The organism is Sphingomonas sp. Leaf33 (genome assembly GCF_001421785.1).
In the GTDB taxonomy this organism is placed as follows: domain Bacteria; phylum Pseudomonadota; class Alphaproteobacteria; order Sphingomonadales; family Sphingomonadaceae; genus Sphingomonas.
The window spans coordinates 1-40,399 of sequence record NZ_LMLB01000009.1; the positions used below are offsets into that span (position 1 = coordinate 1).

Annotated in this window: 40 protein-coding genes; 12 read left to right on the top strand and 28 right to left on the bottom strand. The window is 66.8% G+C overall.

Annotated features, from left to right (window positions below):
- Window positions 1-7,430: RHS repeat domain-containing protein (locus ASE86_RS12025; RefSeq protein ID WP_156347148.1), on the bottom strand; the 7,430-nt coding region annotated here is incomplete at its 3' end.
- Between the two features lie 207 nt (window positions 7,431-7,637).
- On the opposite strand from ASE86_RS12025, the gene fliQ reads away from it, so the two are divergent.
- Genes fliQ through ASE86_RS12050 form a run of 5 tightly spaced genes read left to right on the top strand, consistent with a single transcriptional unit; the run spans window position 7,638 to window position 12,924 of the window.
- Window positions 7,638-7,907: a flagellar biosynthesis protein FliQ gene (fliQ, locus tag ASE86_RS12030; protein ID WP_056427194.1), complete on the top strand. Its 270-nt coding sequence runs from the start codon at window positions 7,638-7,640 to the stop codon at window positions 7,905-7,907.
- 15 nt (window positions 7,908-7,922) lie between these two features.
- The gene (locus tag ASE86_RS12035; protein WP_056427196.1) at window positions 7,923-8,690 is read left to right on the top strand and encodes a flagellar biosynthetic protein FliR; all 768 of its coding nucleotides are present in this window, start codon (window positions 7,923-7,925) and stop codon (window positions 8,688-8,690) included.
- A complete protein-coding gene (locus tag ASE86_RS12040; RefSeq protein ID WP_056427201.1) occupies window positions 8,690-9,760 on the top strand; it encodes a flagellar biosynthesis protein FlhB in 1,071 nt (356 codons plus the stop codon). The genes ASE86_RS12035 and ASE86_RS12040 overlap by 1 nt, the downstream gene beginning before the upstream one ends.
- 6 nt (window positions 9,761-9,766) lie before the next feature.
- Window positions 9,767-11,812: a flagellar biosynthesis protein FlhA gene (locus tag ASE86_RS12045; RefSeq protein WP_056427205.1), complete on the top strand. Its 2,046-nt coding sequence runs from the start codon at window positions 9,767-9,769 to the stop codon at window positions 11,810-11,812.
- Window positions 11,813-11,817: 5 nt separating this feature from the next.
- Window positions 11,818-12,924: a tetratricopeptide repeat protein gene (locus ASE86_RS12050; RefSeq protein ID WP_162233335.1), complete on the top strand. Its 1,107-nt coding sequence runs from the start codon at window positions 11,818-11,820 to the stop codon at window positions 12,922-12,924.
- Here the strand turns inward: ASE86_RS12050 and ASE86_RS16225 are convergent.
- The 23 genes from ASE86_RS16225 to ASE86_RS12165 all read right to left on the bottom strand — a co-directional run bounded on the left by ASE86_RS16225 (window position 12,921) and on the right by ASE86_RS12165 (window position 28,505).
- Window positions 12,921-13,121 (bottom strand): hypothetical protein, encoded by a 201-nt coding sequence (locus tag ASE86_RS16225; protein WP_056427211.1) that lies wholly within the window; start codon window positions 13,119-13,121, stop codon window positions 12,921-12,923. The two genes, ASE86_RS12050 and ASE86_RS16225, sit on opposite strands and share 4 nt — an antisense overlap.
- Before the next feature lie 143 nt (window positions 13,122-13,264).
- Entirely contained in the window at window positions 13,265-13,801 is a 537-nt protein-coding gene (locus ASE86_RS12060; RefSeq protein ID WP_235524094.1) for a tetratricopeptide repeat protein, read from the bottom strand.
- A gap of 25 nt (window positions 13,802-13,826) precedes the next feature.
- Complete coding sequence (locus ASE86_RS12065) at window positions 13,827-14,564, bottom strand: sigma-70 family RNA polymerase sigma factor (protein WP_056427216.1); 738 nt, start codon at window positions 14,562-14,564, stop codon at window positions 13,827-13,829.
- Window positions 14,561-15,244, bottom strand: coding sequence for a flagellar type III secretion system pore protein FliP (fliP, locus tag ASE86_RS12070; protein ID WP_056427219.1), 684 nt, complete (start codon window positions 15,242-15,244; stop codon window positions 14,561-14,563). The genes ASE86_RS12065 and fliP overlap by 4 nt, the downstream gene beginning before the upstream one ends.
- Complete coding sequence (locus tag ASE86_RS12075) at window positions 15,241-15,606, bottom strand: hypothetical protein (RefSeq protein ID WP_056427222.1); 366 nt, start codon at window positions 15,604-15,606, stop codon at window positions 15,241-15,243. The genes fliP and ASE86_RS12075 overlap by 4 nt, the downstream gene beginning before the upstream one ends.
- Window positions 15,594-15,866: a FliM/FliN family flagellar motor switch protein gene (locus tag ASE86_RS12080; protein WP_056427225.1), complete on the bottom strand. Its 273-nt coding sequence runs from the start codon at window positions 15,864-15,866 to the stop codon at window positions 15,594-15,596. Before ASE86_RS12080 ends, ASE86_RS12075 begins: the two co-directional genes overlap by 13 nt.
- 7 nt (window positions 15,867-15,873) lie before the next feature.
- Entirely contained in the window at window positions 15,874-16,590 is a 717-nt protein-coding gene (locus ASE86_RS12085; protein WP_162233336.1) for a FliM/FliN family flagellar motor C-terminal domain-containing protein, read from the bottom strand.
- 20 nt (window positions 16,591-16,610) lie between these two features.
- On the bottom strand, window positions 16,611-17,792 hold the full coding sequence (locus ASE86_RS12090) for a flagellar hook-basal body complex protein (RefSeq protein WP_056427232.1): 1,182 nt from the start codon (window positions 17,790-17,792) through the stop codon (window positions 16,611-16,613).
- Complete coding sequence (locus ASE86_RS12095; RefSeq protein ID WP_056427235.1) at window positions 17,789-18,241, bottom strand: flagellar hook assembly protein FlgD; 453 nt, start codon at window positions 18,239-18,241, stop codon at window positions 17,789-17,791. The genes ASE86_RS12090 and ASE86_RS12095 overlap by 4 nt, the downstream gene beginning before the upstream one ends.
- Window positions 18,241-19,542 (bottom strand): hypothetical protein, encoded by a 1,302-nt coding sequence (locus ASE86_RS16045; protein ID WP_156347150.1) that lies wholly within the window; start codon window positions 19,540-19,542, stop codon window positions 18,241-18,243. Before ASE86_RS16045 ends, ASE86_RS12095 begins: the two co-directional genes overlap by 1 nt.
- On the bottom strand, window positions 19,539-19,982 hold the full coding sequence (locus ASE86_RS16050; RefSeq protein ID WP_156347151.1) for a hypothetical protein: 444 nt from the start codon (window positions 19,980-19,982) through the stop codon (window positions 19,539-19,541). The genes ASE86_RS16045 and ASE86_RS16050 overlap by 4 nt, the downstream gene beginning before the upstream one ends.
- The gene (locus ASE86_RS12110; RefSeq protein WP_056427244.1) at window positions 19,975-21,285 is read right to left on the bottom strand and encodes a FliI/YscN family ATPase; all 1,311 of its coding nucleotides are present in this window, start codon (window positions 21,283-21,285) and stop codon (window positions 19,975-19,977) included. Before ASE86_RS12110 ends, ASE86_RS16050 begins: the two co-directional genes overlap by 8 nt.
- Complete coding sequence (locus ASE86_RS12115) at window positions 21,282-21,974, bottom strand: hypothetical protein (RefSeq protein WP_056427245.1); 693 nt, start codon at window positions 21,972-21,974, stop codon at window positions 21,282-21,284. Before ASE86_RS12115 ends, ASE86_RS12110 begins: the two co-directional genes overlap by 4 nt.
- Window positions 21,975-21,977: 3 nt before the next feature.
- On the bottom strand, window positions 21,978-22,310 hold the full coding sequence (locus ASE86_RS12120) for a hypothetical protein (protein WP_156347152.1): 333 nt from the start codon (window positions 22,308-22,310) through the stop codon (window positions 21,978-21,980).
- A complete protein-coding gene (gene fliF, locus ASE86_RS12125; protein ID WP_056427251.1) occupies window positions 22,297-23,550 on the bottom strand; it encodes a flagellar basal-body MS-ring/collar protein FliF in 1,254 nt (417 codons plus the stop codon). The genes ASE86_RS12120 and fliF overlap by 14 nt, the downstream gene beginning before the upstream one ends.
- A gap of 10 nt (window positions 23,551-23,560) precedes the next feature.
- Window positions 23,561-23,881, bottom strand: a complete 321-nt coding sequence (locus ASE86_RS12130; RefSeq protein ID WP_056427255.1) for a flagellar hook-basal body complex protein FliE — start codon at window positions 23,879-23,881, stop codon at window positions 23,561-23,563.
- Window positions 23,878-24,315 carry a flagellar basal body rod protein FlgC gene (gene flgC / locus ASE86_RS12135; RefSeq protein WP_056427258.1) on the bottom strand — a complete coding sequence of 146 codons (438 nt, stop codon included), beginning with the start codon at window positions 24,313-24,315 and terminating at the stop codon, window positions 23,878-23,880. Before flgC ends, ASE86_RS12130 begins: the two co-directional genes overlap by 4 nt.
- A gap of 1 nt (window position 24,316) precedes the next feature.
- Window positions 24,317-24,661: a hypothetical protein gene (locus ASE86_RS12140; protein WP_056427261.1), complete on the bottom strand. Its 345-nt coding sequence runs from the start codon at window positions 24,659-24,661 to the stop codon at window positions 24,317-24,319.
- Between the two features lie 10 nt (window positions 24,662-24,671).
- Complete coding sequence (flgI, locus tag ASE86_RS12145) at window positions 24,672-25,796, bottom strand: flagellar basal body P-ring protein FlgI (RefSeq protein ID WP_082441891.1); 1,125 nt, start codon at window positions 25,794-25,796, stop codon at window positions 24,672-24,674.
- Window positions 25,796-26,350, bottom strand: coding sequence for a flagellar basal body L-ring protein FlgH (locus ASE86_RS12150; RefSeq protein ID WP_056427263.1), 555 nt, complete (start codon window positions 26,348-26,350; stop codon window positions 25,796-25,798). Before ASE86_RS12150 ends, flgI begins: the two co-directional genes overlap by 1 nt.
- Window positions 26,347-26,970, bottom strand: coding sequence for a hypothetical protein (locus ASE86_RS12155; protein WP_156347154.1), 624 nt, complete (start codon window positions 26,968-26,970; stop codon window positions 26,347-26,349). The genes ASE86_RS12150 and ASE86_RS12155 overlap by 4 nt, the downstream gene beginning before the upstream one ends.
- 45 nt (window positions 26,971-27,015) lie before the next feature.
- Entirely contained in the window at window positions 27,016-27,789 is a 774-nt protein-coding gene (locus ASE86_RS12160; protein ID WP_056427270.1) for a flagellar hook-basal body protein, read from the bottom strand.
- Window positions 27,786-28,505: a flagellar hook-basal body protein gene (locus ASE86_RS12165; RefSeq protein WP_082441892.1), complete on the bottom strand. Its 720-nt coding sequence runs from the start codon at window positions 28,503-28,505 to the stop codon at window positions 27,786-27,788. Before ASE86_RS12165 ends, ASE86_RS12160 begins: the two co-directional genes overlap by 4 nt.
- A 546-nt stretch (window positions 28,506-29,051) precedes the next feature.
- Here ASE86_RS12165 and ASE86_RS12170 point away from each other — a divergent pair.
- Window positions 29,052-30,263, top strand: a complete 1,212-nt coding sequence (locus tag ASE86_RS12170; RefSeq protein WP_056427274.1) for an IS256 family transposase — start codon at window positions 29,052-29,054, stop codon at window positions 30,261-30,263.
- Between the two features lie 393 nt (window positions 30,264-30,656).
- Here the strand turns inward: ASE86_RS12170 and ASE86_RS12180 are convergent, their stop codons facing one another.
- From ASE86_RS12180 to ASE86_RS12185, 3 genes are all read right to left on the bottom strand, one after another.
- The gene (locus ASE86_RS12180) at window positions 30,657-31,016 is read right to left on the bottom strand and encodes a hypothetical protein (RefSeq protein WP_056427280.1); all 360 of its coding nucleotides are present in this window, start codon (window positions 31,014-31,016) and stop codon (window positions 30,657-30,659) included.
- Between the two features lie 127 nt (window positions 31,017-31,143).
- Window positions 31,144-31,392, bottom strand: a complete 249-nt coding sequence (locus tag ASE86_RS16055; protein WP_156347155.1) for a hypothetical protein — start codon at window positions 31,390-31,392, stop codon at window positions 31,144-31,146.
- Window positions 31,393-31,496: 104 nt separating this feature from the next.
- Window positions 31,497-32,621, bottom strand: coding sequence for a hypothetical protein (locus ASE86_RS12185; RefSeq protein WP_056427281.1), 1,125 nt, complete (start codon window positions 32,619-32,621; stop codon window positions 31,497-31,499).
- Window positions 32,622-32,835: 214 nt separating this feature from the next.
- On the opposite strand from ASE86_RS12185, the gene ASE86_RS12190 reads away from it, so the two are divergent.
- Entirely contained in the window at window positions 32,836-33,801 is a 966-nt protein-coding gene (locus ASE86_RS12190) for a heme-binding protein (RefSeq protein ID WP_056427285.1), read from the top strand.
- 78 nt (window positions 33,802-33,879) lie between these two features.
- Here ASE86_RS12190 and ASE86_RS12195 read toward each other — a convergent pair whose 3' ends face one another.
- Complete coding sequence (locus ASE86_RS12195) at window positions 33,880-35,598, bottom strand: hypothetical protein (RefSeq protein ID WP_056427287.1); 1,719 nt, start codon at window positions 35,596-35,598, stop codon at window positions 33,880-33,882.
- A 252-nt stretch (window positions 35,599-35,850) separates the two neighbouring features.
- Here ASE86_RS12195 and ASE86_RS12200 point away from each other — a divergent pair, with 252 nt between their 5' ends.
- The 5 genes from ASE86_RS12200 to ASE86_RS16060 all read left to right on the top strand — a co-directional run bounded on the left by ASE86_RS12200 (window position 35,851) and on the right by ASE86_RS16060 (window position 40,381).
- Window positions 35,851-36,273 (top strand): hypothetical protein, encoded by a 423-nt coding sequence (locus ASE86_RS12200; protein ID WP_056427289.1) that lies wholly within the window; start codon window positions 35,851-35,853, stop codon window positions 36,271-36,273.
- Entirely contained in the window at window positions 36,270-38,114 is a 1,845-nt protein-coding gene (locus ASE86_RS12205) for an FAD-dependent oxidoreductase (protein ID WP_200911541.1), read from the top strand. Before ASE86_RS12200 ends, ASE86_RS12205 begins: the two co-directional genes overlap by 4 nt.
- A 10-nt stretch (window positions 38,115-38,124) precedes the next feature.
- Window positions 38,125-39,279 carry a ferritin-like domain-containing protein gene (locus ASE86_RS12210; protein ID WP_056427290.1) on the top strand — a complete coding sequence of 385 codons (1,155 nt, stop codon included), beginning with the start codon at window positions 38,125-38,127 and terminating at the stop codon, window positions 39,277-39,279.
- Between the two features lie 248 nt (window positions 39,280-39,527).
- Window positions 39,528-39,881 (top strand): zinc ribbon domain-containing protein, encoded by a 354-nt coding sequence (locus tag ASE86_RS12215; RefSeq protein WP_156347156.1) that lies wholly within the window; start codon window positions 39,528-39,530, stop codon window positions 39,879-39,881.
- The gene (locus ASE86_RS16060; protein ID WP_156347157.1) at window positions 39,878-40,381 is read left to right on the top strand and encodes a hypothetical protein; all 504 of its coding nucleotides are present in this window, start codon (window positions 39,878-39,880) and stop codon (window positions 40,379-40,381) included. Before ASE86_RS12215 ends, ASE86_RS16060 begins: the two co-directional genes overlap by 4 nt.
- Window positions 40,382-40,399: the final 18 nt, after the last annotated feature.

Below are 40,399 nucleotides of genomic sequence, written 5' to 3' on the forward strand. Positions count from 1 at the left end.
ACGTCCGATTGCTCGACCCGCTCGAACCCGTTGGCGTAGTGCGTGCTCTGGTGCCAGCCGCCGAATGTGCCCATGCCGCCGGTATGGAGATAGCCGAGCCATTCGTAGCTGGTGGTGGTGACCTCGCCCCCGAACGCGCGCGTCGAGGTGACGCGGCCCTGATGGTCGTAGTCGCTCGTCTCGCGCTCGTCCCAGCCGAGATGCGAGTTGGCGTGCCACAGCCGCTGGCCGAGCACGTCGTAGCCGTAGGAGTCCGACTGCTGGCTCGGACGGATCTGCAGGACCAGCCGGCCCGCCGCGTCATACTGCATCACCGTCTTGCGGTCGTTCTCGTCGATCGCGTGGCGCTGGTCGCCGAACCGGTCGTAGCCGAAGCGCCTGACCCCGGTGTCGGGGTGGAACTCCGCGGTGACCAGCGCCTCCGCGCCACCGTAGCCGGTGCCCGCCAGCAGCTGGCGCGTCGTGCGGCGGCCGTTGGCGTCGTCCTGCCCGACCAGCCGCCCGCCCGCGTCATAGTAGAAGCGCTCGATCGGGGTGTCGGTGTAGGTGCGCCCCGTCTCGTCGGTGATGGCGACCGCGGCGCGCTGCACCATCGTGCGGCGGCCCATCGTGTTGTAGCCATAGTGCGTCGTCGCGCCCGTCGCGTCACGCTCCCACGCCAGCTCGCCGAACGGCGTGTAGCCCGCAGCGAGCTCCAGCGTCTGCACCTGGCCCGCAGCCAGCTCCCGGGTCGGCAGCTTCGTCGCGACCTGCTGTCCCCGCCGGTCGTAGATCGCCATCGTCGCCGCGACTCCGTCGACATAGGCCTGATCGATCGACGTCTGTCCCCAGTTCGACGCGATGTGCAGCGCTTGGTCGATGCCGGTGCCCGCGAGATCGTCGCGTTTCTGGTTCTCGAGCGTAAGCGTCCGTCGTCCGTTCGCATCGCTTACGAAATAGCGCCACACGCCATCGCCCGAGTTGGTGCGCGCGAGATTGCCGAGCTTGTCGTAGGTGAAATCCTCCTGCAGTCCGTTGATGCCGCGCTGCGCCACCTCGCCGAAGACGGTGTATCGGGTTTCCTGGACGTCGCCCTTGTTCCATCCGCCGTTGTGCCAGCCGGTCGCCTGGCTCTGGACGCGGCCGAGCGCGTCGCGGGTGTACATCACGCCTTCATGACTGATCGACCCGTCCGATCGATTGCGGTTCCAGGTCTGGAGCACCTCGGCCCCGGCGATGTCCTGCCAATAGGTGAACACCGCGCCGGTCGTATCGGTCATGGTGTGGAGGCGCCCGCCCGCGCCATACCCGTAGCGGACGATCCGCACGTCGCCGCCGCCTTGGCGGGTCTGCTCGGTACGGGTGAGGTCGCCCAACCCATTGTAGCGGTAGCCGAGCAGCGGTTGAGTCCAGACGCCGTCCTGGTCGTGATAGCCCGCGCGGGTCTCGTGCGCGAGGCGCCCTGCGGCGTCATACTCGTAGATCGTCGCCTCGCCGGTAGCCTCGGTGCGGCGAGTGACCTGGCCGAGACCGTTGTATTGGTAGCTGACGGTGGCGTCGCTCGACACGCCGTACAGATTGCCGTTGCCGTCCGTCGCATATGCGGCGACCCCGCGCCGAATCTCCGACGTGCGGCGGCCCATCTTGTCGTGAGTGAAGTCGGTGACGCGGTCCTCCCCCGACAGGCTCGGATCGGTGATCCAGCCGACCCCGTAGCCAAGTGACCGGGCCGCCCAGCGCCGCTCGTGCCGAACATTGCCTTCCGCGTCGTAGAGCCAAGCGGTGATGAACCCCTCGGCATCGACCTGCCGGCTCCGGCGGCCGATCCGGTCATAGGTGGTGTAGACCGCATTGCCCATGCCATCGACGACGCGCAGCACGTTGCCCGCAGCGTCATAGTCATAGCTGGTCACGACGTCGTTGACGCCGGTCTGATACGTACTTCCATTCCAGAAGCCGGTGCGTACGCCGCGCACGATGCTCGACGTCATCCGGTTGAGACGGTCGTATGTGTAGTCGGTGACCCGATCCTCGGCGGTAGTGCCGGGATGGAGCGGGATGCCATCCGGGTTCGGGCTCTTCAGCGCCCAGCGGCGCTCATGCGTGAGGTTGCCGACCACGTCGTAGCGCCATGACACGAGGCCGCCGAGCGCATCGGCCTGCTCGGTCTTGCGGCCAAGCCTGTCGTAGAAGAACAGGGTCCGCGCGCCGCGCGCATCGGTGATCTCGACGAGGTTGCCGCGCCCGTCGTACCGCCGCCGCTCGATCGGCTGGGTCGGACCCTGGACGTTGTAACCGCCCTGATCGACCCAGCGCACCGCGTCACCACGCGTCTCCACCAACCGGTTCGCCTTGTCATAGGCGTAGCTCGTGATGCGCTGCTCCGGCAGCCCCGACGCCTCGACCCGCCGGATCATGTTGCCGCGCGCATCATATTCGAAGCGGGCGACGGTGCCGCCGGTCAGCGTCGGCTCGGCCACGGTTGGTGCAGGACGGCGCCCCTCGGCGATACCCGAGTCACGATAATGATCGAGCGGGTTGATCCCCGCTGCTGCTATGTCGCCATTGGTGTCGAGGTAATAGCGGGTGTTGAAGGAGGCGTTGGGATTGCGCCGCTCGCGCCAGCCATGATTTTGCCAGTGATTGAGCAGTCCGTTGTCGTCGAGGCCTGCCAAGTCGGTGTTGGCCGCACGGTAATAGGCGGCATCGAACCTGCCCGCCGGGCTGCCGACCAGGACCATGGTCGTGCTCGCCGCCTCGCCTGCCGGGCGACGCCCCTCGCGGATGCCGTCGTTACGATAATGGTCGAGCGGGTTGATCCCCGCCGCTGCAATGTCGCCATTGGCGTCGAGATAATAGGCCGTGTTGAAAAAAGCGTTGGGATTGCGCCGCTCACGCCAGCCCGATTGCTGCCAGTGCGACAGCGCCTCTGCATCGCTCATCCCGGCGAGGTCGCTATATGCCGCACGATAATAGGCCGGATCCAAGCGAGTGATCGATGCCTCGCGCGCGACGGTGCCGCCCGACGCATCGATGCTGCTTGCAGGGGTGATCTCCGCGATCATCATGCCGCGTCGATCGAAGACGCGGCGGGTAATGCCACCGGCCTTGTTCTGGTCCTGCACGGCGCTGCCGAACGCGTCATACCAGCGCTGCTCGGCATAGCCCTCGGCGTCCCAGCTGATCGTCGCGCGGCCGAGCTTGTCGTACTGGAAGCGGGTGATGGCGTCGGCGTCGTGGCCCTGGACGTTGGGGAAATCACTACCCACCGTGTAGCTCTGGTTCACGCGCCGGGTTACGCTGGCGACCTCGCCGAACACGGTATAGCTTGTCTCTGTGACGTAGTTCTCGGCATCTCGTACCGCGACGACTCGGCCGCCCTTGTCATAATAGCTCCACGTCACCGACCCGCGCGCGTCGGTTTCGCGCACCCGATTGCCGAGCGCGTCGTAGCCGTAGCTCGTCACCCCGCCATTGGCATCGGTGACGGTGACGAGCTGACCGGCGCGATCATAGCCGTTGGTCGTCGTGCGGCCACCCGCATCGGTGGTCGTGACGAGGTTGCCGCGCCCGTCATAAGCGTAATGGGTCGCCATCTGGTCACCCGACCACATCGCGTCGTAGCGGGTGACCTCGCGCCCCGCCGCGTCGTAGAGGTGGTGGACCCGCGACTCCTCGGCCAAGCCCGCGGCTGTGATCTCCCAGGCGAGCGTGCCGTTCGCCCAGTGCACAAATTCCTTGGTAACGCCGTTGCTGTCGGTCACCCGATACAGCCCCCCGTCGGCGTTGTAGCCATAGGTGGTCCCCGCCCAGTCGCCACGGACATTGCCGGCGACGGTGTCGATGGTCCACGCGTCGGTCGCGCCGACTGGTTCGTTCCAACGGACGGCGAAGATCAGCCGCCCTTCGGCATCGTAGTCGTTGCGGGTGACGAACCCCTCGCCATCGACGACGAAGCGCAACTGACCCGAGGCGCTGTAATAATTGCGGGTGATGCGGTTGGTCGGGTCGCCGATGGCCGCGCTCTGCCATGCGTGCATCCCGCCCTCGTCAGGCAGCGCACCAACCGCGCGGCGCTGGACATAGTCGACCTTGCGGACGACGTTGCCCATGACGTCGTAACGATAACCGGTGACCGCGCCCTCCGCGTCGATCGCGTAGATCAGCCGGTCGGCGCCATCGTAAACGCCTTGACTGGTGCGGTTGCCGCCATGCCCCGACAACCCGGCGTTGGCGATCGCTTGGCGCATGCTGTCGACCGTGTAGCTGCCCAGCGTCGCGATGCTGCCGGCGTATCGGATGGTCTGGCGGACCGGCCCGAACGCGCTCCACTTCCAGCCTTCATATTCGTAGCCGTACTCGATAACGCGACCCGACGCGTCGATCTCGTAGCGCAGGTGCCCCTGATTGTCGTAGACCCAGCGCGTCACCGCGTCGGCGGGATTGCTGCCGACACTGCCGACGAGTTGTGCGAAGCTGCCCGCGCTGCGCAGATGCTCGGGGACGAGATTGCCGTAGTGCACCGCCTCGACCTTCTCGCCGATCGCGTCCCAGCCGGTCCGCGACAGCCGCCCCTCGCCGTCGAGCGTGCCGACCAGCCGCCCGGCCCGGTCGTAGAAGCGGCGCTCGACGCTGTCCGCACCGCTCGGCGGCGGGCCCTGGACCGTCGATGGTGCGGTCGCCTTGAATGCGTCGATCCGCCAGCCTTCGAGCTTGTTGGCATAGGCGGTGGTGCGTACCAGCCAGTCGGACGCATCATATTCGAAGATCGTCGCCGACCCGTCGCCACCGATGGTCTCGACGAGCCGCCCGCCCGCGTCGTAGACGTTCCACAGCCAGATGTCCTGGCTGTGCGCGGGCGGGCGCAGATTTGCGACCTCCGGGCTTTGGCTGGCGTCGAACGCAGCGTCACTCTGCCAACCCCCCACGAGGTGGGTGTAGCGGACCGTTCCCACCAGCCGGTCGGCGGCGTCGTAACGATACTCGGTCATCCAGCCGTTACGGTTAAGCTCGGCGACCTTGCGGTTCAGCCGATCGTAGACATGAGCCGTCGACAGCCCGGTCGCGTCCGTTTTCACGCGCAGCCGGCCGAGGCTGTCATAGGCATACGAGGCGGTGCCGCCGGCATGATAATGACCGCCGGTCGCCTCGGCGACCAGCTCGCCCGCGCGGTTGTAGGTCGAGGTCGTGACTATCCCGCTCGCCAGCGTCACCACCGTGCGCTGCGCGGCGTCCTGAAAGGCGATCCGCGTGGTCGCACCCGCTGCGTCGGTCGACGCGACGACGCGACCGAGCCCATCATAGACAAAGGTCTCCGTGTTCTTGCCCGCATCGACCCGGCTGAGTATCTGCCCCGACTGGTCGCGTGTGAAGTAACGGTGCGTGTAGCCGTTGTGGGTGTGCCACGATCCGTCCGCGCCCGTCGCGCCGTAAACGACCTCCTGGATCACGTTGCCGCGACCGTCGAGCGAAGTGGAGGTGACGTGTACCGAACTCTTGTCGACCTGCGCCTTCCATTGGTCAATGCTGCCAAGATCGAGCGCCTGAGTGGCAGGCCAGCCGGTCTTGTCGTAGCGGACGCTCGCGAAACGGCCGGTCGCATAGTGCTGGCCGGCCCCGTCGTTGACAAACTCCGTCACCCCGCCCTCGGCGTCGACGACGTAGCGGAGGTTGCCGTTGCCGTCGTAGGCGAAACGCGTCGTGGCGGGCCGCGTACCTTCACGCACGCTGCCGAAGCTTGGGAAGGTCGTCTGCCCCGGCGCGGCGGTGGTCACACTCGGCTGCACCATCAGGAAATTGCCGCTGCCCGCCTCCGAGCTGTAGCAATAGACTTCAAGTCGCGCCCGCACCGCGCTAGCGGGCACTCCCACGAAATTGCCGACCTTAGTGTTATAGCTCTGCGGGCCGTATACGGTGCCGATGTGTGCCCCGCCGACATAGTTGCCGGCGGCGTCGAGGAAATGGACCGATACGTCCATGTGCTCGATTGAGCCGTTCGCCTCGACGCCGGTCTGTACCGCCAGGCGCTCGCCGCCGGCGACATCGAACCAGTCTGCCCCACCGGTCGATATCGAGATGACCTGACCCGGCGCAGTCGCATTGAAATAGCCTTTGACAAAGGCACCGCCTGCCCGATATCCCGCATCAGGCACGCCGGTCGCGCGAATATTGTTCGGGTCGTAGCCATAGTTCCAGCCCGTCGATCCGGCCTGCATCGCCGCGAAGTGGACCCGGTTGGCGTCGATCGTTTCGGTGAGCACGCGATTTCCCGCGTCGTAGGTCCGGACCGTCACCGTGCCGTCCGGGTCGGACTTCGCGATCAGGTTACCGCGCTCGTCATAGGCAAAGTGGGTGATCGCGCCGGCACCATCGCGCGTCTCGACCACATCCCCGCGACCGTTGTAGCTGAACGCCAGCGTCTGCGCGGGCTCGCCGTTGGCCGGCGGCGGCGTGGTGATCTGGACCAGTTGCCCGGCGCCATCGAACGATAGCGCGGTCGTCTGCCCTTGCGGATCGGTGACGTTGGTGTAGCCGGCGCCGTAGCCGATCGATGTAGTGCGCACGACGCCGTCGACGGCGGTCTGGGACAGGCCGGTAACGCGGTTGTTTGCGTCGTAGCCGATGTCGAGCCGGCTGCCGTCGGTCTGGGTAATCGACGCCACCAGCTTCGAGGCGCCGTGGTAGGTATAGCTGGTGAGGTAGCGGTTCCCGTCCCAGGTGCCGTTGTCCTCCGGGGTAAGATCGACCGCGACATTGGCGAGGCGATTATAGCCGTCATATTCGTAGCGGACGCGGGTCAGTTGCCGCCAGGTACCGCCGTCGTTGTAGATCGTAGTGATCTCGGCGAGGTTGTTGCCCGACCAGGTGTAATGGATTCGCTCCCCGTTCGCAGTGGTGACATCGATCAGCTTGTCGCCGGCATAGGCGTACATCAGCGTATTGCCGTTCGTGTCGGTCAACTGGCTGATATGGTTATTGGGCCCGTTATAGATTTCGACGACCCGAGAATCGCCGTCGGTCCAGCGCCAGCTGCCGTCGTAGGTGATCCGATCATAGCTGCCCGCACCGTCGGTGCCGACGTAGCTCACCCCGTCGAAGGTGTAGGTGGAGCGCGAGCCGTCGCCCGCGATGCGCTTGACCGAACTACCCCAAGTGTTGGCCTGACCGATCAGATCGAAGATCCGACGCTGCGTGCTTTGACGCCAATTGTCGCCATTGTCGTCGCAGAGATCGCCGAGGCTGTTATAGGTGCGCGATACAGCAGCGTCGGGGCCACGACCGACCAGATACTCGTCTTGGCGGCTGATCACCAGATTACCGTTGGCGGCATTGAGCGTCACCTGCTCGCCCGTCTGCCCCATAACGCCCGAACCCAGCAGCCCCGCCCCGCCCAGGACGTTGCCTGAGCCGCGTTCGAAGCCCGTGCCCGCACCGGTAAATATCGATACCATATAACGCGTCCCCACATCCCAGCGGGGGCGGCGTTCCGCCACTACCCGCAAAAACTAGTCGGGGCGAAAACGCATCTATTTAGATGATTATTTTGCGCGTGCTGGAACCGTCCGCCGCAAAGTCGATTGCGCCGCGTCGGCGTCAGGCTATGGTTAATGCTGGCGGCGATCCGGGGGGCTCGAATCCAATCGCGAAGTGGGGGATCAATGGAAGCCGATAGGGCGCTGAACCTGCTCGACGACATGCTGTGGCAGTCGTTGATGGTCGCCGGGCCGATCCTGATCGCGACGCTGGTCATCGGCGTCGTCATCAGCGTCTTCCAGGTCGCGACGCAGATCCAGGAGGCGACACTCAGCTACGTGCCCAAGATCCTGGTCGCGGCGGGCCTGTTGATCGTGCTCGGGCCATGGATGATGACCCGGCTCACCGACTTCGCGCGAGGGCTCTACCTTGCGATCCCGACCCTTGTGAACTGACGACAGGACGGGGGAATGGACGCGCTGGTGGCCCAGGCGGTGGCGACGCTCCTGCTGACGCTTCGCATCGCGCCGACGCTCGCCTTCGCCCAGCCTTTCACCCTGATCCGTATTCCCGTCCTGATCAGGATCGCGCTGGCGATCGCGCTTGCCGGCTGGCTGGTCGCGGCAAACGCCGCATCGACCTGGCGCGCGCCGCTGCCCGCTGGCGGCATCTTGGCGATCGCCGGTGGCGAGCTGCTTCTCGGCATCGCGCTTGCCCTCGCCCTCCAACTCGCCTTTGCCGCCCTCCTCGTCGCCGGGCGGACGATCGACATCCAGGCGGGATACGGCCTGGCCGTGCTCGTCGATCCCTCGACCAGGGCGCAATTGCCGCTGGTCGGCACCGTCCTCGCGTATGCCGCGGGTGCGATCTTCTTTGCGACCCAAGGCCCTGCGCGACTGCTCGCCATCTGGTCCGCTTCGGTCCGCCGGACGCCGATGGGCAGCGCGCTGGGAACCGCGGACCCGCAGGTCCTGATCGGCTACGTCTCGGGCGTCTTCCTGCTCGCCATCGGACTTGCCGGGCTGGTGCTGGTCGTGCTGCTCATCCTCGACCTCGCGATCGCATTCATGTCGCGCACCCTACCCCAGATGAATGTGCTGCTCCTGGGATTCCAGGTGAAGACGCTGGCGACGATGATCATGCTGCCGATCGCGCTCGCGCTGTCGGGATCGCTGTTTGCGACCATCCTCGAATATGCGTTCGACACCATGGGTGCGCTGAGCGGCGGGGGCAGCTGATGGCCGATCAGACCGAACAGAATCGCAGCGAGGCACCGACCGAGTTCAAGCTGAAGAAGGCGCGCGAGAAGGGCACCGTAGCGCGCAGCATCGAGCTCGGCTTCCTGGCCGGCCTCCTCGCGCTCGCCGCCTTCGTACTGATGGCGGGCGAAGCGCTGATGGCGACACTCGCGCAGGCGATGCGCGCCTCGCTGTCGGGCGGGTTCGCACGCGCGGCCGAACCGGCGGGTGCCGGGGCGATGCTCGGCGAACTGGGCTGGCAGGTCATCGCTCCCGTCGCGCTTCTGGGGGGAACGATGGCGGCGATCGTCATCACGCTGGAACTGATCCAGCTGCGCGGCTTCCTCCTCACCTTCCATCCGCTCAAGCCCGACTGGAGCCGGCTCAACCCCGCCAAGGGACTGAAGCGGCTTTTCTCGATGCGGATGCTCAAGGAAACGCTGAAGAGTATCGTCAAATTCGCGCTCTATGCCGCCGCCACCTGGCTGGTCGTCCGCTGGGCGGTGGCGCAGTTCTCGGAAACGGCAGGCTATGGCGAGCGGTTGCCGCAGACGCTGGAGGCGGCGGGAATGCGGCTCGTGCTCGCCTTCCTCATGATCGCGATCGCCGTTGGGATCCTCGACCAGGTTCTGGTCCGCGGCGAATTCACCAAACAGATGCGGATGAGCCGGCGCGAGGTGACGCGCGAGAGCCGTGAGCGCGAGGGCGAGCCACGGATGAAACAGCGCAGGAAGCAGCTGCACCGCGAGATGATCCAGCAGGGTCAGGGAAGCCTGGCAGGTGCCGACATGCTCATCGTCAACCCGGAGCATTTCGCGGTCGCGCTCCGCTACGACGAGGCGGCGATGCTCGCACCCGAAGTCGCTGCCAAAGGCCGCAACGCGCACGCCCTTGCACTCAAGGAAGACGCCGTCCGCCGTGGCCTGCCGGTGATCGCGAACCCGCCGCTCGCGCGGGCGCTGTTCCGGGCGTGCCAGATCGGCAGCACCGTACCGCCCGACCGCTATGAGGCGGTCGCCACTCTCTACATCGACCTTCGCCGCGCGAGCGCGGCAAGCGCACAGGGCTGAACCCGCATGTCGACCACCACGCTCCCCCGCCTCCCCTCGACGCCCGGCGGCAACCGCGACCTCGCGCTGGTGATCGCGACGATCGGTATCCTCGTCATCCTGTTCGCGCCGATCCCGCCCGCCTTCCTCGACCTGGCGATCATCGCCAACTTCGGGCTAGGCCTGACGATCATGCTGCTGACCTTCTATGTCGGCAAGCCGGTCGAGTTCTCGACCTTCCCCTCGCTCCTCCTCGTCGCGACATTGTATCGCCTGTCGCTGAACGTCGCCGCCACGCGGCTGATCCTGACCGGTGGCGACGCCGGGGCCGTGATCGGGTCGATCGGCGCGTTTGCGGTACGCGGCAATTTCGTCGTCGGGCTGGTCGTCTTCGCGATCCTCGTGGTGGTCCAATATGTCGTCGTCACCGCGGGCGCGCAGCGCGTATCGGAGGTCGCAGCACGCTTCACGCTCGATTCGATGCCCGGCCAGCAGATGAGCATCGACGCCGACCTCAACATGGGCCTGATCGATCGCGACGAGGCGGTGGCGCGGCGCAAGGCGCTGGAGAAGGAAGCCAGCTTCTATGGCGCGATGGACGGCGCGTCGAAGTTCGTGAAGGGCGATGCGATCGCCGGGATCATCATCCTCCTCATCAACATCATCGCCGGCTGGATCGTTGGCGTCAGCCAGATGGGGATGGAATGGAGCCAGGCGCTCAGCCACTTCACCCTGCTGACCATCGGCGACGGCATCGCCACCCAGCTCCCCGCGCTGATCATCTCGATCGCGACGGGCATCATCGTCACCCGCTCCGCGTCCGATCGCGAGTTGTCGACCGAAGTATTCCGCCAGCTTGGTTCCGTGCCGCGGATTCCGCTGATTGTCGCGGCGGTGCTGGGTGCGCTGCTGCTTCTACCCGGAATGCCGAAATGGCCGATCGCGGTGATCGGCGCGCTGGCGTTCGTCGCCTGGTGGCGCATCCGCAAACGCGCGGCGGCCGATGCCGCTCAGCCCGTCGATGAGGACATCGCCGCGGAATCGACCGCTTCACCCGGACTCGAGGTCCGCCTGGGCGTCCAACTCGCCGCTGCGTGGGCGGGCGAAGGGGCGTTGGTGATGGAACGGATCGCTGGGCTGCGTCGCGCCCATGAGGAGCAGTTCGGCCTGCCCTTCCCTGCTGTTCGCCTGGAGGACGGTGCCGGCCTTGGCAGTCACGAGTATGAAATCCGGCTGTTCGGCGCGCGGTACGGCGCGGGGACGATCCACGCCGACCGCGTCCTCGCGGTGGCGGGCCAGGGGCAGAAGCCTGGCTTGAAGGGGATCGAGACGGTCGACCCTGCCTTCGGCCTGCCCGCCTGGTGGATCGACCCCGGCCAGGCGGATACGGCCAAGGCGGCCGGATGCACGATCATCGATCCGCTGACCGTTCTGGCGACCCATTTCGGTGAGATCGTCCGCGGCGAGGTGGGCACGCTGCTGACCCGCGCGACCGTCGTCGGTCTTCTCGATGGCGTCCGCCGCCGGCAACCGGGCCTCGTCGAGGAGCTGGTGCCGCAGACTCTGTCGGTGTCCGACGTCCAGCGCGTTCTCCAGACGCTGCTCGCGGAAGGCGTTTCGATCGCCAATCTTGACCTCATCGTCGAGCATCTCGTCGATCTGGCTCGCGCGCAGAAGGATCCGGCGGAGCTGACCGAGCTGATCCGTCAGCGCATGAGCTACGCGATCTGTCATCAATTGCGCGGCCGCCACCCCGACCTCGCGGTGCTCAGCCTCGATCCGCGGGTCGAGAACCAGCTCACCGCGAGCCTCGGCGCGGCGGCAGGTGGCGCATCGATGGCGGTCGAGCCGCGCCTTGCCGAACAGCTCATCCGCCGTCTTGCCCCCTTGACCGAGGCGATGTTCCGCGAGGGGCGGGCGCCGGTGCTGCTCTGCGGTGCGGAACTCCGCCGTCACCTCAAGGCGCTGACCCGTCGTAGCCTCCCGACGCTCTCGATCCTGTCGGTCGCCGAGATTCCGATGCGGATCACGCTGAAGTCCTTCGACATCGTCCGTCTCGAACAACAGGGTTGATGCCCATGCCCGATTACGATCAGGTCGCAGCCTATCTCGAACTGGACCCGGACAACGAGGCGCTCATCGCCGATGCCGCCCACGCCGCGCTCGATGCCGGCCGCAGCGACGATGCCGCCGCCCTCGCCGCGCGCCACCGCGCGATCGCCGGCCCTACGCCGGCGATGGATCATGTCCTGGGCCTTGCGGCGATGGCGGCGCAGGACTGGACCGCCGCCGCAGCCGCATTCCGCAGGATGCTGGATACGGGCGTCGACGAACCCGCGGTGCGCTACAACCTCGCCTGGTCCTTGGCGATGACCGGCGACAAGAACGGTGCACTGTCAGTCCTCGACGATGCCACCGCCGCCGCGGTTCCGCAGGCGGCCGAGCTCTTGGTCGGGCTGCTGCACGAGTGCGGCGAGATGGATCGCGCGGAGGCGGTCGCGCGCGAGGCGGTCGCGCGTTTCCCCGATCATCGCGGTCTCAACGCGGCGGTTTCGACGCTGGCGATCGACCTCGAGGATCTGGAGCTGGCCCGGGCGACCGCCGCGCGGGCGGGCGACCATCCCGAGGCGCTCGTGACGCAGGCGACCCTTGCGCTCGACGAAGAGGATATGGCGGCGGCTGGCGCGCTGTTCGATGCGGCCCTCGTCCGGCATCCGGACAATCCCCGTGCGCTGGTCGGGCGCGGACTCGTCGCGCTGGCCCACGACGATCGCACAGCCGCGACCGCTGACCTCGACCGCGGTGCCGGGCTGTTCGGCACGCATCTCGGTTCCTGGATCGCCGCCGGATGGGCTCATGTGCTCGCGGGCGACGTTGCCGCAGCACGTGCGCGGTTCGAGCGCGCGCTCTCGGTCGACGACATCTTTGCCGAAGCTCACGGCTCGCTCGCGGTGCTCGACATCCTCGCCGGCAACGTCGAGGACGGCCGCCGCCGCACCGAGGTGGCTCAGCGGCTCGACCGCGACTCCTTCTCCGCCGCGCTCGCCGCGGCGATGCTCGCGGCGGGTGGCGGCGATCGGGCGCGGGCGGAGAAGATCGTCGCGCTGGCGCTCTCGACCACGGTCGACGAGAAAGGACGGACGATCGGACAGGCGCTCGCGCGGATCGGCGCGCGGGGCAGCTAGTCGGCGCGAAGGGCCGCGGCGGCGCGATCGATCATCGCCGCCCCGCCCGGCATCGCGACGATCACGCGCATGACGTCGTCGAGGACGGCTGCGAACGCGGCATCGTTGGCGACGGCGTCACCCAGCTCTTCGGCGAGCAAGCCGTGGACCACCGCGCGACGACGGTCTTCCTCACCAAGGGCATCGAAGCCAGCCATCGCTCGCAACCGCTCGACCGGGCGTGCTGCGTCGGCGCGCGCCGAACCTGCGCGGTCGGACCGTCCCCTTCCGCCGCTCCTGCCCGCCTTGGCGAGCTTCTCGCGTAGTAGCATCAGGACGTGGTCAGTGCCGGCGATCCTAGTCAATGAGTTGTACCCCGCCCCCCGAGCTGACCAAGAAGGAAGGACGTCGCCGACGCTTCCTCGACCGGCTCCGCGGCTGCGGGGGGCGGCGCAAGACCGCCGCATTGCTCGATGATGAGCGCCATGTCGCGGTTGAGCGGCGGGTTCTCGCCATTGGCCGAAATCCCGACCTCGAGCTCTCGGATCGTCTCGGGGAAGCGGTCATGGATAAGGTGGGTCAAACCGGCGACGAAGTGCGAGAGATAGTGATCCTCCGGAAGCGCGCCGAGCGGTTCCCAGGTCGCGAGCGCGCGCGCGGGCTCCGCCGAGGTCAGTTCGAAGAAGCCGAGCTGGAACCGCGCGAGATGGAAGTCCGGGGCGAGCTGGACGGCGAGCGACAGCGACGCATGCGCCTCGATCGGCCGTCCGCTGCCTGCCAGGAACGAGCCGCGCAGAAAATGGAGGCGGGCGTCATCGGGATAGGCAGCGATCAGCCGCTCGGCGAACGCGAGCTCGTCACCCGTCCCCGCCTCAGCCGTCGCGATCAGCTGCCCCATCTCTTCATCGCCGCATATCATGCCGTCATCTCCTGTAACCATTGAGCCGCTGGCGCAACCGACCGATCGCCGCGGCGTGTATCTGCGATACGCGACCCTTGGAAAGACCGAGCAGGTCCGCGATCTGGGTGAAGCTGACCCCCGCCTCGTAATGCTGCCGGACGACCCACCTTTCCCGCTCGGGAAGCTCGTCGATACCGCGCGCGACGAGTGCCTGAAGCTCGCGCCAGGCGAGGCTCTGGTAGGCGTCCGGGCGGGGATCGGGAGCGTCCTCGCCGATCCGCATCGTGCCGCCCTCGATCATGAGGCCGATCGCCAGCCCCGCGGCGAGCGCGGCGAGCGCGGCCACCGGATCCGCGGCGTTCGCGTCCGTTTCGACCAGCGACCGGGCTCGATCGACCTCCTGTCGGCGGCGCTGAGACCAGGCATCGTCGACCTCGCTCATTCGCGCGACGCCATCAGCGACGCTGCCGACGATCCGCCGCCGGGCGAACGCACCGAACGGGATTCCGCGCAACGGGTCGAAACGGTCGATCGCCTGGAGCAGCCCTTCATAGGCGAAATGCTCCATGTCGCCGAGATCGGCACCGTGCCGCGGCCGCCGACCGTGCTGGCGCCGTGCGATGATGAGAGCGAGCGCGCGATAGCGGCCGAAGATAAGTTGTCGGCATCCGATCTCGTTCTCGAACCGCAGCCGACGCCAAAGCGATGCCTCAACGCGCGGCGGCACCACCACGATGTCGAGGCCCGCTTTTGTCGTCATCGGAAGCTGCCGAGCACTCCCTGCAGGACGAGACCCCATCCGTCGATCAGGATGAACATCAGGATCTTGATTGGCAGCGATATCGTCGCGGGCGGCACCATCATCATCCCGAGTGCGAGCAAGATCGACGCGACGACCAGGTCGATGAGCAGGAAGGGCAAGAGGATCACGAAGCCGATCGTGAACGACACCCTGAGTTCGTTTAGGATGAAGGCGGGTGCGAGCTTCAGCGTCTCGACATCCTCGACGCGGCGCGGCAACGGCGTCTTGGCGATCGCATAGATCGATTCGAGATCGGCGTCGCGGGTCTGTGCGAGCATGAAGCGCCTCAGCGGCGCCGCGCCCGCCTCCATCGCCCGCTCGACCCCGATCCGGCCCGACACAAGCGGCTGCAGCGCGTCGGCGTTGATCCGGGTCAGCGTCGGCGACATGGTGAACGCCGTCAGGAACAGCGCCAGCGCGATAAGCACTGGGTTCGGGGGCGTTTCCGGCATCCCGAACGCGTGGCGGACCATCGACAGCACGATCACCGTGCGCACGAAACTGGTCATGCTGATAACGACGGCAGGCACGACGGCCAGCAGGGTCAGGATCAGCGCAGTCCGAACAACGTCATTGCCGATCCCGTCCCCCGCGAGCGTGGCGCTCGCCAAGGAAACTGCCGTAACAAGCGCGTTCATGCCGCCGGCTCCGCTGGTGGGTCGCGCAACACCTGCTGCTGGCTGGCGGAGCAAAGGACGAGATAGTCGCGATCGTCACAGCGGAACAGGCAGATATCGGCATGGGCGCTGATGCGGCGAGTTTCGATCACTACGATCCGCCGGGCCGGGGCCGCCTTTTTCCAGTCGGCAAGCGCGCGCCAGTCGATCCGGCCGCCGCCCCGGCGCAACAGCAGCGCCGCCGCCCCCGCGAGAAGCAGGCAGACGAGCAGGGCCGACACGATCCGGCCGAGCGAGACGTCGATCGCACCGCCACCGCCCAGCCGCGCCGGTGCGGCCGCGAGCATCGCAACGATCGACGTCGCCGCGGTCACTGCGGCCATTCGACGATCTCCGCGAGCCGCACGCCGAAGCTCTCGCCGACCGCGACGAGTTCTCCGCGCGCGACCGCGACGCCGTTCAATCGCAGTTCGACCTCGCGGTTGAGCGCCGCATCGAGCGCGATCACCGCACCCGGCTCGAGCGCGGTGAGGGCTCCGACGCTCATGCGGGTACCCCCGAGATAGGCCTCGAGCGAGACTTCGACGGTATCAATCAGCTTGGCGCTGACCCGTGGAACGATGGTGGAGGTTGCGTCTGTCACAGGATGCTCATGCTCGGGTTGCGGCTTCTACGATTTCGAGGAAGGGAGGCTCGGCCGCGATGATTCGCGCCGTTCCGCGGACAAGCGGATGACCGTCGACCGCGATCGGGACCGGCTCCGCCAGCGGACGGCCGAGAACGACGACGTCGCCGATCTCCAGCCCGCGCAGTTCAGCGACGCTGATATCCGCGTGCCCGACCGCCGCGCTGACCTCGACCTCCACGGCGGCAAGTGCGGCACCGCCCAATCCGAGCGGAATCGCTGGAGTCGAGGGAAGCACGCGGGCGACGAGCGTCGCGAAAAACGCGTCGGTCAGCGCGATCGCGATCTGCGCCGCCGGCCCACCGATGGCCGCACACCAGCCGGGCGCACGCACGACCGGTCGCCACTCGGCATCGGGGCTGACACCGGCAAGGCGGGCGAGCCGTGCGCGCAGGTCGACGAGGCAGTTTTCCGCTACCTCCTCGAGCAGCGCACGGTCGACGGTCGCCCGATCCTCGGCGGCGACGCCGAGCATTCGCGCACCGGTCTTGAGCGCCGTGTCGCCCGTCGTGCCGAGCATCAGCCCGACATCCAGCGCGCGCCAGGCGAGATTCGTGCGCGCCTCGCGGCAGAGCGGCGCGAATCGCACCGCCTCGCCTACGAACCAGCGCGCCGACCAGTCCGCGACCGTCTCGGCGACCAGCGCGTCGAGCGCGGCCGGCGGGACGGTGTCGGCAGGCAACCAGGAACGGCTGTCGACGGTCACCCCTGGCCCCGGATGCCGAACAGCTGCTGGATCATGTCGTTGGACACGCTGACGATCTGCGACGAGGCCTGGAAGCCGCGTTGGATCAGGATCAGGTCGCCGAACTGCTGCGACAAGTCGACGTTGGACGCCTCGAGCCGCTTCGAGCGGACCTGCCCGACGCGCGAATCCGCGCTCGCCAGCAGCAGATGCTGACCGGGCCGGACCTCGGCGAACACCCCGTCGCGCTGCTCGAGCGCGGTGGGATCGCGAAAGTCGGCGAGCGCAATCGCGCCCATGTCCACCTTTTCACCGTTCGAATAGGATAACTGCAGCCGCCCGGCCGCATCGGCCGCGATCCCGGTCGCGGTACCTGCGGCGTATCCATCGACCTTGGCCGCGCGTAGCGTCGACACCTCACCGCCTGAAAAGGAGGTGACACCCGCCGAGAAATCTAACGCCACCGTCAGGCCCGTCGCCGTGTCCGTGAAGTCGAGTTTGGCGGTTGCAGGATCGACCGTGCCACCGATGAACTTCAGCGTCTGCGTGCCAATCGCCACCCCCTTGGCGTCGGTGACTGCGATCGACCACGCGTTTGTGCCGGCCGCAGTGTCCTTGGTGAACTTGGCGGTCCAGGTCTGCCCGGCTCCGCTCGCATCGAAGACCCTGATGTCGCCGACCGTAAACGCGGTCGCACTCGACGAAAGGTTGTCGGTGAAGGTGACCGCGGTCGTTGCCTTTGGGGCGCTGGTCCGGCGCGTATCGATCGACAGACTGACCGCGCGGCCGTCGGCGTCGAGCGTCGCGAGGCGGTAATTCGTTCCCGACATGACGATGAAGCCGGCCTGATCGACCTCGAAGCTGCCGGTGCGCGCGTAGAACGTCCGATCGCCGTCGAGGAGGACGAGAAAGCCGTTGCCGTCGACCGACAGGTCGAGGTCGCGGTCGGTCGTCCGCAGCTCGCCCTGCCTGAGGTTGAGCTTGCCGTCGGAAACCTCGACGCCATGGCCACCGCTTCCCCCCTGGCCCGTCATCGCGAGCCCGCCGCGATTGGACGCTCCATAAAGGTTCTGGAAGGTAACGTTGGAGCCCTTGAACCCGGTGGTATTGAGGTTGGAGACGTTGTTGCTGACTTGCTGGAGCCCCTTGGAGTAGGCGTTGAGGCCCGACAGGCCGATATAGATCGCACCGAACATCATTTCTTCTCCCTGACCTGCGCGATGCTGCCGATCGCAATACCGCTTACCGTTCGCTTGTAGTCCGTCTCGATCGTCAGCGTCGGCGTGCCGTTCGACAACGCGATCGCCGTGACCGTGCCCGAAAGTGTCGCCGCCCCTGCGGGGATGTCGACGCGTTTGCCGAGCAGCCCCGTCGCCTGATTTGTCGCCTGCACACTGACCAGCGCCTGAAGGCGGTCGTTGCTGGCCTGCCCTTGCTGGACCTGACTGAACTGGGCGAGCTGCGAGACGAACTCGAAATTGTCCATCGGCTTCAGCGGATCCTGATAGGTCAGCTGGGTCAAGATGATCTTGAGCAGCGCATCGAAACCAAGACCGAAGGCACTCGCCGCCGCCTGGCCCGTAGAGGCATCGGCGGCAGGCGGTTGCACCTGCGTCGACGTGATCGGCGAAGCGGGGGTGGCCTGCATCAGCGATGCTCCTGGCGAGCGGCGCGGGCGGCCGCGATGACTGAAATATGCGCGGGCGGATAGCCGTGCGCGGAGAGAAGGGCGGCGATCTCGTCGGCGAGCGTGGCGCGCTCACGCTCGTCGAGACCGGCAACCTGAGCCACGACTTCCATGCTCCGCGCGGCGGCATGGACCGCGACGGTGACCGATGCCGCCGGCGGCGTTGGCCGATGCAGTAAAAGCCGCTCAACAGATGATTTCCCGTATGGCTCGCCGGTCGTCGTCCGAATGGAAATGGGCCGCACCTCGCCAGGCGGCGCAGCACCACGGGGGTTTGGAACAGTCGCCATCGCTTCGCTGCTCTTCGGCGCGCTCGCAATGACTACCGATGCAGCAGAAAACGATTGGCCTGTGGCAGCGGGTGGAAACACTCCCCCTACCGGACCGGCTCCGATCGAGATCGGGATCGGGATCGTGGCGGCGCCCGTGTTTATCATCGCCGCTTCCGAAACCGCGGGCGAAGAGGGGCGCAGTGACGGAGCGTCGGCCTCCGGTCGACCGAAAAAGCCATCCTGATTAAAGATCCGCGCCTGCGTGGTGGGCACGCCCGCTACACCATCCCGCTTGCTAACGTCCATCGACGGAGCGGTCGGCCCGCGCTGCGCCACGACCTCAATGCCCCGTGCGGAGGCATGGACCTCCACAACGACTGCAGCCGCCGGCGGCGGCGTCGTTGACCGATGCAGTAGCCGCTGCGCCGCGGATGATTCCCCGTCAGGCTCGCTGGTTGTCGTTTGGACGGAAATGGGCCGCACCTCATCAAGTGAAGCAGCACCGCGAGGGTCAGGAATGGCCGCCGTCGCTTCGTCGCTCTTCGGTTCGCTAGCGATGACAACCGACGTGGTTGAAAGCGATTGGCCGGCGGGCGCGGATGGAAACATCCGTGCCACCGGCCCGGGTGCGAGCGGGATCGTGTCGGTGTCAGAAAGGATGATCGCGACTTCCGAAATCCAAGGCCAGTCGGAGTCCGTTGGCGGAACGTCGGCCGCCGGTCGATCGAACACGCTGACCTGATCGAGCACTCGAACCGGCGTAGTGGGCACGCCCATCACGCGATCCCGCTTGCTCACGTCCGTCAACGTAACGGTCAGTACGCGAGAAGGCACCTCCAAACGGGCGGATGCCGCCCTATCCGACGTCGTATCCTTGCTCACCATAACGTCGGCAAAGCGGATCGGCACATCAACCCCGACGTCACGCGCGCCGAGCGAACGCGCGGGGTCGTCGCGGGCGACGCCCTGATCGATCAGTGGCGGCGTCATCGAACGGCCCGCCGGAACGTCTCGCGATCAGCGAAGCTTGCAAGCAGCCGCTCGTCGGCATGCCGCCGCATCCGCCGCAGCGCGATCGCCGCTTCGGCCTCCAGCGCAGCGTTGCGCGCATCCTCCCGTCGCCAGCCATCGGCGGATCGATCGCGCCCCGCCTCGGCGGTCGTCTGCCCCGCAATCGCATGCTCTACCGCCGCCGCACACCCAAGCACGTCCTGAGCGAGCAGATTGCTGAGCACCGGGTCGAAGCTCTCCGCCATCTGACGATGCCACTCGGCTTCCGCTGCCAACAGTGCATCGGTCGCGGCACGGGTCGCCTCGGTTGCCGTTGCGGCCGCTCGTAGTGCGGCGGCGTGAAGCGCCTCCGCCCGCCTGACCCTCGCGGCTTGTGCCGCGCGGCAATCCGCCAGCATCTGTTGCGTGACGTCAGCCATGCCGCGTGCTCCGCCCCAGGGCCCCGAGCCGCCGGACCGTCTCGGCGAGCGGCGTGCGCTCGTCCTGACCCTGGCGCAGGAACGCGATCAGCGCTTCACGCCCCGCCACGGCCGCGTCGATCTCCACGCTGGTCCCTGCCTGATAGATGCCGCTCTGGATCATCACCCGCGCCTCGTCATAGGTCGCGAGCTGCGCCGCCGCGGCACGCGCAGCGTCGGCATGGTCGCGCGCGATCAGGCGCGACGCCTGGCGACTGATGCTGCGGGTCGCATCGATCGCCGGAAAATGGCCACGGTCGGCGAGGCTACGCGACAGGACGATGTGACCGTCCAGCAGCGACTTCATCGTCTCGACGATCGGATCGTCGACCTCGTCGGTCTCGCTCAGCACCGTCATCACCGCGGTGATCGCGCCGCCGGATCGCACGGCGCCGCAGCGTTCGACGATTCTAGGCAGTGCGGCGAAGACGTTCGGGGTGTAGGCGCGCACCGTCGGCGGTTCGCCCGCGGCCAGCCCGATCTCGCGTAGCGCCATCGCCAGGCGCGTTACCGAATCGATGATGAGCAGCACATGCTCGCCGCGATCCCGCCAATATTCGGCAAGGCACAATGCGGTCGAAACGCAGCGGGCGCGCATCGCTGCACTCTCGTCGGACGTGGCGGCCACCAGCGTGCAGCGATCGGCATCGGCGCGCTGCGACAGCGCGCGCCAGAACCCCTCGACCTCGCGTCCGCGCTCGCCGACGAGGCACAGAACGCGGCGGGTGGCGCCGACCTGTGCCACGAGCTGTTCGACCAAGCTCGTCTTGCCGACCCCGCTCGCCGCGAACACGCCAATCCGCTGCCCCTTGCCGAGTGTCATCAGCGCATCGATCGCGCGCACCCCCGTCTCCAGGATCGTGTCGGGCGCGACCCTGTCGAGCATTCCCGGCGTGATCCCGCGCGACGGCACGTGCGCATCGGCCCGGATCGAGGGCCCGCCGTCGAGCGGCCGGCCAAGCGCGTCAATCGCACGACCGCCGAAACCGTCTCCGACACCGACGGCGCCGCCGCCCGGGGCCGGCTCGACCCGCGCACCGATCGCCACCGGCGCACCATCCTCGACCGGCACCAGCACCAGACCCTGTTCATCGACCGCCGCCACTTCCGCCAGCCGTCCGGCGGCACCGATGCGGCAGAGGTCGCCGACCGTGGCAGCGGGACCGCTCGCCTCAAGCCGCCCGGGCATCACTCGACGCACCTCGCCATACGGGATCGCGAGATCGACCTCGGCGACCATCGTCAGGAACGAGTGCGCGGTCATGCGGTGGCCATGTCGTCAAGCAGACGGGCGAGAACATCCCATTGCGCCGGCACATCGAGGTCCACCTGCCCCAGCCGGGCAGCGACGCGGCAGGCCCCGGCAGGCAGGTCGCGGTCAATCGCCACGGTCGCACGTGCGCCTGCGGTACGCACCGCTTCGTCGAGCGCGACCGTGTCCGCGAAATCGGTACCACTGACCCGGACCGACAGTACCGTATCGTCCCTGAGCGTCGCGACGTGCCTGGCGAGCGCGTCGGTGACCATCGCCGCCATCGCGTCGGGGCGGGCGAAGATACGGTCGAGACAGGCGCGGGCGAGAGCTGCGGCCAAGCTGTCGATCAAGGCGAAGCGCTCTTCAAATCGCGCGGCTTCCTCAGCGACCCCACGGGCGATCGCCGCGACGCGGTCGGCTTCCCGCGTCTTCACCACCGCCAGCCCCTCGCGCCGCCCCTCGGCATAAGCCGCATCCCGCGCGGCGACCACGGCAGCCGCCAGAGCTTCGCCCGTCTGCGTCTCGGCGAGCGCAAGCGCGGCGCGAGCTGCGTTGAGATCGGCGGCAAGCGTGTCACGTTCCGCCACGAGCGCCGCGATCGCCTCGTCGCGCGGATCGATGCGCACCGCCATCAAGGGCGGCGGACACGCGAGGCTGCGCACCGGGCCGGTTTCCCCTGCCTGCTTGATCACAGCCATGGCTCAGCGCCGCCGCAACAGGTCGCCGAGGCGACCGAACAATGACGGGCCCGTACCGGCGACGGGCGTGGCCACCATCGCCTCGTTCCCGACTAGACGCGACAGAACCTCCCGCGTCGCGGCGGTCATGCCCGGATGGGTCGCGGCGGCACCGATGCGTTCGGCGATGTCGGCCGCGAAGCTGGGTTGCACCACCAACGGCGGACGCAGCAACGCCGCCTCGACCCGCCGCCGCTCGGTCGACGACAGCCGCGCGAGCACGCCACGGCGATCACCGGGCGGCAGCTCACGCAGCCGCTCGATGAGGAGGTCGAATGGATCCTCAGCGAGCAGCATGACCGGTTCCATCGGTCACCGCGAGCTGTCGACGCAGCGTCTGCGCGAACGCCTCGCGCTCGTCATGCGAAAGACGGTCGGCAGCCCGCGGGCGAAACCGCGCGATCAGCACCAGCGCGACGATCGTCGCGGCGACGCCCCAAAGCCACCACGGCCCCCAGGCATCGCTCTCGACCGCGATCGGAGCCTCGGGCGCGACAAAACGGCGCGCGGGAGCCGTCACTGCTACGGTCGACGGCGATGTCCTGGCAACGAGAGGACCGGCTTCGAAAAGGAGCAGATCGCCCGCGGCGTCATCAAGACCCACCGCCGGGCGGATCACGGCGGCGAGCGCGTCCTGCGTCGACGCGTCGAGTGGGCTCGGCGTCACCAATATCATCCGCAGGCGGAAATTGCGGGCGTCCCCCGTCTCGCCGGGTGTCCAGCGCGCGGGGTCGACCACGCCATCGGCCTGCGGCAAGGCCAGGACGCGGAGCTGGTGACGCAAGCCCGGCCGGGCCGTCTCCACCGCAGCACGCGCACGGGCCCGGTAATATTGCTCGACCGCCGCGCGGGCCTCGTCCTCCACCGATCGGTCAGCAGCGGCGGTCGACGACGGATCGGGCACGCCGGCCTGGCTTACCACCCGGCCCTCTGCGTCGAGGACGACCACCCGCTCCGCGGGCAAATCGGGTACCGCCGCGGCGACGAGGCGGTGGATTCCAGCCACCATCGCGCCATCTGGCACAGTCGCGCCCCGCATCTGTACGGTGACAGCCGCGCTCGGCTCGGTACGGTCGTCGCGGAACAGCGTGCGCTCGGGCAACGCTAGGTGGACGCGGGCGGTCTCGACCCCGTCCATGAGCGTGATCGTCCGGACCAGTTCACCCTGAAGCGCACGCTGGTAGTTGATCTTCTGCGCGAAGTTGGTGAGCCCCATGTCCGATTTGTTGAACAGCTCAAACCCGATCTGCCCGGCGGTCGCCGCGTCCGAGCGGACCAGCGCCAGCCGCGTTGCGTCGGCCTCCGCGGAGGGGACGAGCACTGTCGTGCCGCCGTCCTTGAGCTCATACGCGGTGCCACGCTTGTCGAGCTCGGCAACGATCGCCGCTGCCTCGCCCGGGCGGACATGGTCGGCGAGCACGGTGAAGCCGCCTGAGAGGAACAGGTAATAGGCACCCGCGAGGAGAGCGACGACGGCAGCAAACACGCCGCCGATGAGCAGCCACTGACGACGGCGTGAGGAATCGAGTGCGATCACCGACGTAGCCTCAGAGCTGCATATTCATGAGTTCGCGATACCCCTCGACCAGACGGCCGCGGACCTGCATCGCCAGCTCGAGCGACAGCCGTGCCTCCTCCAGCGCCATGGTCACATGGTGGACGGGGACATTCTCATCGACCGCGAAACGGCGGACGAGTGCATCGGCATTTTCGAGCTTCGCGTTCACCGCGCCGAGTCCGTTCATCAGCATCGCACCGAAGCCGCCTGCGGCCTGCTCGACGGCTGGCGGCGAGGTGACCGGGCCGATCTGCATCGCAAGCGGCGCGGCGCCGACATTCGCCAGGGGCGGGATGGCTTCGATCGTCACTGCTGCTTCCCCAGGTCGAGCGCGCGGGCATACATCTGCTGGGCGATGCCCATCGCGGTCAGGTTGGCCTCGTAGGCGCGGGCGGTGCGGATCATCAGCGCCATCTCGCCGGCTTGATCGATGTCGGGATAGGTCACGAACCCCTGCGCGTCGGCATGCGGATGACCGGGTTCGTGCACGCGGCGTACCCCGTTCGCGACCGGCTCCAGCCCGAGTACCGACACCCCCGCGGCCGCCTGCGCGCGCGCGTCGCTGCGAACCATGGTGCGGAAATCGCGCGAAGGCCCGGCCGGGCCGGACAAGAGCCGCATCGCGCGGTACGGTTCCCCGTTCGGCGCGCGGCTGGTGTTCATGTTGGCGATGTTCTGGGCGATGACCTGAAGCCGCTGCCACTCGACATCCAGGCCGGTGCGACTGATCTGTGCAGCCTGCATCTCAACGCCCCCCAGCGAGTGCGGCGCGCATCAGCCCCATCTCGCGTCCCAACACGTCGACCAGCGCCGCATAGCGCATCGATGTCGCCGACGCGGTCGCGAGTTCGAGGTCGACGCGCGTCTCGGTCCCATAGGCGGGGATCGCCGCTGCCGTCGTGTCGTGTCGCACGGCCGTAACCGCCGTAGCCCCCTGTTCCGCCGCAGCGCGCAGCTTTGCTTCGAAGTCGACACGGATGGGGCGATAATTCCGGGAGCTGGCGTTGGCGATGTTGGCGGCACTCGCCTCGGCCCGGGCGGTCAGCCCGTCGAGCGCCTTGGCGATGATGAGCGGGGTCAGCGCGTTCATGGGATCATCCTCACTTTACGACCAGATCGGCGTGGAGCGCGCCAGCGGTCTTGATGGCTTGCAGGATGCCGATCATCCGCTGGGTATCGACGCGCGCACGCGACAGACCCTGGACGAGATCGGCGATGGTGGTGCTCGGAAAGCGGAAGGCGCGGTCGCCGACACCTTGCGCGACGTCGAGCCGGGTGTTGGTCACGACCAGGCTGCGGACGCCGCCGCCCGACTGAACGACGTCACTTGCGAACCCCGAATAGAAATCCGGCTGCGAAGCGGCGACGTCCTGTACCACCGACACCTTGATGTCGCCCTGCGCTATGACCACGGGCGATATCGTCACGTCGCCGCCCGCGACGACCGTGCCGGTCCGCTCGTTGATGACTACCCGGCGTTGCGACGCCGGCTCGACCGTCACGCCTTCCAGCGCATCGAGGAACCCGGTCAGGCCGGTGGGCGGGCCCACATAGCGGACGCGTACCTCGTCGGCGTTACGGGCCCAGGCGATGCCCGGGCCGAAACGGCGCGTGATCCCCGCCGCAATCCGCTCGGCCGTGGCGAAACTGGGATCGGAGAGAAGGAACGACAGCTCGCCGTTCGCCTTCAGGATCGCGCTGTCGACCGCCGCCTCGATCGTCGCCCCGCCTTCGAGGATCGCCGAGGTCGGATAATTGCGCTGCTCGCGATTCAGCTGGCTGTCGAACCGGTGGCCGCCGACCAGCAGCGGTCCTTGCGCCAGCGCATACGGTTTGCCGTCCGGGCCCAACAGCGGAGTCATCACCAGCGTTCCGCCGGCGAGGCTGCGGGCATCGCCGATCGACGCGATCGTCGCATCAATCTTGTCGCCGACGTTGGCGGAGGCGGGCAGCGTGCCGGTCACCATCACCACCGCCACGTTGCGGCTGCTGATCTCCGCCTCGGCGACGCTGGTGCCGAGCCGGTTGAGGACGTTGCGCAGCGCCTGCCGCGTTACGACGCTACGCCGCGTATCACCCGACCCGGACAGACCGACGACGAGGCCGTATCCGACCAGCGCGTTCTCGCGCCAGCCGTCGAACCGGCCGAGCGCCTTTATCGGTACGTCCTGCGCGGCGGCCGGGACCGCCGCTATCAGCGCTGCGAGGACCAGGAGCACGCGCATCAACCGAGCCCCAGAAAGCTAAAGACACGGTTGATCAGCCCGGGCTTCGATCCGCGCGTCACGAACCCCCGGCCGCCATAATCGATTTCGGCATCGGCGATGCGCGACGACAGGATGCTGTTGTCGGGTCCGATATCCGCGACTCGCACGCGTCCGCGCACCCCGACCTCGGTGCGCTCGCCATTGATCGCCATCCGCTGGCGTCCGGAGATGACAAGGTCGCCATTTGGCAGCACCTGCGTGACCACCGCGCTCAGCCGCGTCACCAGCCGCTCGCTGCGCCGCGCCTCTCCCCGCCCTGCAAACCCCCCGCCGATCGTCGCGCGACCGCCCTCGTCGAACCCACCCGCATCGACCGAGGCGGCGACATCGGTTGCCTTGCGGGTGCTGTTCTGAGCGGAGTTGCTCGCATCGGTCGACTGGAACACGACGATGGTGATCGCATCCCCCAGCGCCTGCGCGCGCTGGTCGGTCACGAGCGCGCCCCAGCCGCCGCGGCGGAACAGATCGTCGGGGGCGACAGGCGTCAGAAGCGCCAGAGCGAGCGCGATCATCGTGCGTCCTCCACCAAAGCCAGCGGTGCGGCGACGACCTGCCCTTCTCCGTCGCGGACGAAAACGCGACGGCCCGAGCGGCCCGCCTGCATCGTCGTCACACTACGCTCGATCGTGACCGGCCCCGCGATTGAACGCAGGGTCAGCGCGGTCCCTGGCGCCACCCGCCCCGCAGTTGCCGGTACGAGCCGCCCTAACGCCGCACCCGCCACCACGGTGTCGCGCACGGTCGGCACGCCCCCGACGAATCCGATCGCCACGGATTCACCATTGCAGGCGGCGGGCGCGACGTCATCGATAGTGATCGTCTCGCCCACGGCCAGCGAGCGCGTGCTCGTCCAGCAATTCGCGGCCCCGCGGACGACCGCGCGGATCGTGATCCTTACCGGGGCGGTGCCTGTGGCGACGACACCGGCGCGGCGGATCAGTGCCGCCGCCACCGGCCCCGGCAACGTCACCTGTCGCTGCCCCGCCGGTAGCCGCAATACGACGCGTGCTGCGGTCGCAGCGTCCAGCCGTTCGCGATCGGCGTCGCGCACCAGGTCGGCTACCCGCACGTCGCGAGTGTCGACCGTCACCATCGGCACGAGCGTCAGCCCGGCCGCCAAAACCACTAGCATTTTCCCGATCCCCCCACGCCTCTCGGCGCGCTCCCGTCTTCGCGGCTAACGCCGCAGCGTGTTCGCAATCCCCATCATCTGGTCTGCGGCCTGGACGACCTGCGCATTGGCCGCATAGGCGCGCTGGACCAGCATCATCTTGACCATCTCGTCGGTCAGCTGGACGTTCGACCGCTCGACGGAACCCTGCACCAGCTGCCCGGCCCCATCCTCGCCCGGCTGCGCCTCATCGAGCCGCGCATCCTCGGCGAGACGATAGAGTCCGCCATCGAGCCGCTCGACGCCGGTGAGGTCAGCCACCCGCACCAGCCGGATCTGACCGATCTCGACCGGATCGGTGCCGTCCGCCCCCTGGACCCGAACGGTGCCATCGCCCGCGATCGTCAGCGTGGTCGCATCGTCGGGAACCGTGATCCCCGCCTTCAGCGCGAAGCCGCCCGCTCCCGCGAGCTGCCCGTCCTCGCCGACCTTCAACCGCCCGCCGCGCCACAGCAGCGTGCGCCCGTCCGCGCCCATCAGCTCGATGAAGCCGGTGCCCTCGATCGCGATGTCCATCGACGCCCCGGTCTTCTGGAGGTCGCCCTGATCGTTGAGCATGAACTGGACGTCGAGCGCGACTCCCGCGAGGGTCGGTGCAGCCGATTGCAGGTCGGCGGGAAGCAGCGTCACATCGGGACCGCTGGCGACGACATCGGCGAACCGTACCTCGGACCGCTTGAAGCCCGAAGTGTTGATGTTGGCAATGTTGTTCGCGATCGCATCCAGCGCGCGCTGCTGGGTGTTGAGGCCGACCGCCCCGACATAATAGGCACCGCTCATCGACCATTCCCCCCGAACGCGCTGACCGCCCGGCCCATCAATTCGTCGTAAAGCTGGATCAGTCGCGCACCGCTTTCGGCTTGACGGACAGCAATCATGCTCTGCGTCATCTCGTCGCCAAGGGTCACGTTAGAACCCTCGAGCATACCCTGCCGCACCAGCGCGCCTTCGGCCTCTCCCATCGCGCCCTCGGGCACCGAATAAAAGCTCTCACCGACCGCGGTCATCGCCGCCGGATCCGCGCCGGCCTCGATCGCAAGCCGCGCGACCGGTCTCCCGCCCTCCAACACCATACCGTCTTGACGCACCGTCATCGTCGCACCGTCGATCACGAGATCGCCGCCACCTGCCTGCTGGAGTACATAGCCCTGCGGGGTCACCAGCAGGCCATCGGCGTCGCGACGGAACTGCCCCTGACGCGTGTAGAGGACAGCATCACCCGAGCGGACGCGGAAATAGCCATCGCCACTGATCGCCAGGTCGAATGGGTTTCCGGTTTCCGCCAGCCGTGCCTGGGCGCGATCGTGGCGCACCGAAAGTGCGACGTCGCCGGCACCTGCGAACCGCCCTGACGAACCCGCCGCCACGGCTTCGGCAAAGCCGATCCTGCGCTTATAACCAGGCGTCGATATATTCGCGACGTTGTGCGCACTGACGTCCAGTCGCCGTTCCGCCATGCGCATGATCGCCGTCGCCGATTCCACAAGTCCAGTCATGATCCCCCCGAATCTGTCCCGATATGAGACTATCGTTAGGGGTCGGGTCAAGCCTCGGACAATCAAAGAATCAAATATTTTCTACTACGTCCACTAATAGGTAACGCCCATATTTGGATTATTCAGGCAAGGCATCAGGCGATGGGTTCGACAAGAACCATTCTGGCTCTTATATTCGATTTTTGCCTTGCATTCGTAGGATTTATGCCAGGTTAGCGTCTTGGTCCCAATGAAAAGCTAGAGTCAGCCGTGAAGCCGGCGAGACACGTGTGGACCTGCTTGAAGCTCTTGTCGTGAAAGCACTTTGGCCGTCGCCCGAATCGCGTCGTGATCGAAGCTCGTGATTGCTGTATTGCCGCACGAAAGGCATTCGTGACCTTGGCGCAGGTAGCGTCCGCGCTCGTGGTGTAATTTCTTGGTGTAGATGACGGTGTATGCCGGGGTGGGGCCGAGGCCCCACCCCGGCTTCGGCGTCTCGGTGGCCACCGGGCTCATCGGTTAAGGTGGAAGTGTCGAGCTTCACCAACATCCGAGGAGTTTTTCCCGATGACCGACGACAGACTACCGCTTGCCGAGTTGATGGCGAAGACCGGAGACGGCGATTTCCTGCGCAGCGTTGCCGAGAGCGTGCTGCAGATCATCATGGAGGCCGACGTCGACGGCCTCATCGGCGCCGGCCGCCACGAGCGGTCCGGCGAGCGTAGCACGTGGCGCAACGGCTACCGTGACCGCAGCCTGGATACCCGGCTGGGCACGCTCAACCTGAAGATCCCCAAGCTGCGCACCGGCGCCTACTTTCCCGGCTTCCTGGAGCCGAGGAAGACGGTCGAGAAGGTGCTGGTCAGCGTCATCCAGGAGGCCTGGATCGCCGGCGTCAGTACGCGGCGCGTCGACGATCTGGTCCAGGCGATGGGGATGAGCGGCATCTCGAAGTCGAGCGTGTCGAAACTGTGCAAGGACATCGACGAACGGGTGAACGCCTTCCTGAAGCGCCCGCTCGCCGGCGAGTGGCCGTACCTCTGGCTCGACGCCACCTACCTCAAGGTCCGCGAGGGCGGCCGCATCGTCAGCGTCGCCGCCATAATCGCTGTCGCCGTCACCACTGAGGGCAAGCGCAAGATCGTCGGCCTGCACATCGGCCCGAGCGAGGCCGAGCCGTTCTGGTCGACCTTCCTGCGCGATCTCGTCCGGCGCGGGCTCAAGGGCTTGAAGCTGGTCATTTCCGACGCGCACGAGGGGCTGAAGGCCGCCGTCACCCGCGTCGTCGTCGCCACTTGGCAGCGCTGCCGCGTCCACTTCATGCGCAACGCGCTGGCGCACGTCCCCAAGGGCCACAACACCATGGTCGCCGCCGCGATCCGGCAGGTCTTCCTCCAGCCGGACCATGCCGCCGCCACCCGAACCTGGCGCCATGTCGCCGACCAGCTCCGCGCCAGATGGCCGAAACTCGGCGCCTGCATGGACAACGCCGAGCACGACGTGCTCGCCTACATGACCTTTCCCGAGCAGCACCGGGTGAAGCTGCACAGCACCAACCCGCTCGAACGGCTCAACAAGGAGGTGAAGCGCCGGGCTGACGTGATGGGCATCTTCCCCAACGAGGACACCATCACCCGGCTCATTGGCGCCGTGCTCCTCGAGCAGAACGACGAGTACCAGCTCCAGAACCGCTACATGCAGATCGAGGGCATGGTCGCTCTCGCCACACCACAGATCGAGGAGGTGACGCCGCTACAGATTACACCCAAGGCCGCCTGAACGATGCAGCCCGGGGCCACACCCCAAATTACACCACGTTGACGGACACGACCTTGGCGCACCCATGGCGAATTTGTCCCATGCGGCTCGCTTCCATTCGAACGAAACGACCGCACGATCAAACCGTGAGATCAAACACCTAATCAGGAGGCCGGCTCGGCAACGTTGCCGGCGCAGTCCGTACCCGTCGCCAGTCCGCTGCGAAGGCAAGGTGCCTATCTGCCGGCGCATCATTGAACACCGGGTGCACGGCGGCGTAGCCGCAGATGTGGTGGGTCAGAATGGGCGTTATGACGTGCACGTGCGGTCCACGGTTCGATCGAATGTCCGATGGCATGTGCTGCACGATCAAGCTGCTGAGCACCTTGGGCTGCAAGCATAGCGCGACGTACATTAGGCGGCGTCCATCATCGCATGACGGGGCAGCGATGGCGGGAAGCGCAGCGTCTGCACCACAGCGAGCAGATCTTGCCTTGGCAGGATCGCAGCATCATGGCTCTCGAAGAACGCCCTGGCGCCGCTGACATCCGCAACCCCATCGGCCAGAAGCACTCGATGATAGGCCGCGGTGACCGCCCACTCCGATCCCACAGCTTTGATCTCTGCTGCCGAGGGCTTCCGCGGCTGCAGCTTCGCGCAAGCAAGGTCGACGGCTCGGTGAGTGCCGCCCTTGCCGTAGCCCGACCAAAGCAGCGCGAAGCCGCAGTCAGCATCTGGCCCGATCCGCGCCGGATCGTCGAACACCATGTCCATCGCCTGCGGTGGTCGGGCACGAGCCACATGCCGCCGTCAGGACCGCGCCAAGGGCAGATGCGGTCCGTACCTGCGGGCGCCGAGCATCGACCATTGACAGAGCAGCACGGATACGTGCCGCACACCGTCAGCGGCGTGCGTCGCAGCAGCATATCGTTTCAACATCTGCGGTGATGTAGCAGCCGCCCGGCAGGCTCCAACCCAACGGCGATGCCCTGATGCGATTGATCTCGCCAGATGCGCACGCCGCGCGCTGCTGCGATCGCCGCCTTTCCCGCCGCATCGTGCTCCTCCAGCCGCGAGAGCATTCGCCGATACGGCCGCCCGACCCATTCTGGCGCGACGAGCTCGTCTCGCAGGCGAACAGCAGGATCATTGGCAGGCCGATCGACGAAGCAGCAGGGGGCCTCCCGCCGGCCAGACGATAGCGGTCGTCTTGGCGAAACCTCGCGGGTCGTCACAGTCTTTGCCCACCGTCGGTCATTTAAGCGGAGGCGAACCGCTGCGGTCGATCCGCCCGACCTTGTCGAGCCCCAGCTCGCTGAACCAGACACTGCCGGCCGGCCCCATCGTGATCCGGTGCATCACCGTACGTTGGGATGGCGCCTTGAACCAGGTAATGCCGACACCGGTCAGGTCGCCGGCAGGCGCTTCGAGGATCGCCTTGTCGAACCGCACGACATAGTCGTCGACGGTCGGGCCGGCAGCAGGTGGGCTGACATATTGCTGTACCCACAGATTGCCGTCGGCATCGAAGGTGTGTCCGGCCAGGATGGCGTCGCGGTGGGGCAGCGGCACCGGATATTCGGTCAGCTGCGTCGGATCGGCCAAGTCGATACGACCAAGCCGGCCGCCGGCTTCCTGGGTGAACCACATCGCCCGGCCGAGCGGGTCGGGCTTGATAGTGATCGGGCGGCTGTTGGCGGTGGGGATCTCGATTTCGGTTACGGTCCCATCTGACGCGACCCGGGCGATGCGCGACGCGCCGAGTTCGGTGCACCAGATCGCGCCATCCGGGCCGGGTGCGACATAGATCGGCACCGCCCCGATCGACGGCAGCACGAAATGTTCGACCCGCCCTCCCCGATCGACCCGTCCGATGGTGTTGCTCAGCTTGCCGGTAAACCACAGCGCCCCGTCCGCGCCGAGCGTCAGTCCGTGGGGATGCGGGTTCATCGGCCCGCGCAGCCGGTCGGACGCAATGGTGACGTCGATCGTCTCCACGATCCGGCCGTCATCGGTGTCGATTCGCGCGAGGGCGCCTGCGGATTCGAACGTCACCCACAGCCGCCCTTCCGCATCGAAGACGGACCCATGCGGCCCGCTACCCGTCGGCATCGGATAATAAAGTGCGCTGCCGTCGAGCGCGATGCGGGCGAGATGATCGTATTTCTGCCCCGAGACCCAGAACGCGGTACCGCCAGGATCGAGCACTAGTTCATGCGTTGATCCACCGCCGGGCGCACAGCAGGAAAACGCATCCGTCGCCATCCCCGGCATTACCGCGTCGGTCATCGCCATTCCGGGCATCGCCGCGCTGGTCATCGGCCAGTTTAGCTGAAACTCGATGATCCGTCCCGTCCCCACCGCCTGCACGTCGTCCATCCCGCCCCCCTTCACGGTCGCAAAGCATCCTTGCGACCGTCATTTATATCGAACCGCCATAAAGGATGAATTGCCTGAAATCGATCAATCAAAGCAGACGCAGCGCTCCAGATCCAGCGATCCTTTCCGACATTGCATCAGCATTGAACGCAACGCCCCTTGCTCCGATGCTCGAACGTCATAGCCTGCTTTCACCAAGAGGGAGGAGTTATTCATGAGCATCGACGACGATTTTGTCTTTCGCCCGCTATCCAACGTCGCACCGGTCACGCCGACAGTGGAATTCGCTACCGCTGGCGTGCAAGAAACGCTGGCGCTGGCCGACGATCCGCTCGGCCCGCTGGCGCAACTGCGCGGTATCTGGAAGGGGACCGGGCTCAACACGATCTGGCGCCCGCTGTTCGATCCGAGCAATCCGGGCCAGAAGCATTTCCTCGAGCTCAACCTGACCGTAGAGCAGATCGACTTTACGGAAATTCAGGGCCAGATCCCCAATCGCGGGTTGCTGCAAGGCGATCTGTTCATGGCCGGCCTGCATTACATGCAGTTGGTCAGTGACAACCATAACAACGGCCTGCATCTCGAACCGGGCGTCTGGCTGACGGTACCGGCGACGACCGACCCGAGCGTGCCGGCATCGGTCGTCCGCATGGGGTCGATCCCGCACGGGACGACGATCCTGGCGCAGGGAGTCGCGTCGGGCGAAGCAGGCGGGCCTACCTTTGCGGTGGCGGACATCACGCCGTTCGTCATCGGCGACCCGTCGCAGAAGATACCGTTCCCCGAAACCGACCTGTCGATCCCGACGCCGTTCCGGTCCGATCCGACGCTGATCGCCGGGATCACGCAAGCGATGGTGGATGATCCCAACACGGTGCTGAGCGGTGCGCTGACGGATCAGGACGTCGTCTCGACCACCAACTTGGTCATCACCACCGGCCCCGTCCCGATCATCGGCGGCGGCACCGCGAACACCGCATTCCTGCAGGGCGACGCCGCCGGCCCCAACGCCGATGCGGTCGCCATGGAGGCGATCTTCTGGATCGAGGAGGTCCGCGAAAGCGACGGATCGACCGTGCTCCAGCTGCAATATACCCAGACCGTGCTGCTCGATTTCGGCGGGCTCAGCTGGCCGCACGTTTCGGTCGCGACGCTGCGCCAGGTATCCGCCGGCAGCTGAGCCACGCGATCGGTCGTAAGACCGGATGCGTGAGGGGCCGGAGGATCAACCTCCGGTCCCTCTTTCCGTGTCAGCGCATCAATTCTCGTTGCGGATCGGCAGCTTGGAGGTGAAGACGCGCGGCGGCAGAGCGGCCGCACCCAGCATCTTCCTGCCCTTGTTCGCCGCCAGGACGCGACGGTCGGCAGCGACGTCGGCCTGCCATTCGTTCCACTGCACCAGCGCGCCCGTCATCTGCAGCGAGAAGTCGGTGGAGATCCAGTCCCCGCGACCGCTGGCATAGGATGGCATGTTCGGACCCAGCACGCATTTCCCGCCGACCTTCGTCTCGAACGGCGACGCGCATTTGGTTTCGGCGAAGAAGATACTGTCCATGTCGGCGAACGATACGCCGTTGACCTCCTTCGGAGCCGGCGTCGCGTTCAGGATCGCGCACTGCGGCGTGATCGTCGGCGAATAGAAGTTGGCCAGCAACGGCGGCGTGTTGTTGTTCTTGTCCGGCACCGACGCGGTCATGTGGCAGGACGTGCACGAACTCGCCACATTGTCTGCCGGGCCGTTGAGCCGCGAGTTGCAGCCGAGGTGGCCCGGCTGCTTCGACACGATCGCGCCCCCGGACTTGTTGATGCGGTCGACCACATCCCACTGGATCACGCCGCCCCGGAACCCGTTCGTCCGCGGCGCGGCGGGGAAGACGGACGCGAGTTGCCCCGTCGGCGGCGTATCGTTGCCCCAGATCAGCCCGAGCGGCGAGATGCGGTTCCACGGGTTACGCTCCCCGGCGCGCGCTTCGCCATCGGCGACGAAGGTGCCCAGCACCCACCCGTTCGGCGCACGCGCATCGCGCACCGCGACGTCGAACTGGAGCAAAGTCACCTTGCGCGGGGATCGCTGGCAGGCCGCACTTTGCGCCGGCATGGACGCACCGGCTGCCGGGGTACAAAAGGTCGGGTTGGACGCGGTCGATCCACCCATGCTGATGTTGGCGGTCCACTGCGGCAGATTGCGCAACATCGGCATGTTGTCGGCGCTGGCCGTCGTGAACAGCAGTTTGCCGACGACCGTCCCCTCCGCAAAGGCCAGGTTGTCGGTCGGCATCTTGACGGTGCCGTCATCACGCCACACCGACGCGAGCGTCGGGGCGGCATTGCCGTTGTAGAACGCCACCGCCCAGACCGTCGTGCCGAGCGGTGCAGATTGCAACGATACGCTGAGCGTCACCGGCGCCTCGCGGGTCAACCCGTGGATGAATTCGCGGCCCTGGATCGGGCTGTAGGTCTGGAACGGCATGTTGAACCATTGCCGCTTCGTGTTGGCGCACGCATTCCAGTCGGTGTCGACATCCCCGGAATCGATATTGCCTTCCTGGATGTAGCGCATCAGCGCCCAGGCATAATCGTTGGCGAGCGCAGCCTTGCCGGTGGGCGCGACGCTGCCGTCGAACAGCGCGTTGAAACGGCGGTCGCGCCACGTCATCGCGCGGGGATCGTCGGGGCGCCCGGCGGAGAAGCGATCCGCGATACGGAAGGCGGGATTGGTGTAGGCAGGGTTGGCCGGCGTCCAGTTCTGCGCCGCGGGCGTGTCGCTGATCGTCTGTCCGCGCCACATGCCGACGTTCTGGAAGGCCGGGTCCTGCCAATAGGACGGCCAGGTTCCGCTGCACGGGCTGACCGACGCTACCGCGGACGCCTTTGCGCCCGGCGCTGGAGCCGGCGTATCGCTCGCCGCCACGCCGCATCCCGACAGCGGCGGAACGGCGGCAAGAACGAGCATGGCGGCGCGTGCGGATCGGATCATGAGTTCGGTGCTCCCCTGTACCCCCGCCCCGACCAGGCCCCCGCCCGTCCGACCAAGGGTGTGCAAGGCCGCAGGATCACGCCCGGCGTGTCACGGCTGCAAGCAGAGACTGGTCCAAATCAAACGCATCTCCCCCGTCCGGCAGTGTCGCGTCCTTGACTGACGGGGCAATCTGGCGGGAGATTGACGGGTTGGCGACCCGCCAGGGCGGCGACACGGGCAGCGCAGACAGGCGCGGCAACAGGGGGACACGTGGACGAGTATCCCGACTATGAACGGTTCATGGCGCTATCCTGCGCTCTGACCGGCTTCTCCCGCTACGACCTGGATGCGACCGGTCTCGGCACCGATTATCATGCGCAGTTCCTCAGGAATATCGGTCCCGAGATACAGGCGAGGCTGCTGGGCGTGGTCGATGCGGGCGACGGCATCGACGATCGCATCGCACGCGACCTGATGACGGTGCCGGCGCTGCGGGACGCGGCGGGGCGAGTGGTTCTGCTGTGGTATGTGGGCAGCTGGTATCAGGTCGCACCGTTCGGCGCCGATGTCGTTTCCCCGCAAAGCTATGTCGGCGGTCTCATGTGGCAGGCCGCCGCCACGCATCCGATGGGCGCGACGCCCCAAGGCTATGGCGCCTGGGCCTTGCCACCGCCGGTGGAGCCACGCGCATGATGCAGGGTGCAGCCATCCCGCACGACGTCGCGATCGATGTGGGTGCCAACCACTATGACGTGGTCATCGTCGGCGCAGGAATCTCGGGTTCGATCGTCGCGCGGCAACTTGCCGAAAAAGGCCGCCGCGTGCTGGTGCTGGAGGGGGGCACCGGACAGGCGCTCAGCTACGAGGGCTATCTCGGCTATCTCGACAGCTTTTACACCGCCGGCGCCAAGGTGCCCAACGCGCCCTACCCGCTGAATCCAAATTCGCCCCAGACCGATGTCCTGGATGTCGAATGTAACGATCCCGTCGCCAACAGCCGCGGGTATATGGTGCAGACGGGGCCGAACCCGTACCGCAGCGACTATGTGCGCGCCGCGGGCGGCACCACGCTGCACTGGCTCGGCACCTGCCTGCGCATGTTGCCGGAGGATTTCGCGACCTCTTCGCGGTTCGGTGTCGGGCTCGACTGGCCGATCGACTATGCCGCGCTGAAACCGTTCTACGAACGCGCCGAACGCGAGATCGGCGTGTCGGCGGACGCCGCCGACCAGGCCGAGCTTGGCCGGCTGCTCGGCACCGGGGAGAACTGGATCGGGGCGGATTACGTCTATCCGATGCATCGCATCCCGCAGAGCTTCGTCGACCGATTCATGGCCGACGGCACCGACGGGCTGACGATCGCTTACGACGGCGCCGATTATCCGCTGGCGGTGACCATCACGCCGCAGGGCCGCAACGGCATGCCCAACGCCGCCTATCCCGGCGGCTACGTCCCGGTGGGCGCGGTCGGCGCACCGGACATCGGCCAGCGGTGCCAAGGCAATTCGTCGTGCGTGCCGATCTGTCCGGTGCAGGCCAAGTACAATGCGCTAAAGACGATGAATGCCGCGGTCGCCACCGGCAACGTCCACCTTGTCACCCAGGCGGTCGCGTCGGCGGTCACGCTCGGGCCGGACGGGCGGGTCACCGGGATCGAGTACAAGGCGTATGCCGCGCCGGGTTCGCCGGCCTATGACGTCTTCACCGCCACCGGAACCGTCTTCGTACTGGCCGGGCATGTGCTGGAAAACGTCAAGCTGCTGCTGGCCGCCGGCATCGGAGGTGATGCCACGGGGCGGTATCTGATGGACCACCCGACGATGCTGACGTGGGGCCTTGCCGAAAATCCGCTCGGCACCTTCCGCGGTCCCGGTTCGTCGTCCGGTTTCGAATCGGTGCGCGGCGGCGCGTTCCGGACGCGGCGAGCGCCGTTTCGGATCGAAATCGATAATTGGGGATGGAACTGGGCGACCGGTGCACCGGCAACGACGGTATCGTCGCTGGTCGGCGCCGGCCGCTGGGGCGCGGGCCTGCGCCACGACGTCTATGGTCAGGTGCAGCGCCAGGTCAGGCTTGGGTTCCTCATGGAAGTGCCTGCGCTGGCGAAGAACCGCATCACCATCGATCCCGCATTCCGCGACCGGATCGACAATTTCCGTCCGATCGTCAGCTACGAAGTCCCCGATTACACCCGGGCTGGCCTGGCCGAGGCCAAGCGGACGTCGGACCTGATCTACGGCCGGCTCAACATCACCGATCATACGCTCTACCAGCCGACCGACACCGGCTACGTCGAGTGGGAGGGCCAGGGATACGTCTATCAGGGCGCGGGGCATTATGTCGGCGGCCATGTGATGGGGCGATCGCGCACCGATTCGGTGGTGAATGCCGAACAGCGCGTGTGGGATCACGACAATCTGTGGCTGGTCGGCTGCGGCAATATGCCGAGCGAGGGCACGTCGAACCCGACGCTGACCATGGCGGCGCTGACGATCATGGCGGCGGACGCCATCGAGCGTGCGCTCGGCCGATAGGGAGGACACGATGACCGCAATGCCGATCGACGGCGGCACCGCGCCGCAACTGCCGCGCCATATCCCGGACATCGATGCACTACGGGAACATCTCCAGGCCGCGGTCGAACTGGAACACGCGACGATCCCCCCGTATCTGTGCGGCCTGTACACGATCCGCGACGGCCACAACCGCGCCGCGGCCGAGATCATTCGCACGGTCGCGGTGCAGGAAATGCTGCACATGGTGCTGGCCGCCAACGTCCTGAACGCGGTCGGCGGCGCGCCGTCGATCGACCGGCCCGATTTCGTCTACGCCTATCCCGCCGAGTTGCCCGTCGGTGCGCATGGGCCGATCACGGTCGCACTGCAAAAATTTTCGCCTGCAGCGATCGAGACCTTCCTGGCGATCGAGGCGCCGGCACCGGCCTTGCAGCTGAAAGCAGCGCCGGGGCTGGAAGCGATGGCCGAGCCGCCCCGCATCCCCCCCGGGCAATTGCGAGAGATGCTCCGCCGTGGCGAAGTCTATCCCTCGATCGGTGACTTCTACCAAGCGATCGAGCAGGGTCTGGTCGCGCTGGAATTGCTCGCGCAGGGCCGCTCGGACGGCACGATCTTCACCGGCGATCACGACCGGCAAGTGACGTCGGAATATTACTATAACAGCGGCGGCGCGGTCGTGACTGTCACCGATCTGGCGAGCGCGCTCGAGGCGTTGAAGATCATCGTCGAACAGGGTGAGGGGTTCGAACACGGCGTGGACGACGACGACCGCGGCATGTTCCGCCAGCCGAGCGAAGCGGCGCATTACTACCGCTTCAAGCAGATCGCGTATGGCCGCTACTACCAGAGCGACGACGATCCCGATCAGCCGCCGACCGGCGCGGACTTCCCGGTCGATCATTCCGCGGCTGCCGTGTTCGACATGATCGACAATCCATCGGTCGGCGCGTTTCCCGCGGGCCCGGTGCGCGATCAGGCGACCGCGTGCGCGCAGTCCTACACCCGCTTGCTGGCGTTGATCGACCGGGCAGTGAACGGCGAGCGCGATCAGCTGATCCCGGCAGTCGTCCAGATGTTTACGCTGAAGGCGGCGGCGGTGGCGTTGCTGAACAATCCGGCAAGCCCGGATGGTCCGGCGCGCGCGGGCCCGTGCTTCGACTACATGCCGATGGACTCGCACTGACCGACGACGGCGGCTGAGAACAGCAGGTCCGACGCTGTCGCAAATTGCCAAGAGTCTTAACGAGGACGGCATCCCCAGCCCGAGGGGTCAGTGGATTGCCTCGACTATCCGCGGCGTCCCGAAGAAGGCCGTCGGCATCCTTAACACCCGCTGTATGTCGGCAGGCTCGTCTGGAGTCGGCGGCAATAGCGCCGCAACCCGGACAGTGAGACACCGGAGCGTCGCTACCGTGTTCGGAACAAGTCTGAGTGAGTCGAAGTAGCCGTTCGGATCTGCGCATCGTCGACGATCAGCTTTGGGATGCGGTGCATATGGAAATTGAGCAGCGCCAGCGTCCCCAGGCCAAAGCCTCGCGTGGCCGACCGAACCGAAAGAAGCACCCTCTTTCTGAACTGATCCACTGCAGCGTATGTGGCTCGAACTACACCATCAGCGGCACGGACTATTATCGCTGCGCGGATCAGAAGGAGCGCGGTACCTGCGGCAACACCGTATCCGTTCGCAGGGAGCCACTGGAGCACGCGACGGTTGCTGTATTCCGGCACAGCCTTTTCTCGCCCGAGCACGCGCGTGCCTTTGCGGAAGAGTTCGCCTTGAAATGAGCCGCCTGTCGCGAGAGGCTGTCCGATATGACCGCAGCTTGACGGACCGATTATCGGTCGTGTCGTCCGAGATCGTCAACCTCGGCGCAGACCTCTTAGCCGGCGTCATCAGCGACGCGCTGGCGATGATGCTTGCGGACCGTGAAGTGGGACAAGGCGCACCTCGAGGCGCAAATTACGCTTCAGCCATGCGTCGAGCGGATCACCCTGCCCAGCCCGATGGAGCTGATCCAGCTGTTGTCGCTACTGGCATCTCGTCTGGCAAAGGCGTTGGACGCGGAGACTATCCTTGCAAAGCCGCTGAACTTCTGTCTCGGTTGATCGAGAGCGTGACGATCTATCCGGCTAAGGACGGCTCCGCGGAGGCGGAAGTGGTTGCGCAGGTTGCGGATCTGGCGGTGTGGGCCATAAACTACGACGCCGCCCCGAAGAGCGGCGTTGGTCGTTCTATGGCATTGGTTGCGGGGACAGGATTTGAACCTGTGACCTTCAGGTTATGAGCCTGACGAGCTACCGGG

What these genes read in the sequence shown, in the direction of transcription:
- fliQ (WP_056427194.1), top strand. Translation starts at nt 7,638, where the DNA reads ATGGAAGCCGATAGGGCGCTGAACCTGCTCGACGACATGCTGTGGCAG.
- ASE86_RS12035 (WP_056427196.1), top strand. Translation starts at nt 7,923, where the DNA reads ATGGACGCGCTGGTGGCCCAGGCGGTGGCGACGCTCCTGCTGACGCTT.
- ASE86_RS12040 (WP_056427201.1), top strand. Translation starts at nt 8,690, where the DNA reads ATGGCCGATCAGACCGAACAGAATCGCAGCGAGGCACCGACCGAGTTC.
- ASE86_RS12045 (WP_056427205.1), top strand. Translation starts at nt 9,767, where the DNA reads ATGTCGACCACCACGCTCCCCCGCCTCCCCTCGACGCCCGGCGGCAAC.
- ASE86_RS12050 (WP_162233335.1), top strand. Translation starts at nt 11,818, where the DNA reads ATGCCCGATTACGATCAGGTCGCAGCCTATCTCGAACTGGACCCGGAC.
- ASE86_RS16225 (WP_056427211.1), bottom strand. Translation starts at nt 13,121, where the DNA reads ATGGCTGGCTTCGATGCCCTTGGTGAGGAAGACCGTCGTCGCGCGGTG.
- ASE86_RS12060 (WP_235524094.1), bottom strand. Translation starts at nt 13,801, where the DNA reads ATGGGGCAGCTGATCGCGACGGCTGAGGCGGGGACGGGTGACGAGCTC.
- ASE86_RS12065 (WP_056427216.1), bottom strand. Translation starts at nt 14,564, where the DNA reads ATGACGACAAAAGCGGGCCTCGACATCGTGGTGGTGCCGCCGCGCGTT.
- fliP (WP_056427219.1), bottom strand. Translation starts at nt 15,244, where the DNA reads ATGAACGCGCTTGTTACGGCAGTTTCCTTGGCGAGCGCCACGCTCGCG.
- ASE86_RS12075 (WP_056427222.1), bottom strand. Translation starts at nt 15,606, where the DNA reads ATGGCCGCAGTGACCGCGGCGACGTCGATCGTTGCGATGCTCGCGGCC.
- ASE86_RS12090 (WP_056427232.1), bottom strand. Translation starts at nt 17,792, where the DNA reads ATGATGTTCGGTGCGATCTATATCGGCCTGTCGGGCCTCAACGCCTAC.
- ASE86_RS12095 (WP_056427235.1), bottom strand. Translation starts at nt 18,241, where the DNA reads ATGCAGGCCACCCCCGCTTCGCCGATCACGTCGACGCAGGTGCAACCG.
- ASE86_RS16045 (WP_156347150.1), bottom strand. Translation starts at nt 19,542, where the DNA reads ATGACGCCGCCACTGATCGATCAGGGCGTCGCCCGCGACGACCCCGCG.
- ASE86_RS16050 (WP_156347151.1), bottom strand. Translation starts at nt 19,982, where the DNA reads ATGGCTGACGTCACGCAACAGATGCTGGCGGATTGCCGCGCGGCACAA.
- ASE86_RS12110 (WP_056427244.1), bottom strand. Translation starts at nt 21,285, where the DNA reads ATGACCGCGCACTCGTTCCTGACGATGGTCGCCGAGGTCGATCTCGCG.
- ASE86_RS12115 (WP_056427245.1), bottom strand. Translation starts at nt 21,974, where the DNA reads ATGGCTGTGATCAAGCAGGCAGGGGAAACCGGCCCGGTGCGCAGCCTC.
- ASE86_RS12120 (WP_156347152.1), bottom strand. Translation starts at nt 22,310, where the DNA reads ATGCTGCTCGCTGAGGATCCATTCGACCTCCTCATCGAGCGGCTGCGT.
- flgC (WP_056427258.1), bottom strand. Translation starts at nt 24,315, where the DNA reads ATGCAGGCTGCACAGATCAGTCGCACCGGCCTGGATGTCGAGTGGCAG.
- ASE86_RS12140 (WP_056427261.1), bottom strand. Translation starts at nt 24,661, where the DNA reads ATGAACGCGCTGACCCCGCTCATCATCGCCAAGGCGCTCGACGGGCTG.
- flgI (WP_082441891.1), bottom strand. Translation starts at nt 25,796, where the DNA reads ATGCGCGTGCTCCTGGTCCTCGCAGCGCTGATAGCGGCGGTCCCGGCC.
- ASE86_RS12150 (WP_056427263.1), bottom strand. Translation starts at nt 26,350, where the DNA reads ATGATCGCGCTCGCTCTGGCGCTTCTGACGCCTGTCGCCCCCGACGAT.
- ASE86_RS12155 (WP_156347154.1), bottom strand. Translation starts at nt 26,970, where the DNA reads ATGCTAGTGGTTTTGGCGGCCGGGCTGACGCTCGTGCCGATGGTGACG.
- ASE86_RS12160 (WP_056427270.1), bottom strand. Translation starts at nt 27,789, where the DNA reads ATGAGCGGTGCCTATTATGTCGGGGCGGTCGGCCTCAACACCCAGCAG.
- ASE86_RS12165 (WP_082441892.1), bottom strand. Translation starts at nt 28,505, where the DNA reads ATGACTGGACTTGTGGAATCGGCGACGGCGATCATGCGCATGGCGGAA.
- ASE86_RS12170 (WP_056427274.1), top strand. Translation starts at nt 29,052, where the DNA reads ATGACCGACGACAGACTACCGCTTGCCGAGTTGATGGCGAAGACCGGA.
- ASE86_RS12180 (WP_056427280.1), bottom strand. Translation starts at nt 31,016, where the DNA reads ATGGACATGGTGTTCGACGATCCGGCGCGGATCGGGCCAGATGCTGAC.
- ASE86_RS16055 (WP_156347155.1), bottom strand. Translation starts at nt 31,392, where the DNA reads ATGATCCTGCTGTTCGCCTGCGAGACGAGCTCGTCGCGCCAGAATGGG.
- ASE86_RS12185 (WP_056427281.1), bottom strand. Translation starts at nt 32,621, where the DNA reads ATGGACGACGTGCAGGCGGTGGGGACGGGACGGATCATCGAGTTTCAG.
- ASE86_RS12190 (WP_056427285.1), top strand. Translation starts at nt 32,836, where the DNA reads ATGAGCATCGACGACGATTTTGTCTTTCGCCCGCTATCCAACGTCGCA.
- ASE86_RS12195 (WP_056427287.1), bottom strand. Translation starts at nt 35,598, where the DNA reads ATGATCCGATCCGCACGCGCCGCCATGCTCGTTCTTGCCGCCGTTCCG.
- ASE86_RS12205 (WP_200911541.1), top strand. Translation starts at nt 36,270, where the DNA reads ATGATGCAGGGTGCAGCCATCCCGCACGACGTCGCGATCGATGTGGGT.
- ASE86_RS12210 (WP_056427290.1), top strand. Translation starts at nt 38,125, where the DNA reads ATGACCGCAATGCCGATCGACGGCGGCACCGCGCCGCAACTGCCGCGC.
- ASE86_RS16060 (WP_156347157.1), top strand. Translation starts at nt 39,878, where the DNA reads ATGAGCCGCCTGTCGCGAGAGGCTGTCCGATATGACCGCAGCTTGACG.